The 57,671-nt window shown below is 40.8% G+C and carries 58 protein-coding genes and 2 tRNA genes (2 of these 60 only partly in view); 47 read left to right on the top strand and 13 right to left on the bottom strand.

Features of this window, described 5'->3' with window-relative positions; translation table 11 throughout:
• From glmS to ACEN82_RS07400, 30 genes are all read left to right on the top strand, one after another.
• On the top strand, positions 1-1,810 hold the 3' portion of the coding sequence (gene glmS / locus ACEN82_RS07545; RefSeq protein WP_090526820.1) for a glutamine--fructose-6-phosphate transaminase (isomerizing). The gene continues 29 nt to the left of window position 1, outside the view; the window shows 1,810 of its 1,839 coding nt (coding positions 30-1,839); its start codon lies off the left edge, out of view; its stop codon occupies positions 1,808-1,810.
• 403 nt (positions 1,811-2,213) lie between these two features.
• Positions 2,214-2,882, top strand: coding sequence for a polysaccharide biosynthesis/export family protein (locus ACEN82_RS07540; RefSeq protein WP_229701566.1), 669 nt, complete (start codon positions 2,214-2,216; stop codon positions 2,880-2,882).
• 34 nt (positions 2,883-2,916) lie between these two features.
• Positions 2,917-5,229, top strand: a complete 2,313-nt coding sequence (locus ACEN82_RS07535; RefSeq protein WP_413322142.1) for a GumC family protein — start codon at positions 2,917-2,919, stop codon at positions 5,227-5,229.
• A gap of 496 nt (positions 5,230-5,725) precedes the next feature.
• Positions 5,726-6,289 carry a UpxY family transcription antiterminator gene (locus ACEN82_RS07530; RefSeq protein WP_413322143.1) on the top strand — a complete coding sequence of 188 codons (564 nt, stop codon included), beginning with the start codon at positions 5,726-5,728 and terminating at the stop codon, positions 6,287-6,289.
• Complete coding sequence (locus ACEN82_RS07525; protein WP_413322144.1) at positions 6,279-7,577, top strand: nucleotide sugar dehydrogenase; 1,299 nt, start codon at positions 6,279-6,281, stop codon at positions 7,575-7,577. The genes ACEN82_RS07530 and ACEN82_RS07525 overlap by 11 nt, the downstream gene beginning before the upstream one ends.
• 5 nt (positions 7,578-7,582) lie before the next feature.
• Positions 7,583-9,022, top strand: coding sequence for a lipopolysaccharide biosynthesis protein (locus tag ACEN82_RS07520; RefSeq protein WP_413322145.1), 1,440 nt, complete (start codon positions 7,583-7,585; stop codon positions 9,020-9,022).
• The gene (locus ACEN82_RS07515) at positions 9,019-10,194 is read left to right on the top strand and encodes a DegT/DnrJ/EryC1/StrS family aminotransferase (RefSeq protein ID WP_090526811.1); all 1,176 of its coding nucleotides are present in this window, start codon (positions 9,019-9,021) and stop codon (positions 10,192-10,194) included. Before ACEN82_RS07520 ends, ACEN82_RS07515 begins: the two co-directional genes overlap by 4 nt.
• On the top strand, positions 10,191-11,048 hold the full coding sequence (locus tag ACEN82_RS07510; protein ID WP_413322146.1) for a glycosyltransferase family 2 protein: 858 nt from the start codon (positions 10,191-10,193) through the stop codon (positions 11,046-11,048). Before ACEN82_RS07515 ends, ACEN82_RS07510 begins: the two co-directional genes overlap by 4 nt.
• Before the next feature lie 24 nt (positions 11,049-11,072).
• Positions 11,073-12,242 carry a glycosyltransferase gene (locus ACEN82_RS07505; protein WP_413322147.1) on the top strand — a complete coding sequence of 390 codons (1,170 nt, stop codon included), beginning with the start codon at positions 11,073-11,075 and terminating at the stop codon, positions 12,240-12,242.
• An 18-nt stretch (positions 12,243-12,260) separates the two neighbouring features.
• The gene (locus ACEN82_RS07500) at positions 12,261-13,028 is read left to right on the top strand and encodes a DUF2334 domain-containing protein (RefSeq protein WP_413322148.1); all 768 of its coding nucleotides are present in this window, start codon (positions 12,261-12,263) and stop codon (positions 13,026-13,028) included.
• 16 nt (positions 13,029-13,044) lie between these two features.
• Entirely contained in the window at positions 13,045-14,289 is a 1,245-nt protein-coding gene (locus ACEN82_RS07495; RefSeq protein ID WP_413322149.1) for a DegT/DnrJ/EryC1/StrS family aminotransferase, read from the top strand.
• 9 nt (positions 14,290-14,298) lie between these two features.
• Entirely contained in the window at positions 14,299-14,889 is a 591-nt protein-coding gene (locus ACEN82_RS07490) for a sugar transferase (protein WP_413322150.1), read from the top strand.
• Positions 14,890-15,114: 225 nt separating this feature from the next.
• Positions 15,115-16,110: an O-antigen ligase family protein gene (locus tag ACEN82_RS07485; RefSeq protein ID WP_495644094.1), complete on the top strand. Its 996-nt coding sequence runs from the start codon at positions 15,115-15,117 to the stop codon at positions 16,108-16,110.
• 46 nt (positions 16,111-16,156) lie between these two features.
• Positions 16,157-17,218, top strand: a complete 1,062-nt coding sequence (locus ACEN82_RS07480; RefSeq protein WP_090526798.1) for a glycosyltransferase — start codon at positions 16,157-16,159, stop codon at positions 17,216-17,218.
• A gap of 30 nt (positions 17,219-17,248) precedes the next feature.
• Entirely contained in the window at positions 17,249-19,090 is a 1,842-nt protein-coding gene (gene asnB / locus ACEN82_RS07475) for an asparagine synthase (glutamine-hydrolyzing) (RefSeq protein ID WP_413322926.1), read from the top strand.
• Between the two features lie 14 nt (positions 19,091-19,104).
• Entirely contained in the window at positions 19,105-19,836 is a 732-nt protein-coding gene (locus tag ACEN82_RS07470) for a GNAT family N-acetyltransferase (RefSeq protein WP_413322925.1), read from the top strand.
• Complete coding sequence (locus ACEN82_RS07465) at positions 19,833-20,750, top strand: glucosamine inositolphosphorylceramide transferase family protein (protein WP_413322924.1); 918 nt, start codon at positions 19,833-19,835, stop codon at positions 20,748-20,750. Before ACEN82_RS07470 ends, ACEN82_RS07465 begins: the two co-directional genes overlap by 4 nt.
• The gene (locus ACEN82_RS07460) at positions 20,750-21,820 is read left to right on the top strand and encodes a glycosyltransferase (protein ID WP_413322923.1); all 1,071 of its coding nucleotides are present in this window, start codon (positions 20,750-20,752) and stop codon (positions 21,818-21,820) included. The genes ACEN82_RS07465 and ACEN82_RS07460 overlap by 1 nt, the downstream gene beginning before the upstream one ends.
• Positions 21,821-21,879: 59 nt before the next feature.
• Positions 21,880-22,326 carry a hypothetical protein gene (locus ACEN82_RS07455; RefSeq protein ID WP_090526788.1) on the top strand — a complete coding sequence of 149 codons (447 nt, stop codon included), beginning with the start codon at positions 21,880-21,882 and terminating at the stop codon, positions 22,324-22,326.
• 210 nt (positions 22,327-22,536) lie between these two features.
• Positions 22,537-23,622 (top strand): NAD-dependent epimerase, encoded by a 1,086-nt coding sequence (locus tag ACEN82_RS07450; RefSeq protein WP_176627551.1) that lies wholly within the window; start codon positions 22,537-22,539, stop codon positions 23,620-23,622.
• A gap of 90 nt (positions 23,623-23,712) precedes the next feature.
• Positions 23,713-24,843: a glycosyltransferase family 4 protein gene (locus ACEN82_RS07445; protein ID WP_176627552.1), complete on the top strand. Its 1,131-nt coding sequence runs from the start codon at positions 23,713-23,715 to the stop codon at positions 24,841-24,843.
• A gap of 27 nt (positions 24,844-24,870) precedes the next feature.
• The gene (locus ACEN82_RS07440) at positions 24,871-25,674 is read left to right on the top strand and encodes a phytanoyl-CoA dioxygenase family protein (RefSeq protein WP_413322921.1); all 804 of its coding nucleotides are present in this window, start codon (positions 24,871-24,873) and stop codon (positions 25,672-25,674) included.
• 31 nt (positions 25,675-25,705) lie between these two features.
• Entirely contained in the window at positions 25,706-26,680 is a 975-nt protein-coding gene (locus ACEN82_RS07435) for a hypothetical protein (protein WP_413322920.1), read from the top strand.
• Positions 26,677-27,183, top strand: coding sequence for a GNAT family N-acetyltransferase (locus ACEN82_RS07430; RefSeq protein ID WP_090526775.1), 507 nt, complete (start codon positions 26,677-26,679; stop codon positions 27,181-27,183). The genes ACEN82_RS07435 and ACEN82_RS07430 overlap by 4 nt, the downstream gene beginning before the upstream one ends.
• Positions 27,184-27,209: 26 nt before the next feature.
• Positions 27,210-28,235, top strand: a complete 1,026-nt coding sequence (locus ACEN82_RS07425) for a GNAT family N-acetyltransferase (RefSeq protein ID WP_090526772.1) — start codon at positions 27,210-27,212, stop codon at positions 28,233-28,235.
• A 23-nt stretch (positions 28,236-28,258) separates the two neighbouring features.
• Positions 28,259-30,211 (top strand): polysaccharide biosynthesis protein, encoded by a 1,953-nt coding sequence (locus tag ACEN82_RS07420; protein WP_413322919.1) that lies wholly within the window; start codon positions 28,259-28,261, stop codon positions 30,209-30,211.
• A 136-nt stretch (positions 30,212-30,347) separates the two neighbouring features.
• Positions 30,348-31,874 (top strand): PAS domain-containing protein, encoded by a 1,527-nt coding sequence (locus ACEN82_RS07415; protein WP_413322918.1) that lies wholly within the window; start codon positions 30,348-30,350, stop codon positions 31,872-31,874.
• A gap of 577 nt (positions 31,875-32,451) precedes the next feature.
• Positions 32,452-32,889, top strand: a complete 438-nt coding sequence (locus ACEN82_RS07410; protein WP_090526765.1) for a helix-turn-helix domain-containing protein — start codon at positions 32,452-32,454, stop codon at positions 32,887-32,889.
• Positions 32,890-33,284: 395 nt separating this feature from the next.
• Positions 33,285-34,538 (top strand): MBOAT family O-acyltransferase, encoded by a 1,254-nt coding sequence (locus ACEN82_RS07405; protein WP_413322917.1) that lies wholly within the window; start codon positions 33,285-33,287, stop codon positions 34,536-34,538.
• Positions 34,539-34,541: 3 nt separating this feature from the next.
• Positions 34,542-35,489 carry an LB_356 family protein gene (locus ACEN82_RS07400; RefSeq protein WP_413322916.1) on the top strand — a complete coding sequence of 316 codons (948 nt, stop codon included), beginning with the start codon at positions 34,542-34,544 and terminating at the stop codon, positions 35,487-35,489.
• An 82-nt stretch (positions 35,490-35,571) separates the two neighbouring features.
• Here ACEN82_RS07400 and ACEN82_RS07395 read toward each other — a convergent pair whose 3' ends face one another.
• Entirely contained in the window at positions 35,572-37,092 is a 1,521-nt protein-coding gene (locus ACEN82_RS07395) for an IS1182 family transposase (protein ID WP_495643978.1), read from the bottom strand.
• 155 nt (positions 37,093-37,247) lie between these two features.
• On the opposite strand from ACEN82_RS07395, the gene ACEN82_RS07390 reads away from it, so the two are divergent.
• On the top strand, positions 37,248-37,379 hold the full coding sequence (locus ACEN82_RS07390; RefSeq protein WP_495644093.1) for a hypothetical protein: 132 nt from the start codon (positions 37,248-37,250) through the stop codon (positions 37,377-37,379).
• A 61-nt stretch (positions 37,380-37,440) separates the two neighbouring features.
• On the opposite strand, the gene ACEN82_RS07385 is transcribed toward ACEN82_RS07390, so the two are convergent.
• The 4 genes from ACEN82_RS07385 to ACEN82_RS07370 form a co-directional block, all read right to left on the bottom strand.
• Positions 37,441-38,034 (bottom strand): hypothetical protein, encoded by a 594-nt coding sequence (locus ACEN82_RS07385; protein ID WP_413322842.1) that lies wholly within the window; start codon positions 38,032-38,034, stop codon positions 37,441-37,443.
• Positions 38,031-40,181 (bottom strand): xanthine dehydrogenase family protein molybdopterin-binding subunit, encoded by a 2,151-nt coding sequence (locus ACEN82_RS07380; RefSeq protein ID WP_413322841.1) that lies wholly within the window; start codon positions 40,179-40,181, stop codon positions 38,031-38,033. Before ACEN82_RS07380 ends, ACEN82_RS07385 begins: the two co-directional genes overlap by 4 nt.
• A complete protein-coding gene (locus ACEN82_RS07375) occupies positions 40,178-40,648 on the bottom strand; it encodes a (2Fe-2S)-binding protein (protein WP_112659114.1) in 471 nt (156 codons plus the stop codon). Before ACEN82_RS07375 ends, ACEN82_RS07380 begins: the two co-directional genes overlap by 4 nt.
• A gap of 151 nt (positions 40,649-40,799) precedes the next feature.
• Entirely contained in the window at positions 40,800-40,886 is an 87-nt protein-coding gene (locus tag ACEN82_RS07370) for a hypothetical protein (RefSeq protein ID WP_413322843.1), read from the bottom strand.
• Between the two features lie 215 nt (positions 40,887-41,101).
• On the opposite strand from ACEN82_RS07370, the gene ACEN82_RS07365 reads away from it, so the two are divergent.
• From ACEN82_RS07365 to ACEN82_RS07340, 6 genes are all read left to right on the top strand, one after another.
• Positions 41,102-42,319 (top strand): PQQ-dependent sugar dehydrogenase, encoded by a 1,218-nt coding sequence (locus ACEN82_RS07365; RefSeq protein WP_413322840.1) that lies wholly within the window; start codon positions 41,102-41,104, stop codon positions 42,317-42,319.
• 165 nt (positions 42,320-42,484) lie between these two features.
• Entirely contained in the window at positions 42,485-43,363 is an 879-nt protein-coding gene (locus ACEN82_RS07360; RefSeq protein ID WP_413322839.1) for a helix-turn-helix domain-containing protein, read from the top strand.
• A 64-nt stretch (positions 43,364-43,427) separates the two neighbouring features.
• Complete coding sequence (locus ACEN82_RS07355; RefSeq protein WP_413322838.1) at positions 43,428-43,670, top strand: cupin domain-containing protein; 243 nt, start codon at positions 43,428-43,430, stop codon at positions 43,668-43,670.
• Between the two features lie 28 nt (positions 43,671-43,698).
• Positions 43,699-44,259 carry a DapH/DapD/GlmU-related protein gene (locus ACEN82_RS07350; protein WP_413322837.1) on the top strand — a complete coding sequence of 187 codons (561 nt, stop codon included), beginning with the start codon at positions 43,699-43,701 and terminating at the stop codon, positions 44,257-44,259.
• Between the two features lie 190 nt (positions 44,260-44,449).
• Positions 44,450-44,845 carry a (R)-mandelonitrile lyase gene (locus tag ACEN82_RS07345; RefSeq protein ID WP_413322836.1) on the top strand — a complete coding sequence of 132 codons (396 nt, stop codon included), beginning with the start codon at positions 44,450-44,452 and terminating at the stop codon, positions 44,843-44,845.
• 6 nt (positions 44,846-44,851) lie between these two features.
• Positions 44,852-45,052 (top strand): hypothetical protein, encoded by a 201-nt coding sequence (locus ACEN82_RS07340; RefSeq protein ID WP_413322835.1) that lies wholly within the window; start codon positions 44,852-44,854, stop codon positions 45,050-45,052.
• Positions 45,053-45,086: 34 nt separating this feature from the next.
• On the opposite strand, the gene ACEN82_RS07335 is transcribed toward ACEN82_RS07340, so the two are convergent.
• Positions 45,087-45,992, bottom strand: coding sequence for a VOC family protein (locus tag ACEN82_RS07335; RefSeq protein ID WP_413322834.1), 906 nt, complete (start codon positions 45,990-45,992; stop codon positions 45,087-45,089).
• 310 nt (positions 45,993-46,302) lie between these two features.
• On the opposite strand from ACEN82_RS07335, the gene ACEN82_RS07330 reads away from it, so the two are divergent.
• On the top strand, positions 46,303-46,671 hold the full coding sequence (locus ACEN82_RS07330) for a hypothetical protein (RefSeq protein WP_413322833.1): 369 nt from the start codon (positions 46,303-46,305) through the stop codon (positions 46,669-46,671).
• A 16-nt stretch (positions 46,672-46,687) separates the two neighbouring features.
• Here the strand turns inward: ACEN82_RS07330 and ACEN82_RS07325 are convergent, their stop codons facing one another.
• Entirely contained in the window at positions 46,688-46,882 is a 195-nt protein-coding gene (locus ACEN82_RS07325) for a DUF2188 domain-containing protein (protein ID WP_090526743.1), read from the bottom strand.
• 322 nt (positions 46,883-47,204) lie between these two features.
• Positions 47,205-47,966: an alpha/beta fold hydrolase gene (locus ACEN82_RS07320; protein ID WP_413322832.1), complete on the bottom strand. Its 762-nt coding sequence runs from the start codon at positions 47,964-47,966 to the stop codon at positions 47,205-47,207.
• Between the two features lie 34 nt (positions 47,967-48,000).
• On the opposite strand from ACEN82_RS07320, the gene ACEN82_RS07315 reads away from it, so the two are divergent.
• On the top strand, positions 48,001-48,147 hold the full coding sequence (locus tag ACEN82_RS07315; RefSeq protein WP_413322831.1) for a hypothetical protein: 147 nt from the start codon (positions 48,001-48,003) through the stop codon (positions 48,145-48,147).
• Positions 48,148-48,203: 56 nt separating this feature from the next.
• Here the strand turns inward: ACEN82_RS07315 and ACEN82_RS07310 are convergent.
• A tRNA-Pro gene (locus ACEN82_RS07310) sits at positions 48,204-48,277 on the bottom strand.
• A gap of 100 nt (positions 48,278-48,377) precedes the next feature.
• Positions 48,378-48,451 (bottom strand) — tRNA-Pro (locus tag ACEN82_RS07305).
• 225 nt (positions 48,452-48,676) lie between these two features.
• Between ACEN82_RS07305 and ACEN82_RS07300 the strand changes: the two genes are divergently transcribed.
• The 4 genes from ACEN82_RS07300 to ACEN82_RS07285 all read left to right on the top strand — a co-directional run bounded on the left by ACEN82_RS07300 (position 48,677) and on the right by ACEN82_RS07285 (position 51,463).
• A complete protein-coding gene (locus ACEN82_RS07300) occupies positions 48,677-49,879 on the top strand; it encodes an NAD(P)/FAD-dependent oxidoreductase (RefSeq protein ID WP_413322830.1) in 1,203 nt (400 codons plus the stop codon).
• Positions 49,880-49,918: 39 nt separating this feature from the next.
• Positions 49,919-50,356 (top strand): AraC family transcriptional regulator, encoded by a 438-nt coding sequence (locus tag ACEN82_RS07295; RefSeq protein WP_413322829.1) that lies wholly within the window; start codon positions 49,919-49,921, stop codon positions 50,354-50,356.
• 49 nt (positions 50,357-50,405) lie between these two features.
• The gene (locus tag ACEN82_RS07290; RefSeq protein WP_413322828.1) at positions 50,406-50,819 is read left to right on the top strand and encodes a VOC family protein; all 414 of its coding nucleotides are present in this window, start codon (positions 50,406-50,408) and stop codon (positions 50,817-50,819) included.
• Between the two features lie 107 nt (positions 50,820-50,926).
• Entirely contained in the window at positions 50,927-51,463 is a 537-nt protein-coding gene (locus ACEN82_RS07285) for a DinB family protein (RefSeq protein WP_413322827.1), read from the top strand.
• On the opposite strand, the gene ACEN82_RS07280 is transcribed toward ACEN82_RS07285, so the two are convergent.
• Positions 51,458-52,849: an MFS transporter gene (locus ACEN82_RS07280; RefSeq protein WP_413322826.1), complete on the bottom strand. Its 1,392-nt coding sequence runs from the start codon at positions 52,847-52,849 to the stop codon at positions 51,458-51,460. The genes ACEN82_RS07285 and ACEN82_RS07280 overlap by 6 nt on opposite strands.
• A gap of 125 nt (positions 52,850-52,974) precedes the next feature.
• Between ACEN82_RS07280 and ACEN82_RS07275 the strand changes: the two genes are divergently transcribed.
• Together ACEN82_RS07275 and ACEN82_RS07270 are read left to right on the top strand one after the other, a co-directional pair.
• Positions 52,975-53,463, top strand: a complete 489-nt coding sequence (locus ACEN82_RS07275) for an Lrp/AsnC family transcriptional regulator (protein WP_090526731.1) — start codon at positions 52,975-52,977, stop codon at positions 53,461-53,463.
• Between the two features lie 174 nt (positions 53,464-53,637).
• Positions 53,638-54,732: a pepsin/retropepsin-like aspartic protease family protein gene (locus ACEN82_RS07270; RefSeq protein WP_413322825.1), complete on the top strand. Its 1,095-nt coding sequence runs from the start codon at positions 53,638-53,640 to the stop codon at positions 54,730-54,732.
• A 150-nt stretch (positions 54,733-54,882) separates the two neighbouring features.
• Here ACEN82_RS07270 and ACEN82_RS07265 read toward each other — a convergent pair whose 3' ends face one another.
• Positions 54,883-55,683, bottom strand: a complete 801-nt coding sequence (locus ACEN82_RS07265) for a hypothetical protein (RefSeq protein WP_413322824.1) — start codon at positions 55,681-55,683, stop codon at positions 54,883-54,885.
• Positions 55,684-55,732: 49 nt separating this feature from the next.
• Complete coding sequence (locus ACEN82_RS07260) at positions 55,733-56,335, bottom strand: hypothetical protein (RefSeq protein WP_413322823.1); 603 nt, start codon at positions 56,333-56,335, stop codon at positions 55,733-55,735.
• Positions 56,336-56,874: 539 nt separating this feature from the next.
• Here ACEN82_RS07260 and ACEN82_RS07255 point away from each other — a divergent pair.
• Together ACEN82_RS07255 and ACEN82_RS07250 are read left to right on the top strand one after the other, a co-directional pair.
• On the top strand, positions 56,875-57,072 hold the full coding sequence (locus tag ACEN82_RS07255) for a hypothetical protein (RefSeq protein WP_090526723.1): 198 nt from the start codon (positions 56,875-56,877) through the stop codon (positions 57,070-57,072).
• 90 nt (positions 57,073-57,162) lie between these two features.
• Positions 57,163-57,671: the beginning of a tetratricopeptide repeat-containing sensor histidine kinase gene (locus ACEN82_RS07250; RefSeq protein WP_413322822.1), read on the top strand. 1,264 nt of this gene lie beyond the right edge of the window; the window shows 509 of its 1,773 coding nt (coding positions 1-509); the start codon lies at positions 57,163-57,165; its stop codon lies off the right edge, out of view.

Raw genomic sequence — 57,671 nt, 5'->3', positions numbered from 1 at the left:
AAGAGATGCGTGGCCCGTTGTGTTGAACGGCCTCAAACGATTAGAATATCGTGGTTATGATAGCGCCGGTATTGCTATCATAAATAATGTAGGCTTCAATGTGTATAAAAAAACCGGAAAAGTGGCGTGTCTTGAGGCTCACACAGCAGATAAAGACAAAAGCGGGCATGTTGCAATAGGACATACCCGGTGGGCCACACATGGCGCCCCATCTGATGCAAATTCGCATCCGCATAGCTCAAACGATAACCGCCTGCACATTATCCATAACGGGATCATCGAAAATTACCTGATCCTTAAAGAAGAACTACTTGCCCGTGGGCATACCTTTAAAAGTGAAACAGATACAGAAATCCTGATCCACTTAATTGAGGAAATTCAAAATATCGAACAAACTGATTTACTGGAGGCTGTCCGATTGGCTTTAAATACAGTGATAGGTGCTTACGCTATAGTTATCCTGGACCGGGAAAACCCCGATCAGCTGATTGCCGCCCGAAAAGGCAGTCCATTGGTTATTGGTGTTGGCCATGGCGAGTATTTTATTGCATCAGACGCCACTCCTATTATCGAGTACACCAAAAACGTAGTGTATTTAAAAGATAACGAAATAGTACAGGTTAAACCCAGTGGGCTTTTAATAAAGAAGCTTGACAATGTTGTTCAAACCCCATTGATCCAGGAGTTAGAATTAAAACTTGAATCGTTAGAAAAAGGCGGCTTTGAGCACTTTATGATGAAGGAAATCTTTGAGCAGCCGCGTTCTATAAGGGATTGCATGCGTGGTCGCATCTTTCCGCTTGAAGGCAAGGTTGAGTTAGGTGGCATTAAACAATATACCGACAAGCTTAAAAATGCCGAGCGGATAATTATTATTGCCTGCGGTACCTCGTGGCATGCCGGCCTAACAGGCGAATACCTTATTGAAGAATACGGACGCATTAAGGTAGAAGTTGAATATGCTTCCGAATTCAGGTACCGTAATCCCATAATTACTGATAAGGATATTGTAATGGCGGTATCCCAATCGGGAGAAACTGCCGATACATTAGCCGCCATTGAAATAGCTAAAGAACGGGGTGCAACTATCCTGGGGATCTGCAATGTTGTTGGCGCTTCAATTCCGCGCGTAACTGATGCAGGGGTTTACACCCATGCCGGCCCGGAAATAGGCGTTGCCTCGACAAAAGCCTTTACAGCGCAGGTTACTGTTTTAACTTTAATTGCTTTATATATTGCGCAGCACAAAGGTACTTTAACACCAGGCAGGCTCACCAATTTATTAACGGAGCTTGATACCATACCCGATAAAATACAAACGCTGCTGCAGGATAATGAATTGATTGAAGACATTGCCTGCAAAATAAAGAATGCCCCTAACTGCCTGTTCTTAGGGCGTGGTTTCGGTTTCCCGGTTGCTTTGGAAGGAGCTTTAAAACTGAAGGAGATCTCCTATATCCATGCCGAAGGTTATCCCGCCGCCGAAATGAAGCACGGGCCAATTGCGTTAATTGACGAGCAGATGCCGGTGATCTTCATCGCCACAAAAAACTCATCGTATGAAAAAGTGATCAGCAATATACAGGAGGTTAAAGCCCGGAAAGGAATAGTAATAGCTATTGTTACCCGTGGTGATGTTAAAGTGAAAAACATGGCCGATTACTGCATTGAAATACCCGATGCCGACGAAGCCTTTTTACCACTGCTGGCCACTATCCCGCTACAACTTCTCTCCTATCATATAGCCGTAAAACGGGGCTGTAATGTTGATCAGCCCCGTAATCTGGCTAAATCGGTTACAGTAGAATAATTTGGAATAATTAACCAACAAACTCCATAAAAAAAGCAGGCTCAGGCCTGCTTTTTTTATGTGCTGTTATTTCTGGGTGTAACCACTATTATATGAACGTGTAGCCCCAAATTCCCAACTCAGACACTTTTTTCTCATCCCTTTACACATGCCTGCATTACTGCTTTACATGTTCTGTAAAGACTAAGATACAGGTTTACAAAAAAACGGCAATCGACTAAAACCGTATACTATCGATGCCCAAATAGATAAATTTGACTAACCAAATAAACCAGTTCAAAATAGTTCCCTAAACTCTCTTAAACTATTGATGATGAAAAAAATTAATATATACTGTTTCATTACAACATTGCTATTGATAACCGGATGTGCCGGAAGTCGGGATCTTGTTTACTTCAGCAACATGGCAAATACAGGTGCAGCAAATAACAATACAAGCGGAACAGTAGTCATTCATCAGAAAGACATTTTAAATGTAACTGTTACCAGCTTAAATCCCGAATCGAACATGTTGTTTAATGGTAACAAAAATGTAGGCTTAAACAATCAATCAACCCGCGGCGGATATAAAGTAAACGAAAATGGATTTGTGAATTTACCGCTTATAGGTGACTATAAAATTGAAGGGCAAACCATTGAGGAAGCACAGACTGAAATAGCTAAAAAGCTATCGGCTTTTGTTAAAAGCCCGGTAGTTGACATCCAACTTTTAAATTTTAAAATAAGCGTGATAGGCGAGGTTAACAAACCATCAACATTTATAATAACTGATGAAAATGTAAACTTACTTGAAGCATTAGGTATGGCAGGGGATATGACAGTTTATGGACGCAGGGAAAATGTATTGGTGATCCGCACAGAAAACGGACGCAGAACAATGAACCGCCTTAACCTTAATAAAGTTGAATCAATGGATTCGCCTTACTTCAACCTTAAACAAAATGATATTGTTTATGTGGAGCCCGACAAATCAAAGGCGGTTGAGTATAGCCAAAGCACGCGCTTAGCACCAATAGTAGTAGCCTCAATTTCGGCATTGGCCGTATTGGCGGCAGTACTTTTAAGAAGATAAAATACAGTTTTAAAGATACCTAAGAATAGCTGACATGGATAATAATTTTATTTTAAAAGAACCTTTGCCGGGCAACAAGTTCAGGAACAACATTAAGCCTTATTTAAATGGCTGGTATTTATTCCTGATAAGCATGGTTATCTGTTTTGCAGCAGCCTGGACATACCTTAACTATGTAACCCCGCTGTATAAAATAACAAGTACACTGCAAATCCCCGACGATAAAAAAGGCGATGGTATTTTAAAAGCTACTGCTTTCAGTGACCTGAACATGTTTCAGGAAACTAAAACCGTGGATAATGAAATGGAGGTATTACGATCAAAAGATTTGATTTATAGCGTATTCAAAAAACTTAACCTGGAAACTTCCTATTTTGATGAAAGCGGCTTTAAAGTAAAAGAACTGTATGGTAATGAGCGGCCTTTCACCGTTACTGTAAAGAGAATAGGGAAAACCGGCTATTTGAAAAAAATATATATCCAGCCATATTCACAAAGTAAATTTTTGTTAAAAGAGGAAACCAAAACATGGATTTACAGCTATAACCAACTGGTTAATCATAAGGATTATTCCTTTAAAGTAGAAAAAGGCCCGGCCATTGCAGATAATGACACGCCGATACTGATCCAATTTAAAAACCTTACCGGACTGGCAGCAGCTTACAGCGCCGGATTATTACAGGTTAACCCTGTAGTTAAAGAATCAAACACCTTAACCTTAAGCCTGGTTGATGCTGTGCCCGAAAGAGGGATTGATATTTTGAACAACATCATATCTACCTATAACGCCGAAAACGTTGTTAAGAAAAACGTTACAGCCGTAAACACCATATTATTCATTGATAAACGATTACATGATTTAGAACGGGACCTGTCATACACCGAAGGTGACATTGAAACTTTCAAGCAAAGGAATGGAGCTGCAGAGATCAATGCGAGCACACAGGTAAATCTGACAAAATCTGCAGAATATAATCAACTGCTTGAAGAATCAAATACTCAGTTGGGTATTGTGAATTCCATTGAAGCATATTTAAAAAACTCGGCTAACCAATATGATGCTGTACCCAGTACCATGGGATTGAAGGATCCGGCATTAAATACACTGGTTAGCCGTTTCAACGACCTGCAGTTGGAAAGGAACCGCATGCTGGGCAGCGCAAACCCTGCCAACCCTCTTATTGAAAACCTGAGCAACCAGATAGCCAGCCTTCGTGTAAATATCATGGAAAACCTCAGTAATATTAAAAAAGGCTTCTCCATCAGCCACAAATTGCTCAGCCAAAATTCTGCCCAGTATGACTCCCGCATCCGCTCTGTCCCATCGCTTGAACGGGGGCTTTTACAGCGGAGCCGTGAACAGGGGGTAAAAACTAATTTATACCAGTACTTGTTGCAAAAAAGAGAAGAAACGGCGTTGTCGTTATCAGCTACAATTCCTTCATCGCAATTGATTGATAAACCTGCCGCTAATCCGATAGCTGAATTTCCTAAGCAACAGCTCACCTATTTATTCGCTATTATAGCCGGGTTATTTATGCCGGGAATTTACATCTTCCTGAAAGATAAATTTAGCCTGAAAATCAGGAATCAATCAAGCCTGTTGAATATAAAGGGAGTAAAGATCCTGGGCGAATTATGCCATAATAATGAAGGTCAAAGCCCTGTAGTAATTTCTAACGGCAGCAATACCAACATTTCAGAACTATTCAGGTATATCAGGAGCAATATTGGCTTCCTGAACCAGGGAACGCAGCGCAAAACCATGCTTGTTACATCGTCTATGAAAGGCGAAGGCAAAACCTTTTTTAGCATCAACCTGGGCTTAACGCTCGCCATGCTCAATAAACGGGTATTAATTATGGAGTTTGACCTGCGCAAGCCAGATTTGCTTAAAAACATCAACATGGAGCAAACCAAGGGCATTACAGATTTTTTAATGGGTGATACCAATTCACCGGCCGAATGCATCCAGGCTTATAATGAATCAGACAACCTTTTTGTAATGGGGAGCGGCAGTAAAGCAATTAACCCTGCCGAGCTATTGTCAGATAAACGGCTTGACCTGCTTTTTAACTGGTGCAAAACAGAGTTTGACTATATCGTGCTTGACACATCGCCTGTTGGTGCCGTTGCCGATGCTTTTAGCCTGGCTAAATACGCCGAGTTGAGTATTTATATTGTACGGTATAATTATACCAATACCGAGCAATTAAGTATCCTCAGAGATATTTATGATAATGATAAATTAAATAACCTTATGGTAGTGTTTAACGATGCGAAAAAAGAAAACCGGGAGGCGTACGCCTACGGTGGCTATGGATACGCATCGGCATATGGCAGTTGATAGCTATCATTTTTACAATGGCATAAGGTTAATGCTAATACGTGTTATAAACTTTTAGTTAGACTGTTTTACTGCTGTTCCATGTGACTGGATTGGCGGAGTCTTAAGCAACGTAAGTTGCAGTTGTTATGAACCAATAACCCGGGTAACCGGAGAACGATATAAGCCGTTAGCTTGCTTTTTTACGGTCTGGCCAGTGTGACTGGATTGGCGAAGCCGCAGAGAGACTAAGACACCTGTTATATTTTATAGTAAACGGGAAAAACCGGCGAATATTATAAACCATTAGTTCGATTATTTTTTATTAACTGCCTAACCATGTGACTGGATTGGCGGAGCCACAGCCAGCACAGGCTGCGTCCGTAATAAATCAGATAACCAGGTTAGTAATTTTCAATTACTATTTTTTAAAACCATCATCACTTGCGCCATGTGAGTGAGTTGGCGAAGCTATAATAAGCCCTTATTAATTCCCCGATCCAACTTTATTCATTTTATGGAAACCCAATTAAGAACACCGCAATTTCGCATGACAAATTATCATGAAAAAAAATGGCTTGTTATTTACACCAAGCCCCGATGGGAAAAAAAGGTGGACAAGCTTTTAAAGCAAAATGGCATTGAATGCTATTGCCCGGTCAGAGATGTAGTAAGCCAATGGTCTGACAGGAAAAAGGAGATCAGTGTTCCTCTGTTTAGCTCCTACGTATTTGTTCATGTCGATGCTTATGAGCAGTCAAGGGCGCTTTACGTAATGGGGGCGTTAGGCTTTGTTTACTATATGGGTAAACCGGCTGTAGTGCGGGACAACGTAATAGACGAAATCAGGACAAATCTTGTTCGCTACAAAGACATGGAAATTGTGAGCCTTAAGAACCTCACTGTTGGTGATACAGTTAAAATAAAAGATGGCGCTCTTGTAAATCAAATGGGGAAGGTGCTGCAGATACAGGGTAAAAATGTATTAATGATTTTTGAAACCATCAATTGCGCTTTGGTAACACGTGTTTCAATCCAAAACTTATCAGTTCATAACATCAGCAGAAATCATGAAAATTGAGAATTACCAACCTAAATTAGGCATTATCGGTCTTGGTTATGTAGGCTTGCCCCTGGCCGTTGAATTTGCAAAAAAATACAAAGTTATTGGCTATGACATTAATGTAGATCGCATTAATGAGCTCAAATCGGGCATTGATCACACCTTAGAGATCGACTCCGATCAATTAAATGCGGTAATTACCCCTGTTTGCACAACTGCAACCGGTTTATACGTTACTGATGAAATTGAAAAACTACAGCAATGTTCCATATTCATTGTAACTGTGCCAACCCCTGTTGATAAAAATAACCGACCTGATCTCTCACCGTTAATAAACGCCAGCAGGGTTGTAGGCAAAGTGTTAAAAAAGAATGATATCGTGGTTTACGAATCAACCGTATATCCTGGGGTAACAGAAGATGAATGTATGCCTATTTTAGAAAAAGTATCGGGGCTTACCTATAATGTTGATTTTTTTGCAGGCTACTCACCTGAAAGGATCAATCCCGGAGATAAATTACATACCGTTTCAAAAATCCGCAAAATCACATCAGGCTCTACTCCGGAAACAGCAGAAACTGTAGATAAGCTTTACCAATCAATTATTACAGCCGGCACATTTAAAGCGCATTCGATAAAAGTAGCTGAGGCTGCTAAGGTAATTGAAAATGCGCAACGCGATATAAATATTGCATTTGTGAACGAGCTGGCCATGATCTTTAATAAACTGGGTATCGATACCCATAAAGTATTGGAGGCAGCGGGCACTAAATGGAACTTTCTGAATTTTCGCCCGGGCCTTGTTGGCGGCCACTGTATCGGGGTTGACCCATATTATCTTGCACAAAAGGCCCAGGAAGCAGGTTATCACCCTGAAATTATTTTGGCTGGCCGGCGTATCAATGACTCTATGGGTGCATATGTTGCCGATCAGTTTATTAAACAGATGATTTGTCGCGGCACTTCAATAACAGATAGTGAGGTGCTGATACTTGGTTTCACATTTAAAGAAAACTGCCCCGACGTAAGGAATACCCGTGTGATAGACATTGTTAAACGGTTGAAGGAGTACAAAGTAAAAGTGCATATCCATGATCCCTGGGCCGACGCGGCACATGCTAAAAAAGAGTATGGCATCATCTGCGAAAACGGCGAATCAAAAACCCGTACCTATGATGGGGTTTTACTTGCGGTTGCCCATGAGGAGTTTAAAGAAATGAATGTAAAAGCGCTTTGCAAACCTAATGCCGTATTGTATGACCTGAAGGCGTTTTTACCGGAAGAGGTTGTTAACGCCCGGCTTTAAAAATTATGAGCTATAAACAAAGAGCGGTATCTGGCATAGTGTGGGCGCTATGGCAGCAATTAAGTTCAAAAGTGGTAAGCTTCGGCATATCCATTTTTCTGGCACGGATCCTGGAGCCAGCACAATTTGGTTTGATAGCTATGCTATATCTTTTTATATCGGTAGGCAATAGTCTTTTGGATGGCGGCCTTACGGCTTCGCTGATCCGCACAACCGATGCCGGTCAGCGCGATTATTCAACTGTCTTCTATTTTAATATCATTGGCAGCAGTATCCTTTACCTAATACTTTTTATAACAGCGCCGCTTATCGCTGCTTTTTATCATCAACCGTTGTTAACCTCTGTTGTGCGGGTTTACACCTTAATTTTGATCATAAATGCGTTTTTTGGTGTACAAAGCACCTTGCTGGTTAAGGATCTGAAGTTTAAAAAACAAACTAACATTCAAATCCCATCGGCTATTGGCGGCGGAATATTAGGTATCATACTTGCAAAATTAGGGTACGGCGTTTGGAGCCTTGTTTGGATGGGTTTATGCACCTCATTTTTATCAACAGCCATACACTGGATCACCTCAAGCTGGCGACCGGCACTAATCTTTGATAAAGCATGCTTTAAAAAACACATTCATTTTGGTTATAAAATGACATTGTCGGGTTTAATTGATACCGTTTATCAAAACATTTACCTGATAATCATAGGTAAGTTCTTTTCGGCAGCCCAGCTTGGCTACTACAGCCGGGCCGATTCGATAAGCCAATTACCGATAAGTAACATTTCTGCTGCTATAAATAAGGTTACCTATCCAATGTTTGCAGAAATATCAGACGATCCGGTGCAGTTAAAAAATGTTTATAAACGACTCATGCAACAGGTAGTTTTCTGGAATGCACCGGCACTCATCATGCTGTGTATCATTGCCAAACCACTGTTTCATATTTTATTAACAGATAAATGGTTACCTGCTGTTCCTATTTTCCAGTTGCTGTGTATAGGAGGTATTATGTATCCCCTGCACTCATACAACTTAAATGTGCTGAAGGTGATGGGGCAAAGCGCGCTGTTTTTAAAGTTGGAAGTTATTAAAAAAGTTTTGAGCGTTGTCGGGATCCTGTGTTTTATCCCCTTCGGCATCTATGGCTTGTTATATTTCCAGTTATTTTTTAACGTAATAGCTTATTATATCAACTCTATTTACAGCGGGCGTTTAATTGCCTACCCCGTTACCGAGCAAATAAAAGATATTTTGCCTACGGTGGTGTTAGCCGGAGGCATTGGCCTTTGCTGTTATTTTCTCGACAAGTTGGTGATCAATGATTTTTTCATCCCGACTATGCAAATTGGCATATTACTCATAATATTCATAGCAATTTATTATGGTGCCAGTTTGTTAATTAAGCTCTCCGCTATTAAAGATTTTAACCAATTAATCCTAAAAAGATGATTCCAGTAACCAAACCATTTCTCCCTGCCGAAAAGGAATTCAGAGCCTATGTTAAAAGTATCTGGGAAAGGCAATGGCTCACCAACAACGGGCCCCTTGTGAACACGCTCGAATTAAAGTTAAAGCAATACCTGGGCGTTAGTCATATGCTGTTTGTAACAAACGGTACAATAGCTTTACAACTGGCCATCAAAGCACTTAACTTAAGCGGAGAAATTATCACAACACCATTTTCATTTGTTGCTACTACAAGCACCATTGTATGGCAGGGTTGCGAACCTGTATTTGTGGATATCGATCCTGAGACACTTAATATTGATCCGGCTAAAATAGAAGCTGCCATCACACCCAACACATCGGCTATACTGGCAACACACGTATTCGGTAACCCATGCGATATAACAGCCATACAAGCTATTGCTGATAAACATAACCTTAAGGTGATCTATGACGCCGCACATTGCTTCGGTACTTTTTATAAAAACCGCTCCGTATTTGAATATGGTGATATCAGCGTAACCAGCTTTCACTCAACCAAATTATACCACACTATCGAAGGCGGCGCTGTATTTACCCAGGATCCGGAGTTATTAAAAACCATGGCACTGATGCGCAACTTCGGATATTCAGGTGTTGATACTTTCTCGGAGGAAGGCATCAACGCAAAAAACAGCGAGTTTCATGCAGCAATGGGTTTATGCAACCTGCGCCATGTTGACGAGATACTTAAAAAAAGAAAGTATTTGTATGAGCAATATCTGCAGCGCCTGGAAAACCTGGATGTTCAGTTTCAAAAACTTGAAAACGAACAGGATTACAATTATGCATATTTCCCCGTCGTTTTTCAAACAGAGGCCCTCATGCATCAAAGTAAAGCAAAATTAGAGTTGGCACAGATTTATTGCAGGAGGTATTTTTACCCCTCACTGTCATCATTGCCATACGTAAAAAGCCAACCAATGCCTGTTTGCGATTCCATAGCGTCACGGGTGGTTTGTCTTCCTTTATATCATACGCTGTCGCTGTCAGATCTCGACCTTATTTGCAGGTTGTTGCTCCGCGCACAAAACTTCGACAACAACTTTAAACCGAAACATTTTGGCACACTGGTGACAGATAAAATTGAATCTGAAATAAATGTAAGGGCAGCGAATGTAAATGGAACGGTATGAATGATGAAGAAATAATGGTAAGTGTTCTTTGTATTACTTACAACCATGAAAAATTCATTTCCGAGGCTATCCGAAGCTTCTTGATGCAGAAAACCAACTTTAAGTTTGAGATCATTATTGGCGACGATTGCTCGACAGATAAAACCCAGTCAATAATTAAATTTTACTCAGAAACCTATCCCGGCAGGATCAAGCTTATAGCCTCCCCTACCAACTTAGGCACGCATAAAAATTTAATTAATTGTGTTACACAGTGCAGGGGCAGGTACATAGCTCTTTGCGAGGGCGACGACTACTGGATAAATGAATATAAACTGCAAAAGCAGGTTGATTTTTTAGAAAACAATGCCGACTTCGTTATTTGCTGCCATTACCACAAAGTGATAAACGTTAATAACAAAACACTTTACGTACATCCTAACCCCACACCGCTAATACATACATATGCCGATTTGCTGGCGGGGAAACAGGAAGAAACAAAAACGGCAACAGTTGTTTATCGCAATATTCCCGAAACTCATCAGTTGTTCGCTGCCCCCTGGTTTTTTGAATGTTTTGCCGGCGATAAAATGTTTAAGCTATGGGCCACCCAGCATACCGGCGGTAAAATTTATGTAATACCCGAGGTAATGAGCTGTTACCGCAATCATGAAGGAGGTGTGTGGAGCATGATCAACGCCAAAGCACGCATGGAAATGGTTATAAGTGATTTCAATTTAATCATCAAGAATTTCACATACTCCGCGATCGCTAAAAAAAAACTTTTGCTGCTTTACATAAAACGCTATCTGCTTTTTGAATTACAAAACAAGCGGTTTCGTAAAGCTTACGATACGGTAAAATACCTGCTATAACTGCCCAGCGCATTTAACATTAACATGAACATACAAGCCGCCCCCTTTTCAAAACCCGTTCTGTTTTTCATTATTCCGTCGCTTAGAGGCGGAGGAGCAGAAAGAGTTATCATTTCGCTTGCTAATTATTTTAATAAAAACAACTTCCAGTCGGTACTTATTTCTTTAAACAATGATGTTCCAGCATATGAAATTGATAATGATGTTAAGGTATTTTACCTTACTGACCGTCAAAAAAATTTGTTTGTTTACAGGTTATATCATATTGCCGAAACTTTTTTTAAACTTATCAAGTTATTGCGGGCTCAAAAACCGGTGTGCGCTTTATCATTTATCACATCCGCCAATGTTTGGACTGGCATTACCTGTTGGTTTACCCGGGTGCCTTACATTGTTTCAGAGCGCACTTCGCCCGATAGAAGCGTTATCAGGTTTAACTATTTGCGTAAACAACTGGCTTTAAACTTATATAAAAGAGCCGAAGCGGTTGTAGTAAGTGCTAAAGGAGTTGAGGACTGCCTGCTTAAGGACAAAGACTTTAAAGTGCTAACAAACATCGAGCGCATAACAAATGCTGTTACTATTTTCCCATTACCGTCAGAGGAGAAGGTTCACCGTCGGAGGTTTATTTTGGGAGTTGGCCGTTTGGCCTATGTAAAAGGCTTTGATATCCTTATTGAAGCCTATGCAAAATCAGGCCTTACCGACGTCGATCTGATAATCGTTGGCGATGGCGAAGAACGTGCTAACCTCGTTTGCCAGATCTTTAATCTGGGGTTAAGAGAACGGGTATTGCTACCTGGAAGCAAAAACAACCTCCAGGATTATTATAACCAGGCCGAAATGTTTGTCTTACCATCGCGCAACGAGGGATACCCTAATGCTTTAGTTGAGGCTATGAGCTTTGGATGCCCTTCCATAGCAGTGGATTGCAATTTTGGACCTTCGGAGATCATCAACAATGGCCAAAATGGGATATTGGTAAAAAGAGGATCAATAAGTGATTTAGCCGATGCAATGCACCGTTTGGCCGGCGATGTGGTTTTAAAAACAACTCTTGGAAATCAGGCCCGCGTCATATCTCAAACCAACCATCCCGATAAGATACTGGGAGAATGGGAAACGTTAATCAAAAAGCACGTTGCTGCAACTGCAACAGCGGCACAACTAACAAACAGCCAACCAGCTTTATAAAACTATCAAACTGTTAATATGCTACAGTACTTAATTCGTTTGGATGATTTATGCCCGACAAATAACCTTCAAAAATGGCAACGTTTCTTTACCCTGTTTGACAAGTATGGCATAAAACCCATAATTGCTGTTATACCGGCAAATAAAGACCCAAAGTTAAAAGCCTGCGGTAATTTCAATCCTTACTACTGGCAGTTGGTGCGCGAACTTCAAAATAAAAATTATGTGATAGGCATGCACGGTTTTGACCATTATTACATAAATCACAACTCCGGCTTGCTGAAGATGAATAACCGGTCGGAATTTGCAGGCTTACCATTGCAAACACAAAAAGAAAAAATAAGAAAAGCGGCAGAAATTTTCAAACGTGAAAATATCAACCCCACTGTTTTTATTGCTCCTGCACATACTTTTGACCGTAATACATTGCTTGCTTTACACGAATACACCAACATTAAAATAATAAGTGACGGCCTGCTTAAGTCACCTTATGTAAGATTTGGCTTTAATTGGGTACCTGTTCAACTATCAGAAGTTGAACAAAAAACAAAATACACCTGGACATTCAATTATCATCCCGAAACCTGTTCTGACAAAACGTTTGCTGAGCTTGAAATTTTCATAGAAAAAAACCATCACCTTTTTGTTTCATTGGATGACCTCGATTTTTCAAATTATACCTGGGCAGATGCCCTTGCTGAAAAATATTGCATTTATAAACGATTAGCCCGTGATTACGCTCAAAAAGCAATCGCTTTTTTGGAACGGGTCCCTGCCGGAAACTAACTCTATTAAACCTGATATGAAAATTTCTTTTGCGCCGCCTTACATTGACCAGGCTGTTATAAACGAGGTTATGGACACGCTTAATTCTGGCTGGATAACCACCGGACCCAAAGTAGCCGCACTTGAACAGCAAATGAAGCAGCTTACAGCTTCGGATGCGGCTGTTTGTGTAAACTCCTGGACATCAGGAGCTATCCTGATGCTGAAATGGTTCGGCATAAAGGAAGGTGACGAGGTTATCATACCAGCATACACCTATTGTGCTACCGCCTTAAGTGTACTGCATTGCGGGGCTACGCCGGTGATAGTTGATGTTGATGACGACTGCTGCATCTCCACAGAAGCTGTGATCAAAGCAATAACCCCAAAAACAAAAGCAATTATCGCTGTTGACATAGCCGGCTGGCCATGCAACTACGAAAAATTAAAGGCGATTATCAATAAACCGGAAATTAAAAAACTATTTGTTGCTGAAAGTCCCAAGCAAAAGATTTTAGGTAGGATCCTCTTAATTGCCGATGCAGCGCACTCAATCGGTGCAACCATAAATGAATTGCCGGCAGCAAAGTATAGTGACGTATCGATATTTTCTTTCCACGCGGTAAAAAACATCACTACAGCCGAAGGAGGTTGTATCTGCATCAATTTGCCTGCCTGCTTTAATCCGGCCGAGGAACACCGGTATTTAAAACTATATACTCTTAACGGCCAAACCAAAGATGCCTTTACCAAAAGTAATGGCGGCGGCTGGAAATACGATATCCTATTTATGGGCCTCAAAATCAATATGCCCGACATTTGTGCAGCGATAGGCCTCGGCCAGCTCAGAAATTATGAGGCGAGGTTGCTCCCTATGCGCAAGCATGTTGCATCCGTATATTGTAACAGGTTCAAATCAATGGACTGGTTTGTTGAACCGCCACTAAAAAACGAGCAAAGGGAATCATCCTACCACTTGTTTGCCCTGCGGGTCAAAGGCATATCAGAGACACAGCGTGACCAGATAATTGAAAGTATTATGGCTGAAGGGATCATGGCCAATGTACATTTTACCCCGCTGCCAATGCTTACTCTTTTTAAAGATCTGGGTTATAAGATCGCTCAATATCCATCAGCTTATGCTCTTTACGCAAATGAAATCTCGCTGCCCATTTATCCTCAACTTACCGGCGAGCAGATTGATTTTATAATTACAACCGTCATAAACTCGGTTAACACTGTGCTGGATGAGTGTAAAGAACTTGCAAAAGTTGAATTATAAAATAGAGCTATGACTAAACGGCTTTTTGATATTGGCATATCACTTATAGCACTGATAATGTTGCTGCCATTGTTTATTTTAATTGCCATAGCTATTAAAATAAATTCGAGGGGAAGCGCATTTTATAAACAAACAAGGGTTGGGAAAGATGGAAATGAGTTTGAACTGTTCAAATTCCGGACCATGTACATAAACTCGGACAGGGCCGGATTATTAACCATAGGCAGTAAAGATTACCGGATCACCAGTGTTGGTTACTGGCTCAGGAAATATAAACTTGATGAACTGCCGCAATTACTAAACGTGTTAAAAGGTGACATGAGCTTTGTTGGCCCGCGCCCCGAAGTACGGAAATATGTAAACCTGTATACACCTGCTCAACTACGGGTATTAAGTGTTAAACCGGGGGTAACAGACTGGGCATCTATCAAATATTTTGATGAAAATGATATCCTGGCCGGCAGCGATGATCCTGAAGATATGTATATCAAGGTAATAGTTCCATCAAAAATCAGCAAGAATCTCGAATACATCGACAATCAGGATCTTTTCATGGATCTGAAGATAATACTATCTACAATAAAACGAATTTTTCAATAGCTCCACTTTATTATGCTGCTTAAAAAGTGCCTCTTTTATGGTTTAATGCTCTTCTATCTGTACACACTTGCTTTTAACATTTTCATGACAGATACTTTGAGGATTCCTGCGCCTGTAATTTTTTGCATGCTGCTATTCTTTGTGCAAAAACCTTTGCTGGATTTCGGCTATACCAAGGAGTTAATAATTTTTTTAATCGGCGTTTTTTTATATCAGGTAGTAGGGATGAACAATTATATTACCTTTTTTGCCATTCTCCTTACTATAATACCATGTTCGTTATACTTCAACTATTTTGTTGGTGCAAATAAATCGCGCTATTACGCTTCAGTATTAATGTTCTTCTTTCTGCTCATGTGCTCTATGATCATTATGGTACTTGATCACAGCATGGCAGGCACCATTGATCCGATCAGGAGCATGCTATTGGGCGAGCCGGTTAAACAAAGTCCAGCAGGCCTGGCAGTAACGCAATTCAACTTCGGGTACCAGGTTGTAGCCATTACCACGTTTGCCTTTATTGCATCATGCACTACCGGGCAATATCTTATAGTAAGAGCATTGGTTTTAGCGGCCTGCATTGTTTGCATTTACCTTGGCATGAACAGGTCGGCATTTATAAGCTTTGGAGCCGGTGTAACGCTCTTCCTGTTTATTTACTATCGCTATAGAGCCGTTTTCCTGGTTGCAGCTACAGTGATCATATGTTTTGGGTTGTACACTTATGTATTAAAAGATAACACTGATGACAAAAACAACATCCTGTCAAAAAATCAGGCTAAAGAGGCAAATGATTTTAACAGGGCCGACATGGCTGCCGAAAACCTTAAAATATTTGCTGACTATCCTTTCGGACTTATATTTTATGGTAAAACCTGGAACGACGTAACTTACCGGAACCCCTTGTTCACTTTCGGATTATCATCGCACAATGCCTACCTGATGTTTATTACCCTGCTTGGCCCGTTTTTGGGGCTGGGGTTGCTATGGGCCATATATTACAAAACTGTCCGACTGTTTTGGCAAACTATAAAAAATGTAAAGCATAAAGGGAGTGCAATTTATGTAGCTATATTTTTCACTTTTATAGCAATTTCATTAAACGCGCTGTCACATAACGGGTGGCTGATGAGTGTGGACGGTCCTACTATATTTATTTATTTCGCTGTATTACACTATAACAGGTTAAAAGACCCTGTAAAACAAACCGAACCAGTGTAGGAAGAATTAGCTGTCGCTTAAAACTTGATCCCGATTTTTATTTATAATGAGAAAAAAGATTTTCCTTGTTCTTGGTTCGCTTGGCACAGGTGGTTCTGAGCGTGTTTACTGGCTGCTATCGCAATATTTCAACAAACCCGATTATGAGGTAGTTGTAGTATTGCTTAATGGAGACGAGTGCAGTTTCTCAACAGAAATAGCAGGTATCAGATTTTTAAACCTAAAAACAATAAAGGCTTCACGCTCATTTTTTAAACTTCGCAAACTGCTGAAAGATGAAAAACCATACGCTGTTTTTTCAACTACCGATCATATTAATATCCTGGTAGCCTTTGTTTCTATGTTTGTTAAAGTGCCTAATTTAATAGCCAGGGCATCTAACAATCCGCAGCAAATGGCGCAGTTTTATGGGTTTAAATCCCGTTTTTACAATTACTTTTCAAGGTTTTTGTTTGTGCGCTTTAACTCAATAGTTTGCCAGTCGGAAGAAATGAAGCAATCCATAGCCCGGTTTTATAATATCAACCTAAACAAGCTTATTGTTATTCATAACCCGGTTATTATAACGAATGCAATAAAACCTCAAAATCAAATTTCAGGATTAAAGAGGCTTATTGCAGTTAACCGGCTCATCAAAGAGAAAGGATTATTTCGCTTGCTTGAGGTTATGAAAGCACTGCCTCAAAACTATGTTCTAACTATAGCCGGCAAGGGCCCGCTGATGGATACCTTAAAAGCAGAGGTACAAAATATCGGCCTCAACGAACGCGTGAAGTTCATCGGTGAAATTAAAAATGTTGCCGATGTTATTTCTAAGCATGACTTACTGGTTTTAAGCTCATTTACCGAAGGCTTCCCTAATGTAGTACTCGAAGCACTGTCGGTAGGCGTTCCGGTAGTTACATTCAGAGTTGGCGGGGTTAACGAACTGATAAGGGAAGGCTTTAACGGTTTTATAGCCGAACAAAATGATCTTTGCACACTACGCCATCAAATTATCAGGGCATGCAATCAAACCTGGCAGCATCCTAATATCAAAGCCGATATCGTTGATCGCTTTAGTCTCGAGAAAATAGGCATGGAATATGAAACCCTGCTTGCTAATTAAACAAAACTATTAACCCCTTAGCGTTTTTTTATGTGCGGCATTTACGGATCAACAGTGAGATATGACGATAACATCATATTTCAAAAACTGGCAAGGGCCGATTTCAGGGGCCCCGATTATTCAGGCTTTGAACACTATGGTCCGGTTACCCTGGGCCATAACCGGCTGGCTATTGTTGATCTGGATCACCGGTCAGATCAACCCTTAACATACAATCACCTTAAAGTTGTATTTAATGGCGAAATTTACAACTATAAAACCTTAAAGGTAAAGCTCACAGCCCTGGGTTACAGATTCCTGACCGATTCCGATACAGAGGTTATTACAGCCGCCTATCTTGAATACGGCGAAAACTGTGTCAACCATTTCAACGGGATGTTTGCCTTTGTAATTTTTGACACCCGCACGCTCCAGCTTTTTGGCGCCCGCGACAGACTTGGCAAAAAGCCGTTTTATTATACCCAAAATGGTTTAGATTTTGAATTTGCCAGCCAGCCATCGCAAATATGTATAGGCCGGAATGTAACTATCAATGAACAGGCTATTAACGAATATTTTGTATGGGGATACGTTCCTGAACCCAAATCGGCCTGGAACGAAATCCAAAAGCTTGAGGCCGGGCATTCATTTTGTTTTGATTGCAACACCGGCAGTTTCAGAACAAGAAAATACTGGGAACTGGACTTAAACCATGCCGAACGCTATGAAGGAGCATACCAGCAAGCACAGGCCGATTTAACCCGGCTGATTACCAACGCTGTTGATATACGCATGCATGCCGATGTGCCCCTTGGAGTATACCTTTCAGGCGGTATCGACTCATCACTTGTTGCGGCTATAGCTTCAAAAAACTATGATAATGTAAAAACCTTTTGCATAAAATTCAGAGAAAAAGGTTTTGATGAAAGCGTTTTTGCACAAAAAATTGCCGATCATTTAAAAACAGATCATCATACAATTGAATGTAATAAAGAAGAAGGCCTTGAACTAATTGAGAGTTTCGGCCGCTATTATGATGAGCCTTTTGCCGATTCAAGCGCCATCCCATCCCTGCTGTTAAGTAAACACACCAAAAAACACGTTACCGTGGTTTTAAGCGGTGACGGCGGCGACGAAAGCTTTTTAGGATACAGCCGTTACAAATGGTTTAATATGGTTAACCAGCTGTTTAAATGCCCGTTGGCGCTGCGTAAAAGAATAGCCGATGTAATTAGCATCTCTCCTAACTATCGTCATAAGCTAATTGCAATGGGGATCTGCAATCCCGAGGTCAAATCACTTTACGGGCTTATGCTGGGCGGCCTGGAATACTCCTGGCTCGAAAATCCTAACATTGGCCTGCAGGTTCCCTTCATGGATATCTGGTCGTCAAAATCAACAAGCATGCTTCAAAAGCTGTCGGCATTTGATACCAAGACCTATTTAAACGGTGATATAAATACTAAGGTTGACAGGGGCACAATGGCATTTTCGTTAGAAGCAAGGGCGCCACTTATGGATTACCGGGTAATTGCATTTGCGCAAACCCTGCCCGACAGCTATAAATTTAAATACGGTATTCAAAAAAGGATTTTGAAAGATATACTATACCAATATGCGCCGGCGCAACTGTTTGACAGGCCAAAATCCGGCTTTACAATGCCGCTAAGCCATTGGTTTAAAAATGAACTGAGAGATCACGTAATGGATCATCTTTCAATCAGCGAGTTAAAGAACATCCCCGGTATTAACGTACAAAAATCATTTGCCATGATAAACGACCATATGAGCGGCAAATGGAACAGGGCAACCCAGATCTGGAAACTGCTTGTGTATACACAATGGCTTAAAGATCAGCGTTCAAAAGCAATTTCAACATACCAGGTAGCTTAAATCATTCTAACCTTATGATCCAGATTAACAACAGGGCTATGCGTATAGTACCATACACAGTTGTGTGGTTTGCCGCTAAGCCCAATTTATGGGGCTGCCTGTTAAAATACTATAAGCAAAGTAAAAGCAGCGAAACTGTTCCGGGATATCGCAAAGAGGATTTTTTTACCAAAATAATTGATATAACCGTACCTGTACCTGCTATTGAAGCCAATTTTGACAAAAACACAACATACGAAATACGCAGGGCCCTTAAAGATGGCGTATCAACCGTGATGGGTACCGGCATTAAACCCTTTATTGACTTTTACAATGCATTTGCAGTTACCAAGGGCCTGAAAAAAATTAATAAAGAATTTTATAAATACAAACCGCACCTGTTTATCACCAAAGCGGTTTACCAGGACCAGGATATTGTTATGCACGCTTACATCCGCGATCATTCATCGCACAGAGTGAGATTATTGCATTCGGCTTCCCTGTTCAGAAATGAAAATGACAGCCAGTTAAGGGCTGTTACAGGCCGGGCAAACCGTTTGCTGCATTTTGAAGATATCCGCTTTTTTAAACAGCTTGGGTTTAAAATATATGATTTGGGCGGCTATGCTTACAATACATCGGATGCCGAACTTTTAAAGATCAACAAATTCAAAGATAGTTTTGGTGGAAGCCTGCTGCAGGAAACCGATTATCTGCCTATATCACTAACACTCCTGTCATTTTTAAAAAAAACATTTCGATTATGAAAGACCTTATCTCCTCATTCATTTCATTTATTCACAGAGTGTTTAGTTATGACAAATGGAATATAGGTTATATATCACAATCTCCAGAAAACCTTATCCACACTCAGCAGCTAAACGGGAAAATCAATTGGTTATCAGAAGATAAGGCAGATTATACGGCCGATCCTTTTACTGCAAATATCAACGGCCGTTTACATCTTTATTATGAAGAGCTTAATTTCTGGAAGGGAAAAGGCGAGATCATGATGACCGATAACATGCATTTCAAAAACAAGAAAAAAGTAAATGGCATCATGGAAGACGAAATACACCTCTCTTATCCTCACATGTTCACTGATAGTAACCGGCTATACTGTATTCCGGAAACAGGCAGAGCAAAACAGGTGGCTCTTTATCAAATTGATATGAACAACCCGTATAAGTTTGAAAAGATCAGGGTATTGCTGGAAGGCCAGGCATTTGTTGACAGTTCCATTATCCATTATAACAACAAATATTGGCTCTTTACAAGTGTTTCGGGTGAACAGGGTGTACTGTACTTATTTTATGCCGACACACTCGACGCTCCATTTAAGGCACATAAACAAAACCCGATAAATGTGGCGTCAAACGTGAGCCGGTCGGCAGGCAGGTTATTCGTTGTTGGTCAAAAGCTTTATATGCCCAGTCAAAATCCCAAAAGGTGTTATGGTGGCTCGGTGATGATCAATGAAATAACCGCTATAACCGAAACAGATTTTCAATACCATACTGCTTTTGAACTACTTCCCCAGGCACCTTATGACGAAGGGTTGCATACTATAAATTTTGAAGATGGATTGTTGATTGTTGACGGAAAACGCAAAGTATTGAGTGCAATGGGCCCCTTTAAAAAAGTGATCAGGAAACTGAAGAGCCTTAATAACGCTAACTAATGCCCAAGATGAAGCCTAAATTACTTTTTGTTTCAATTACCAACAAGGCAAACGGCGCCGAGAACATACTGCTACAAGCCGCCCGTGCGAGTAACGCTTCTCTGCTATTTTTAAAGAAAGTTGAAAGCGGCGGGTTAAATATTCCCATCGATCAACAAGTGGAATATGTGAGCAACGGAAGCATATTAAGTGGCTTTTCAAGGTTAATAAAAAGCTTAAACCCTTACCGCACAGATCATATTATTTTTAGTACGCATCCTTACTTAAATGCTTTCCTGGGTTTTTTAAAGCGCATTGGATATTTAAAATCAAAACTCATAGTAAGGGAATGCTCTTCTGTTTTAACCCGGTACAGCGGTTTAAAAAAATTGAGTTACCAGATAGCATATTGGCTTGGCTACCCCGGGGTAAATTTGGTTGTATGCCAAACCAACAGCATGCGGGATAGCTTTGTACAGCATCTCCCATACATCGACAAGCGAAGGGTTATCATTCAGAAAAACCCGATCGATATTGAACAAAACCTGATAAAGGCCGAAGAAGCACTGCCCCCTGCCGATGCCGCTATTGAATTTATTTGCGCAGCCGGGCGGCTGATTCCTGAAAAGGGTTTTGATATACTAATTATGGCTTTTGATGAAATTAAAGCTTCCCAGCCCAATTTGCAGCTCCTGATATTTGGCGAAGGCCCGGAGCAAGCCTCACTTCAGAAACTGATCAGTGAATTAAAATTGGAAGGCCGGGTAGTATTAAAAGGGTGGATCGCAAACCCAATGCCTTATTTTAAGCATGCAAAAGCCTGTGTTATATCATCAATAAAAGAGGGTTTTCCGAACGTATTGTTGCAAATGATGATCCTGAACCCTGTTGTAATCAGCACCAATTGCGCGGGAGGTATCGATGAGATCCCGGGCATTTACCTGGCTGAAGCCGATAATGTAAACTCGTTAACGACAACGGTAAACAACGCCCTCAGCACTAACAGCAATCATAAAGACCTTATAATGCAATACGTAGAAGACCGCACCCCCGAAATATTCATCAAGTCGATACTGAATGCACTGGTATAAACGGCCCCTGACTTATACATAGTAGCGCAACAACTTTAACTAACTAAAATAAAATTTTTATGAAAACAATTATTAAATCCACCCGAAATGTTGTGTTGCCTATAATAACAATTGTAGCCATGCTATCTGCTATTAACGGCTGTAAAAAAGCCGACCAGCCAACACCAACTCCAACACCGCCTACAACTACTCCTCCGGTTACAACACCACAGGACGAATCTATCAAATCGATAAGCTTGATAGGGTTGAGAGTAGATAGCGGCTTTTGTTACAAAATTGGCTATGATTTACCTGAAATTGGGGATTCAAACACCTCTCCAACTGTTTCAAAGCTCAGGCTGTTTGAAAATGGCGTTGAACTGGGGCCGGCCCACTCTACCCACCATGATATCCGCAGTTTTGGACTGGGACAATTTAGCCATTGGGGCAACACATTGTATTTCTCAACGTCGGACAATAGTAATCCACTTACAAACGGGAGAAAATACACTTATACCATGAAGTAAGATTTATCAAATCACACTCAAACGCGCGCAATTTGATAAACTCCTTACTCAAAAGTATTCTGCAACAAGTACATCTACCTCCTTTTTCGTTACCATTTCTGATTCTTTTTCATACAGGCATTTACAATTAGTTAAGCGTTCGCGCTTATAATCAACCAATAATCAACGCCTTTCTCTAAGGCTTTCATTTAAACCTAATTTCACTTATTTATGAAAATTTTAATTACCGGCACTGCGGGATTTATCGGCTATCATTTAACCCAAAAATTACTTAAACGTGGTGACACCGTTGTAGGCATTGATAATATTAACGATTACTACGATGTAAAGCTAAAGCACGCCCGATTGCTGGATGCCGGCATAAAAGTATCAGGAATGGTTTATAACAAACCTGTTTGCAGCACAAAACATCCAAACTATACGTTTATAAAACTGGATATAACGGATAAAGAAAATCTGCAGCAGCAATTCCAAAACTATCAGTTTGATGCCGTTTGTAACCTGGCCGCACAGGCCGGTGTGCGCTACAGTCTTACTAATCCCGATGTTTATATTGACACAAACGTAAAAGGATTTTTAAACATCCTGGAATGCTGCAGGCATTTCAAGATTAATCACCTTGTTTACGCCAGTTCATCAAGCGTTTACGGTTTAAACAAAAAAATGCCCTTCAGCGAGCATAATATTGCCGACCATCCGGTTTCATTATACGCAGCATCAAAAAAAGCCAATGAAATGATGGCCCATACCTACAGCCATTTATTTAATCTGCGAACTACGGGGTTACGTTTTTTTACAGTTTACGGGCCGTGGGGCCGGCCAGACATGGCTTTATTTATTTTTACCAAAGCAATTCTGGAGGGCAGGCCTATTGAAGTTTTTAACAACGGCAATATGCTTCGCGATTTCACCTACGTAGATGACATTGTTGAAGGCATTACACATGTTATTGATCAACCGGCTGAGACCAATTTTCTGTGGGATGCCAAAGATCCCGATCCGGCTACATCATCTGCACCTTTCAGGGTGTTTAACATTGGCAGAGGAGCACCGGTTAACCTGCTTGATTTTGTAAGCGAAATTGAGGCACAGGTGAACAAAAAAGCAATCAAAACACTAATGCCGATGCAGGATGGCGACGTTGCCGAAACCTGTGCCGATGTTTCAAATTTAGATGAAATGCTGAACTACAAGCCCCAGGTTTCTGTCCATACAGGGGTTGAGCGATTTATTGCATGGTATAAAAAATATTACCATATTAAAAGCACCAGCCCTGAGCCGGTCCTTGTTCACTAAAATACGTCCCCGATAACAGTGCATTGTCTTTGACCAGCATTACATCCCCAATTAAATCCTCTCTCTTAACCTATTGCTTATTATACCATCATGGCAAGCAAAAAAGTGCTGATCGCCTGCGATTCGGCCAAATCGTTGATTGATTTTAGAGGTAAATTAGTTGAGCTGATGCGGAGAGAACATACTGTTTATGCTTTTATCCCTGCGATACCGCCCGAGCAACGCGCAAAACTGGCATTGTTAAACATCGTTTTATTTGAAAACAATCTAAACGGAAGTAATGTATCGATCTTATCTGATCTGAAATATGCGTTGAAACTTTACCGGCTCATCAAACAGCTAAAGCCGGATGTTTTTTTTCCATACACACTTAAACCGGTTATATATGGAACACTTGCAGCCAAACTCGGCGGCGTGCGAAAAATAACCCCAATGCTTTCGGGCCTTGGTTATAACTTTGTTAGCGGTAACACATCTTTAACAAGCAAAATTACCCGCTTCCTGCTTAGGTTCAGCCTTAAAAACAGGCAGGGGTTGTCTGTCATATTTCAAAATAAAGATGATGTACAAACCCTGCTTGATTCTAAAATAATATCAGCAAAACATCAAACCGCAGTAGTTAACGGATCGGGAGTAGACTTGAGCTACTATACCCCTACCCGGCCGGACATTAATAACATAAGCTTTATCATGGTATCCAGGCTAATCAATGCCAAAGGGATCCGCGAATATTTTGAAGCAGCGCAAATTGTATTCCTAAAGCATCCGCAGGTAACGTTCAAGCTAATCGGATCCTATGATGATAATGTTGACGCCATTCACCCCGACTTATTTTCGGAGATAAAGCACCGGAGTGTAATTAACTACCTGGGTGCCGTTGATGATGTAAGACCATATATAAGCAGTTCGTCTGTTGTGGTACTGCCTTCATACTATCGGGAGGGAATTCCACGGTGTTTACTTGAAGCCATGGCTATGGCGCGTGCCATTATAACCTGCGATTCTGTTGGTTGCAGGGAAACTGTTGATGCGTCACCCAACAGCAATGGATTTTTAATACCCGTAAAAAACACAGCCGAACTTGTGCACAAGATGGAGTATTTCATAACCAACAAGGAAGCTATCAGCAGTTTCGGGCTTAACGGGCTTGCCTTGGCAAAGGAAAAATTTGATGTGCATAAAGTAAATGCTATGATGATGCAGATTATGGACCTGAATTAATTAGCCGAAAATCAACAATACAAATTCATGAGAAATAGACTTAACTACGGAGACAGGCATTTTGAAGATTTCCGCGTTGCGATGCGTGATTACGGATGGGTTATTTTTGAGAATGCATTAGACAGCGATTTTGTTGCAGTTATTAATGAGGATTTAAAGGAAGCGTACGTAAAACGACGAGCCATTCAGGAAAAAAATGGGATAAGCTCTAACATGGCCGGCACACTTCATCACCTTGTTGAAAAGGACAATTTCAGCTTGCCGTTTATTGAAAAAATGTATTGTGCCGATGAAATAGCTTATTTTTTGAGTGGTAATTATATACTGAATGGTTTTAATGCTGTAATACACACCCAGCAGCAACATCCTTATGTAAGTAACATGCACCGTGATGTGCGCACATTTTTAGGCGATACGAAATTATTAGTGCAAATGATAGTTACCCTTGATGATTTTACCGCAGAAAACGGTGCTACCTATTTCCTGTCGGGCTCACATAAAACAGATATCAAACCTAACGAAACTTATTTCTACGAAACCGCCGAAAGGGCTGTAACACCAAAAGGAAGCATCATCCTTTTCGACTCCAACATATGGCATGCTGCCGGAGAAAACAAAACAATCAAGCAACGCCGGGCATTAACGCTGGGATTCACCCGCCCTTTTATTAAACCACAAATGGACTACCCAAGGGTATTAGGTTACGACTTTATTGATAAGCTTAGCTCTGATCAGCGGCAGGTATTGGGTTACAATTCACGTATCCCAGAAAGCCTGGAAGAATATTATCAACCCATTCATTTAAGAATGTATAAAAGCGACCAGGGATAACAACTTTATTTTTCACACTCAATTTACAGTCATGCAAAAAAATAAAGCCGCGTTAAAACCGATAGGCGGGTATTTGGAGCTGGAACTGCCCAAAGGGAATGAATACTATCCCGATTTGGTTAGGTTAAACACAGGACGTAATGCGTTAGAATACATATTGATACAAAAAAAATATCATAAAATTTATATTCCTTATTTCACCTGCGATGTACTGCTTGAACCAATTGCACGAACAGGTATTCAATACCAGTTTTATCATGTTGACCGGCAGTTAGATCCCATCATCGATTTTGAGATCGAATCTGACGCCTGTTTTTTATATACCAATTACTTTGGCATAAAACAAACAAAAGCATTAGAGCTTAGCGGCAAAATCAAAAATCTTATAATTGATAATTCGCAAGCCTTTTTTTCAGAGCCCCTTGCCGGCATTGATACATTTTACTCGTGCCGTAAGTTTTTTGGCGTTCCAGACGGCGCATACTTAAGCATTAAAAGAAAACTTACTAAAAAGTTGCCCGTAGATAGCTCAGTAAACCGATTTTCGCACCTTATAAAAAGTATAGACGCAGGTATAGAAGCCGGGTATTCTGACTATATAAACAACAGCAAGGATCTGGAAAACAACGAGATCAGGTCCATGTCGTTATTGACCCGAAAGATACTTACAAGCATCAATTACAACGAATGTGTATTTGCAAGGCAACGAAACTTTAATTTTTTGCATAAGCACCTTGCTGAATTTAACCTGCTCAAGTTTGATGCCGCTGATGAGCACACGGTACCGTTGGTATACCCTTTTTTAACTAATGACCGGCACTTAAAAGTACATCTGATCCAGAAAAAAATATATGTTGCTACCTACTGGCCTAATGTATTTAAGTGGACTAAGAAAAACACCAACGAAAATTACCTGGCCCGGTGCTTAGTGCCATTACCAATTGATCAACGGTATGACCTTCAGGATATGTTTTATATGTTAAATACGCTAAGACTCTTTTTATGACCATTTCAGTTTACATACGCCCCCTTGTAATAGAAGATGCGTCCGTATCTTACGCATGGCGTAACGACCCATTGATATGGGTATATACAGGCTACAAACCCACTCATTATATTAGTTCGGAAATAGAAACAGCCTGGTTACGTGAAAAGCTGGCCAAGCCCGATCAGCTTAGATTTGCAATTTGTGTTAAAGAACTTAATACATATATAGGCAATATCCAACTGCTCGATATTACTGATCATGACGCAGAACTGCACCTGTTTATTGGTAACAAACTTTACTGGGGTAAAGGAATTGGTTACCAGGCAACAGTACAGATGATACGGTATGGCTTTTTAATAAAGGAACTGGATGAGATTTATTTAAAAGTACACCCTGCAAATATCGCGGCAATCACTGTTTATGAAAAGGCCGGATTTGAAATTACAGGTAAGGTAAATGATTTGATTACAATGAGTATTACCAAAAGTAAATTTGTTTGCCTTCAAAATCAACAATCATAATTTACTATCTCCTAAACTTTAATTCAATGATTAAGATCTTTACCCTGCTCAATAAAGAGGAATGGATTTCTTACGTCGGTAATTCGGCCGAATATGATTTTTATCATACATGGCATTATCACTCCCTTGAAACAGCGGGAGATCCTGTTCTATTTATTTATGAGGAGTCAGATACCTATATCGGCTTCCCCCTGCTGCAGCGAAAAATTCCGGGTTCTGATTATAGCGACCTAACCTGCGTATATGGTTTTTCGGGCCCGTTTTCAAACAAAAGAATTGATGAGATAGATGAGGAGCTGATGGAAAATTTTAAAAGCGCTTTCAACAATTTCCTTATAAAGGAAAAGTACGTATCTGTTTTTGTAAGACTTCATCCTTTTTATAAGCAGCAAAAATTACTGGATAAATTTGGAGGTGTTCACGAAAACGGAAAAACGGTAGTATTTGACCTTTCAGTGCCTATTGATGAACAGCGCAAAAAATACAGGCAATCAACCATGGATGCTATTAAGCATGCATGGAAAAGGGGGTTTAAAGTAAAGGACGAAACAAATGCTGACGGCATAAACACCTTTGTCGAAATTTATACCGAAAACATGAAACGCGTTGGCGCCAGCAGCTACTACCTGTTTAATGAAAAATACTTTTCAGAAATATTAAACACATCTGAATATGAAGCCCGTTTGCTAACTGTTTACTACAACGACATTGCAATTGCAAGCACTATAATAACCTTTACAAATGGCATTATTCAAGCCCATTTAGTAGGTGCCCGCGCAGAATATTTACATCATAGTCCAACCAAATTTCTGGCCGATTGCATAACGCAGATAGGGAGAGAAAAAGGAATGAAATATTACAACCTGGGTGGTGGCCTTGGATTTAAAAACGACAAGCTCTTTGACTGGAAATGTGCCTTCTCCGACCTCCATCTTGACTTTAAAACATGGAGATATATTGCCAATCCCGAAATATACCAAAAGCTTTTGCAGGATAAGGGCATTGAAGAAAATGCCGAAGTAGACTTTTTTCCACTATACAGATACGCTTAAGATAATACCTAAATAAACCAGTTATGATATACCTCAAAAATTTGTTGTTCCAGGATAAGTTCCATTCAAGATGGCTAATCCTGGTAATTGACCTGATGGTAGTTTTGTTATCATTATGGACATCACTATATTTTAAAAACCGGCTTCAGTTTGATCCCATCAGTCTTTATTATATGCTCTTTTATTGCAGCAATGCGGTGCTGGTTTTTATGATAATGAAAATACATACCTGTATTATCAGGTATTCCAACACACGCGATATGATGCGGATTTTAATAACCGTACTGGCAAGTAACGTTACTTTTCTGCTGTTTTATCATTTGTTCTTCGCTTTCTATCTTAAAATAGATGTCAGCGGATTGATGGATGTGCTGCTGATCAATTTCTTTATCACTTCGTCTATGCTTATGTGTATGCGTATTATTATCAAGGATGTTTTTAAATACATTGAGGCAACAAGCTATAAAGTTGAAAAAGAAAATGTACTGATCTACGGCTCCAACGAACCTTCCATACTAATTAAAAATGCCCTTGAAGCGCAAAAAGGATTTATACTCAATGTTCAGGGCTTTATCGACACCGGGGTTGACAGAATATCAAAATGCATTGAGCAAAAGCAAGTTTATCCTATCAAATCAATTGATATGCTAAAAAAACGCTACGATATAAAGTCAATGCTGATAACATCCGAGGATATAAAAATCGATGGAAAAAGAAAAGCGGTTGAAAAATGCATTGAACTTGGCATAAAAGTAATTGTTGTGCCGTCATCAGACCAGTGGATCAATGGCAAGCCAAACCTAAATCAGTTTAAAGACTTAAAAATAGAAGACCTGTTGGAGCGAAAACCCATAAAAATCTGCAATGAACATATTTTAGATGACATTAAAGGTAAAAGGATTTTGATCACGGGTGCTGCCGGTTCAATAGGTTCTGAGCTGGTAAGGCAAGTGTTAATGTATAGTCCCGAATTTGTTGTATTATGTGACAGGGCCGAAACCCCGCTGCATGATATTCAAATGGAAATTGAAGACGGCTTGTACGGTAACCGCACCAGGATCTTTATTGCTGATATCCAAAATGCCGGTCGTATAAAAACACTATTTAATTTATACAGGCCTCAAATAGTATTTCATGCGGCAGCTTACAAGCATGTACCGATGATGGAAAATAATCCAACCGAAGCTATTTTAACCAACGTATGGGGCACAAAAATCCTGGCAGATATTTCAATAGAATTTAATGTCGAAAAATTTGTAATGATATCAACAGATAAAGCGGTGCGTCCAACAAACATCATGGGGGCCTCAAAACGGATAGCCGAAATGTATATTCAATCGTTAAATAACCTGTTGTTTGAAGAGCATTTTTTTAACTCCGATCCGTCAAAAGGCAACCAAACCAGGTTTATAACAACCCGCTTTGGCAATGTCCTTGGGTCAAACGGCTCCGTGATCCCTCGCTTTAAAGCACAAATTGAAAAAGGCGGGCCCGTCACTGTTACCCATCCGGATATCACAAGATACTTTATGACTATACCCGAAGCTGTACAACTGGTACTTGAGGCAGCCGTAATGGGCAAAGGAGGTGAAATATTTTTATTTGACATGGGCGAGCCGGTAAAAATCGCCGATCTGGCGGCGAATATGATAAAAATGGCTGGTCTCGTTCCGGGAAAAGATATTCAGATTGTTTATACCGGATTGCGGCCTGGCGAAAAACTATATGAAGAGTTGTTAAACGCGGAAGAAGAGGTAATACCTACTTATAACAAAGACATCAAAATCTCCAAAAATATCCCGGTTAGTTATGCTAAGATCAATAATTTAATAAAGGACCTTTTGGAACTTAACCTGCATAATGAAGTTGATTTGATGGTATCGAAAATGAAAACCATATTGCCTGATTACATCAGCAACAACTCCCAATATGAAAAGCTCGACATAAAATTGATTGATAAACAAATGGTAAATTGAGCTTTTTTTTAATTTATATGATTTATCTTATAGGTTATCAATAATAATTTGCAGATTTAAGCAAATTAAAACCTAAGATCCCATTTACATCACGATGGGGAAAGCTGATGATTGTTATTTTTAAAGAGGAAATCTAATGTCCTTTGATCCGAATTCTGATTTTTTTGAGATAGCGTTCAACGTGACGGAGCATACAGAGGCTATGCTGGCTTATTGGGATAAAAACCTGATTTGCCGCTATGCCAATAAAGCTACCGCCGATTGGTTTGGGATAACCCCGGAGCACATGATCAATAAATCACATCTTTCAGAAATTTTAGGAACATTATTTGAAATACAACTTCCTTATATTAATGGTGTGTTAGGCGGTAAAATACAGGTTTTTGACCAGGTAATTCATTTGTATTCAGGCAGAGCAAAAAACGTGCGGGTAACTTATCATCCCAACTATGTTGAAGGTGAAATAAAGGGATTTTATGCACATATGGCAGACATTAGCCCGCTAAATAATAAATCCCACGATAATAATAAAACAGGAGTAGAAAAACTACCGGAGTTTGTAACTCAAAACGACCAGCTCCTTGAAAATGTTGCAAAAACACTAAATGAGAATGTGTTTATCGGATTTCCGAGTATCTCTGCACTTTCAAAAAAACATTTTGTATCCGAGTCAAAATTAAAAAGGGATTTTAAGCAAAGTTTCGGCAGAACTATTTTTTCCTATTACCGGTATCTGCAAATGGAAATTGCAGACAGGTATATCAGGGAAAAGCGCTGCAATAAAAACCAAATGGCAGTAATGCTTAATTTTTCCAATCCGTCGAATTTTTCGGCATGTTATCATAGATATTTAGAAGAAAAATCATCCGATGGTGAACTCATCGAAACACAAAAAGAAGATAATACGCATAATAAAATGCTTATAGAACAGGCCCCTATTGCTATTGCCATGTTCGATAACCAGATGCAATTTATTGCTGCTTCAAAAAGATGGATTGCCGAATATAAACTTGAAAGCACAGGTTTTATTGGAAAAAGTATTTATGAAGTTTTACCGGCTACAAAAAAGAAATGCGAAAAGCTCCACAATCATTGCTTAAAAGGTAATATATATCAATGTGATGGCCTGCTCTTAAAAAAGAATGATGGTACCCGCGTTTGGTTAAAGTGGAATATTCACCCCTGGTTTACAACTTCGGGAGAAACAGGCGGACTATTTATCCATACCGAAGATATCTCCAAAATTAAAGCCATAGAGAAAGAAAACAAACAGGCCGAGAAGCTTTTAAAAAGAGCTGCAACCTTGTCAAAAATAGGTACGTGGACTCGGGATCTGCTTACCCATACTATGCAGTGGGATAACGTTATAAAAAGCATCCTTGAAGTACCTGAGTACTTTGTACCTGATATAAAAACGATATGGAAGCTTTTTAAACAAGGTAAAAGCGAGCGGCTTAGTAAAAAAGCTTTAAAAGACGCATTAAAATACGGAAGCTCTTTTGATATTGAAGTTGATATGATAACCGCCAAAGGTAATTCAAGAAAAATAAGAATTATTGGTTATCCTGAATTTCAAAATAATAAGTGTAAAAAGCTATCTGGAATATTACTGGATATCACTCCTCTTTCACCTTTTAAAACGGCCAACTTTTTGACGGATTGATCTGTTTAGAAAAATACTTTATCGTGATGATCTCCAACCGGAAGACAAAAAAAATGATAATTCGCCATTATTTTATGAATTTATGCGTTTGCATTAGCTCCATGCGCTAAATTTATCTTATTTTGAAATAAATTACACCATTAGTAAAATTAACTAAAATAACACTTCATTGGATGGATAACAGTTTAATAACTTAACTACCACTCACAAAACCTGGCAAATATTGGCCCCAAAAACGTGCAGAGCCATTTTTACCATTCCAAATTAGTGTATATTAACGCCTTCTACAGGTATAATTTGGCCTTTTATAGGTTGAATTAACAACGGAAGTATACATAAATTTAATTCACAAACGATGATACGAATTATCAAATAAGGCCATCGTTTGTTTATTGATAAACAAATGTGAAGCACTAAATACTAAACAAATGAATAACCTAAACTCAAATCATGATTCAGAAAAAGCCGAGAACCGATATTTACGATCATAAGTATCTATAAATAACTTGCAGTTTATTATAACCTAAATTTAATTATGCTAACCAACTAAAATTGACACCTAATCGAATCTAATCTTATGCACAGCAAAGTTTATTACCCTGTTAGCTCATATATCAATAATGATCAAAGATCTATTGGTATTAATGACACTCAAGATTTACATTTTGGCAAAATTGTAGAGCGAATTGTTAGACGTGACCATATGGGGATAAGTGAAATCGCCCGGAAACTCAACGTAAGCCGCAGAACCTTATACAATTGGTTCAACACCAAAAGGCTTAGCTTTGATATAATTTGTCAGATCGGAATTGTTATCGAACATGATTTTTCAAAGGAATTTCCCAACGAATTTGCCTTGAGATTTAACTCGCCGAATGCCGAAAAGGATATCGAAACCCATGAGGCAAAAGACGCTCCGCTTGATGCCATATATTATTGGATGGACAAGTATATTAAATTGCTTGAAAAATTCAATGAAGCCTTGCGTAACGAGAACACATTAAAACCAGATTGACAGGTTCATCGGTATTACAAAATTATTATATTGACAAAAGACCTTTACTTTTTTATATTGTTATAAGTTGGTTGTTGTAAACAGCAATCAATTTTTTGTTGCTTTTTTATACATCTACCTACACCTATTTTCCAGCCTCTGTACTTACTAAATATTCCTAAGTCAGCCACTTTGGCTATTTTTTAAAATTCACCATCATGCTTTTTAATTCCTTTGGGTTCGGAATATTTCTGATTGTGGTTTTTGTGCTTTATTGGTTTGTACTTAACCGAAAACTGCAACAGCAAAATTTATTACTGCTCGCTGCAAGTTATTTTTTTTACGCATGCTGGGATTGGCGGTTTCTTTTGTTGTTAATTTTTTCTACCCTTTTAGATTATTTTACCGGGCTAAAAATGTACCAGGCAAAAACACATAGCCTAAAAACCTTTTGGCTTTGGTTAAGCATATCTGTAAACCTGGGTTTTTTGGGTGTTTTTAAATACTACAACTTCTTTGCAGCATCGCTTGCCGGCCTATGCGCCAGTATAGGGATTCATTTAAGCCCGTTTACTCTAAATGTAATCCTGCCTGTCGGTATCTCTTTTTATACATTTCATGGTTTATCATATGTAATTGATGTTTATAAAAACCGTATTAAAGCCGAACGGAACTTCATTGACTATTCATTGTTCGTAAGTTTTTTTCCGCTTTTGGTGGCCGGCCCTATCGAGCGGGCAACCCACCTTTTGCCCCAGGTAAAAACCAAGAGAGAGTTTAACTACCAGGAGGCAATTAATGGGCTGCGGCAAATTCTATGGGGCCTGTTTAAAAAAGCTGTAATTGCCGATCAATGTGCCGACTATGCCAACATGATATTTGCAAATAGTTCGCATTATCCAGGCAGTACCCTGGTTTTAGGCGCTATATTTTTTGCATTCCAAATCTATTGCGATTTCTCGGGGTATTCTGATATGGCATTAGGCATAGCAAAACTTTTTGGATTTGAACTGCTGAGAAATTTTGCATTCCCGTACTTTTCAAGAGATATGGCCGAGTTTTGGCGCAGATGGCATATCTCACTATCGTCATGGTTTAGAGATTACTTATACATACCTCTTGGGGGCAGCAAAACAGGGACCTGGCTCAAAGTAAGAAACACATTAATCATTTTCTTGGTTAGCGGTTTTTGGCACGGCGCCAACTGGACCTTCATCATCTGGGGCCTTCTAAATGCTTTATTCATTCTCCCTTCTATCCTTTTAAAAACAAACAGAAACCACCTCGAAATTGCAGCCAAAGGCAAAGCTATGCCAACGTTCACCGAATTCATGCAAATGGTGGCCACATTTCTGCAGGTAATTTTTGCTTGGATCTTTTTTAGGGCTGATAGTGTTACACAAGCCTTTAAATATATCGGCCGGATTTTTTCACGATCTCTTTTTTCCGTACCTCAATTAGATGTTAACAAGGCACAATTGCTTGAAGTGATCATTCTTATCCTATGTTTTATAATAGTTGAGTGGCAGGGGCGGGAAAACCAATATGCCATTGAGAAGTTAAGCTGGTTAAGAAAAAGAGGGTACAGATTGACCTTTTATTATACATTGGTTGTGGTGATTTTTTTATTTACAGGAAAAGAGCAGCAGTTTATTTACTTTCAATTTTAAGCAATGCACCGCTTTTTAATTAAAACCATATCATTTGTTTTAATGAGCTGCCTGCTCATATTGGCTATTGCCCTGATTCCGGGTTATATGGTAAATAAATTTTCAAAGTTTAGTGTAAAGAAAAACAATCCTATTGCACTTTTTGGTCATTCGCATTCAGAATGTGCCTACAATGATACCCTGATACCCAAACTAACCAATCTGTCGCACTCAGCCGAATCTTATTTTTACACCTTTCAGAAGGTTAAAAAATACCTATCGCAAAACCCTCAGATAACCACTGTACTTATAGAATTCTCAAACAACCAGATTGACACAAAAATGGATGACTGGACATGGGGATATACCTACATGTCAAACATGTTTCCGCAATACGCCTCTTTTATGAGCCTGGCCGATTTTGAATTGCTGGCTAAGCATAATTCAAAATATTTTATGAATTGTGTAGGCATAGCTGCGCGTACCAATTTTATTAAAGCACTTTCATTCAATTATGATTACACAGGAAAAACAGGAGGATATTTCAAAATAGAAGGTTCCAGGCCTTTACCTTCAAATAATCCGGCGGGTAAAAATATTAAAGCAGCATCGAATAAAAGTGCAATCTCAACAACCAATATTCAATATCTAAGGAAAATAATAGATTATTGCAACGGCATGCATAAAAGTGTTTTCCTGATCAGGAGTCCGCAACATCCATTATATGAGTACAGAAATAATGAGGCAGAGTTTTCGCGGATCCGTGAGCGTTACTTTAGCGATATAAAATTCCTGGACTTCAATAACTTTCCGCTAAAAAATGATGACTTTGCCGATTTTGGGCACTTGAATTTCAAAGGAGCTTTAAAGTTTTCAGCGTACATCAATCAGCGCATTATGAACGGGATGCTTAATACCGTTAATACCGCATCCCTAAGTCAGCTTGATAATAAAACGGTCAGTGGCAATTAATAATAACATATCAAACAACTAACTAACAGCGCCCGGTACAAAATGTGGCCGTTGCGCAACAGGGCTTAAAATGGCTGAATAATTAATTTGCAGAGCAAATGGTTATTCGGCCATTTGCTTTTATCGCCATCCCTAAAGCGTTTAATGAGTGCTCTGTTATTGAGATACAGGCCGAAAAAGTATTAATAAAAGCATCAGAATGGTTCCCGGGTATTTTTCTTATTCTTCTTCTGACCTTTGTTGAAACGCCATTGACAAGTTTTTTAAGGTTATAGGCAACGGCGGCCATGATCATACATTTATTGGCCAATTCGAGCCCTTTTGTGTTTACCTGTTTCATGCCTGTAAAATTGATCAGGGTGCCCAGTACCGGTTCTACCGTACTTTGTCTTACTTTCCTGGCCTTGCTCCCTTGTCGGGTTTGCATGCGTTCATGCATTTCTATATAAAGGTCTTTAGCTACGGAATCCTTAAACACTTTAAAGCCTTGCAGATTAGCGCAGGTGCTTTTAAGCGGACAGTCCCTGCAATCTTTAACACTGGTACGATATATCTTATGGGTATTATCGTTCTCTGCTTTTTTGAAGTTGTGAAAAGTAAGGTATTTGCCTTCAGGACAAACATACCGGTCTTGCTCCCCGTCATAACTGAAGCCCTGCCGGCTTTCCCTGCTTTGACATCCTGACCTGTTAGGTATGAAGCCTTTAATATGATTATCAGCTAAAAACAGAAGCGCCGCTTCACCGCTATAACCTGTATCGGCAAGCACATCTTCTATTTCCATGCCATTATCTTTAAGGTTTCCGGCGACATGGGTAAGGATATCAGGCAGACATGGTGCATCTCCTCTATCTGCATGAAAGGCCTGGATGTGTGTAATAACGTGGTTTTGTGTATCTACGCTTACATGAGCCGAATAGTTCAGCCGCGTTGTTTTTCCGGGTTTCACCGATAACCGGGCATCAGGGTCTGATGGGCTGTAACGCTTGCTGTTCGCTTTCTTATCAACTTTAGCGTTCTTTCTCGGCTTAGGCTTGGTGTTTTCATCCGGTATGTCCCCAGCCGGGGCTTCATCATTATGATCGTCCAATTGCTTGCCATAAGTTGATGCATCATTCATGATCTCGCGTTCGACCAAACTTGACATAGCTGCATTGGCTTTGACAAATGCGCTATCGATAGCCTGTCTTTTACCTGCTACCAAACCTGCATCAATACACTTTTTCAGAACCTGTTTAAACACAGCTGTAAACTCATCTTCTCCATAAAGCTGGCGTGTGCGGCTTAATGTCGAATGCCAGGGAAGTTCTTCATCCAGATCATATCCTATAAAATAGAGGATATCCATGCGCATACGTGAGGTAGCAATAATGCGCCTATCGCTATTCAGGTTCTCTAAATAACCAACAAGCATTAGTTTGAAAAACACAACCGGGTCAATGCTCTTTTGACCCTCTGTACCATAATATTTGGCCGTTGTATCATAAACAAAGTGGAGATCAAGTATGTCTTTCAAACGCCTGTAGAAGTTATCAGCCGGAACATAGTCTGAAAGCTGAAACCTGATGAAGAGCTTTTCCTGATAATCTTTTTTGCCTTGCATGTCCTTAATATACAAAATAAATCTCTGACTACCAAATAGTTAATCAAAGAAAAAGACCCGATCAAAACTTTATTCGATCGAGTCTTTTCTCAGTTGCGCAACGGCCACAAAATGTATCGGGCTTTTTTTTGTCTTATAAATAGCTTAAACTTTTTATGTCCGACGAACTATTGCAGGAAGCTGCCGGCATTTTGATAATAGTTAATAATAAAGCGCTGACCAGGGACGGCGCTTTATTATTAATAAAACTCCATTTAAATAAACAGCATAATAAATCAATAACTTAGACAGCCGGGGGTATTAGAACTTAGCTTACTCCATCCTTCGTAATCCCGGCTTTGCCTCACTTTATTTAGCCGGGGCATACGCGCCCGTTTTTAACCAGGTAAGCCAGGCTTTCTTAAATGCGGCATGGCTCATTGGTGGAAGTTTACGGCCTTCTCCTGGTTTCCAGGCCCAAAGCACCAGTCCATCATCTGCATGTGCAATGAGCTTCTGCATGTCCTTATGCCCGTTTTGCTTGGGATCTATGATTTGTTTTGCCAACTGACGGGGTGTTCTCCCCTGGAAAACCATTTTCATATCGGCTGGTGGGAGATGCCAATTGGGGTTGCCCGGGGGCGTATGTAAGCCCAGAGTATTTGTTGGCTGATGGCAATTGGCGCATTTCATGGCATAAACACCCTTACCATCAACCCCTCTTTTGGGAAACATGGCGTGCAAGTGATTATCATTACCCTGCAGTGGTATATCACCTGATGGATGACAATTCATACAGCGGGCGCTCATCAATACGGTGTAAACTTGTTTAAAAGCTGCAATAGAAGCCACACTATCTTTAGGTAGTGCCGTATAATTAAATGTTGATTTTCCCTCTTTGAACGATAATATGACCGCACTTGACATAAACAAAACGATCATGGTGATTATTAATTTTTTCATGCCTGTTTTTCGAGTCGGTTGTTAACGATAGGTAAATTGTAAATCCGTTTTCCGGTTGCTGCAAAAATAGCATTAGCTACAGCCGGTGCTGTTGGCGGAACTGCACATTCTCCGGCACCTCCCATTTTTTCCTTGCTATCCACAATGTAAACATTGATCCGGGGTGCTTCATACATCCGGGTGATCCGGTAATCATAAAAATTATTTTGTTGTACTTCTCCATTAACGAACGTCAGCTCGCCGTACATTGCCATCGAGATACTGAAAATGATCCCGCTTTCCATTTGGGCTTTTACACCGTCGGGGTTCACGGCCAGGCCGCACTCAATTGCACAATCTACCTGATGTACCTTCGTAACTCCTTTTTCAACGCTTACTTCGGCTATAATCGCTACAACGCTGCCAAAAGCCTCATGTACCGCAATGCCTTTAAACCGCCCTGGAGCCAGTGTTCGGTTCCAATTGCCTTTTTCAGCCACAAGGTTAAGCGCAGCCAGGTGTCTTGAATGATTTTTAAATAAGCCGCGGCGGTACTCCACAGGGTCGATACCTGCATTTTGGGCAAGCTGGTCTATAAGCGTTTCCATAACAAATGCAGTATGCGTACCACCTACAGACCGGTACCACAAAACAGGTACTACTTCTTTAGTGGTGTGAAGGCCTACAAAATGATTTGGTATCTCGTCCAGGTATGGTGATCCTTTTACGCCTTCCACCGTTGTATCATCTATTGCCGGAGGCGGACCAAAAAGCATTGCCGCATCCGCCATAATTGACTGACCTGCAATATTATGGTTCCAGGCAATGGGAAGACCGTCCTTATCAACGCCAATCTTTACATTATGGACATAAAAAGGCCGGTAAAAGCCGCTCTTCATATCATCTTCCCGTGTCCATACCATTTTTACCGGCCTGCCGCTTGCTTTCGCAATATGAACCGCCTCCGAAACAAAATCGCAGGCAGGTGTAGCACGCCTGCCGAAGCCTCCCCCAAGGAATGGTATATTTACTTTTACCTGCTCCGGCTTAAATCCAAGAATTTTTGCTGCGGCAGCCTGTTCTCCGCCCGGCAACTGTGTACCTGTCCATATCTCGCAGCTGTTATTTTCAATCTTCACGGTGCAATTCAGCGGTTCCATAGGAGCATGGGCCAGATAAGGAAAAACATATTCTGCCGAAATGGTTTTTACCGCTTTTGTAAACGCTGTTTTTACATCGCCTTTTTTCTGAACAAGGAGCCCATCCGATGCAGCCAGTTTTCGGTAAGCCGCAGTTTGCGTACCGGTATTTAACTGCACGCCGGCGCCATGGTCCCAGGTTATCTGTAAGGCCTTCCGTCCCTGTTGGGCGGCCCAGAAGTGGTCGGCAATAACAGCCACCCCAGTTGGGATTTGAACAACCTCCCTTACGCCGGGAATTACTTTCGCCTTACCGGCATCAAACGATTTAACTTTACCACCAAAAACAGGTGCATGGGCAACAACTGCGGTGAGTAATCCGGGAAACTGGATATCCATGCCAAATTTTGCAGTACCGTCAGTCTTTACTCGCGCATCCATCCTTTTGCTTCCTTTGCCTATATACCTCCAGTCGGTAGATGAACGCAGCGGAACCTTTGCTGGTACAGGTAACTTTGCGGCATCGTTAGCTAACTCTCCATAAGTGTATCTTTTGTTCCCGGCAATAACAAACCCATCTTCCGTTTTGCAGCTTTCAACAGCAATCCCCGAACGGGTAGCGGCTGTTTGAAGCAAGAGCGTCCGCGCGGTTGCGCCGGCATTACGATACCTGTCAAACTCAGACCAAGTGGTACTTGACCCGCCGGTAATTTGGGCACCGTAAATAACATGGTTAAACGCCTTATCGGCACCGCCATGTTTAATATTGATTTTTTTCAGATCCACATCAAGCTCATCCGCGATAAGCATGGGCAGTGTAGTCCAGATCCCCTGCCCCATTTCCACGTGGCTCAGATATACCGAAATGCTGTTGTCTGTACCTATATTTAAAAATGCATTCGGGGCAAACACATTTAAATCAGCCGTATCTGCAAGGGCAGCAAGCTTATTGGCCTTTGGAATAGTAAATGAGATGAGCAAGCCACCGCTCAATAATGCACCTGATTGTATAAAATTACGCCTGTTCATGATTTTGCTCCTTCCCGCTGCAGTTCTGCCGCTTTGTGTATAGCCAACCGGATGCGGGGATAAGTACCGCAACGGCAAATATTACCTGACATCGCATCATCAATATCCTGATCTGTTGGGTTGGGATTTTCCCGCAGCAAAACAGCTGCAGACATGAGTTGACCCGACTGGCAATAACCACATTGCGGAACATCGAGTTCGGCCCAGGCAATTTGCAAAGCGTGGTCATTTAATTTAGACAGTCCTTCAATTGTAGTGACCTGCTGCCCTGCCGCACGGCTCACTTTTGTTACGCATGACCGTACAGCTTCGCCGTTCAGGTGTACAGTACATGCTCCGCACTGCGCCACGCCACAACCGAATTTGGTGCCGGTAAGGCCTAAAAGGTCACGAATAACCCACAATAAAGGCATGTCCGGGTCAGCGGCAACCTCCCGCTGTTTCCCATTGATTGTTATCGCTATCATATTGAAGAGTTTAAGTTAGGCTTGAGATCGGGAACTAATAATTAAATTTAAGTATTTCTACGAGGAATACCAGTGTAAATCAAATAGTTATTTTTCTTTAAATCTATTGCAGGTTAAATCTGGTGCCAGGATGAACCGATCTGGCCATTTCTCAATTCAATGTTCTATATTCCTGGCATGTTTGGCCAGTTACTTTTTTAAATACCCGTGTAAAATGCTGCGGATACTTAAATCCCAAGCTGCAGGCGCTAACCAGCTAACTCATCCCGGTCACGGAACATGTCTCAAAAATCCACAACGCTATTTATATGCATTGATAATTAATCACTGTTATTAACCTGTGTTACAACCTGATGGCCGGTTAATATTATCGAAGCAGGCAGATTTATTTGTTCAACACATTTTAACATTTGCCGGCATATTATTTATCTTCACAACAAATACATATTACCCATGTCAAAAACAATCAAACCCTTGTTAGTTACCTGTGCTATTGCTTCACTTTGCTCTTTTTTTGATATTACGCAGGCTGTTGCCCAGTCACTGCCGCCCGTTGAAACGCAATCACCAACGGCCGACTACAAGCCTGCTTTTCCGGGTCAGACAAGGGCCCCTGGCGCACAAACTAAAACCAAACTCAGTGTAAACGTCATCAATCATGAGCTGAAGCAACCCTTTGCTTTACGCTGTATGCCCGACGGGCGCTTTTTAATTACAGAAAAAGGCGGTACCATGCGGATATTAAAGGCTGATGGCGGTTTAGACAAGAACATTCAAGGTTTACCGGCAGTAGCGGTGGGTGGCCAGGGCGGTTTGTTAGATGTTAATTTTGATGCTTCTTTTGTAAAAGACCGGATGTTATTTTGGTCATACTCCGAAAAAGTTCCTGAGGGATTCCAGTTGGCTGTCGCCACTGGTGTACTTTCGTCAGATTACAGCAGGCTCGAAAACGTAAAGGTGATCTATCATGCTAAACCCGCCTATAACGGTCACCTGCAATTCGGCTCACGAATCGTTTTCGATAAACAGGGCAACTTGTTTGTAAGCACAGGCGAACATGGGGATGATGAAATGCGTGTCAAGGCCCAGGACCTGAATACCGCAATCGGAAAAGTATTGCACATAACCCGTAACGGGAAACCGGTGCACGATGGACCATTTGCGCAAAAAGCCGGCGCTTTGCCCGAAATTTACGCTTATGGCTTAAGAAACCCCGAAGGTATGACGATGAACCCAAATACCGGCGAATTATGGGAATCGGAATTCGGTCCGCGGGGAGGTGATGAAATTAACATTATCCGGCCGGGAAAGAATTATGGATGGCCGGTTATTACTTATGGCATCGAATACAGGGGTGTAAAAGTTGGCGATGGCATACAACAAAATGAAGGCATGGCCCAACCCATCTATTACTGGAACCCAAGTATTTCACCATGCGGTATAACTTTTTATACAGGCAACCTGATTCCCGAATGGAAAGGAAATCTATTTGTGGGCGCCTTAGGCGGATCACATATCATCAGGCTTATTATTAAAGACAATAAGATTGTAGCGGAAGAACGCCTGCTGAAAGACAAGGGCGAACGCTGGCGTTCTCTTGTTACCGGCAAGGACGGCGCATTATACGGTGTTACGGACAATGGCAATCTTTACAAAATAAGTAAGCTTTAATGTGAAAAGTTTATGGGAGAGTAATTTTGCTTAAATCGATCAGCGCTGCTTAATATAGCGGAACCGCCTGTTTACAATTCGGGAACGGGATATACAATTACATCAAAGGTTAGCGCTTGTCTTTTTAATTGGAAATTGAAAGTTTGAGTTTCATAACTTTAAGTCATGGACAATAAAATAGCGAGATCGCTTTCTCTCTTTAACAATGACCTCAGGTTAAAAGGCTTCAATGTTTTCCAGATAAAAGAAGACGATCAGGCTGTTCGGTTTTACAGTAGAAAAGACTTTTACAAAATTTGTTTAACTACAGGCAAAAGCAAGATTCACTATGCCGACCGCAGCTTTGAAGTGGAGGGCACTGTTTTGTTTTTTGGCAATCCGCATATTCCATATTCCTGGGAAACTATCTCAACCACTTATGTGGGTTATACCTGTCTCTTTTCCGAAGAATTTCTGTGCGTTTCAGAACGTACCGATATGCTGCAGCAATCACCCCTTTTCAAGATCGGCGGCACACCGGTACTAAAGATCACCGAACAGCAAAGAGCGTCTCTGAACATCCTCTTTCAGAAGATGATAGATGAGCAAAACAGTAGTTACGTATATAAAGACGACCTGATACGCAGTTACATCAACCTGATCATGCATGAAGCGATGAAAATGCAGCCCTCTGAAAATTTTGATCAGCATAAAAACGCTGCCTACCGGATCGCTGCTGTATTTATGGAATTGCTTGAAAGACAATTTCCTGTAGAAAGCCCAAATAAGCCGTTGCAGTTGAAGACGGCCCAGGACTACGCCCAAAACCTCGCCCTTCACGTAAATTACCTCAACCGTATGGTAAAGGAAGTTACCGGCAGGCCAACATCTGCGCACATTGCAGAGCGGATTATCAGCGAAGCAAAAGCACTGTTACAACATACTGACTGGAACATAGCCGACATTGCTTATGCACTTGGCTTTGAATATCCCAGCTACTTCAACAACTATTTTAAACGCATGACTGGCACCAATCCAAGTTCGCTTCGCACCATGGAAGTTTGATTTTCATAAGCATTGGTTTGATTTTCTTAAACAGCAAAGTTGGCAACAGCACTAACTTTGCAAAATGAAAAACATCGGCAGATACAAAACTTCCATTATACTGCAGCTGATGATTTTAGCTGCAGGCAGTTTGTTTTCATCAAGTGCCACGGCGCAAAAATTTCTACATAAAGGTGATGTGGTCACCATTTCGCCGGGCATCTTACACTGGCATGGTACTACGCTCAAAAACAGCTTTAGGCAAATGGTAATCAGTCCTAATATAGAAAAAGACATTGCGACATGGCTACATATTTCTGATAATTAATACAATAGCGTTAAATAACCACATTATTATGAAAGATATTTTCGAACGGTTGAAAGCAGGGGAATTTGTTCCGCTTACTGACCCGGAATTTCACAAGGTAAATGATGTGGTGGCCCGCACTCTGGCGTTGTCGCCTGCACTCAATGCAGCGACCACCGTTGAGCAGATCCGCCAGCAGCTTAGCAACATTATTGGCGCAACAATAGACAAAAGCACCACTTTGTTCGCACCCTTCCATACCAACTTTGGCCGTTTCATTAGTATTGGCAAGCATGTGTTTATTAATCATGCCTGCTCGTTTCTTGACATGGGCGGTATTACGCTGGAAGATCATGTACTCCTCGGCCCTAAGGTAAACCTGATCACTGAAAATCATCCACTCGACCCGGTTAACCGGCGGGGTATGATTTGCAAACCTATCGTTATCAAGCGCAACGCATGGGTTGGCGCGGGTGCCACTATATTGCCGGGTGTAACCATTGGAGAGAATGCAGTTGTTGCCGCTGGTGCCGTTGTTAACAAAGATGTGCCGGCAAATACTGTTGTCGGGGGTATTCCGGCAAAAATTTTAAAAACTATTGAACCATGAAGAACAATGGCGCATTAGCATATCGGAAACTTAAAAAGTTAATTACTATACAGATAAATAACATTTACCCACAAATACAGGTTATTAAAGCACGTCAAGTTAACGAAGCCAGGAAAATATAATGGCTGAAAAATACACTACATTATGTCATTGATGTCAAAACCACATAAACCCTCTTAGTCTATTAATTATGGAAATTATTAAAAACGGCGTGCAAGCATCAGTAAAGGGCCCGGAAGCCTGGTTTACCGGCGCCGTGCGCATAGATCCCCTGTTTGCAAAAAAAGAAGCTACCAAAGGCGCGGGTGCGTTGGTCACCTTTGAGCCTGGCGCCAGAACGGCCTGGCACACTCACCCGGCAGGTCAAACACTTATTGTTATTTCCGGTCTTGGCCGGGTACAACGCGAAGGTGGGCCGATCGAAGATATAGGGCCGGGTGATGTAGTTTGGTTTGAACCAAACGAGAAACACTGGCATGGTGCATCGCCGGGTAAAGCTATGAGTCATATAGCCATTCAGGAAGCCGTTAACGGCGAGGTGGTTACCTGGTTGGAGAAAGTTAGTAATGATCAATATTCAAAATAAACGATTATGAAAACAACAACAGTAGAAGCATACGGTACTAAAGCTGCAGATGCGCCGATTCATGATTCCAATCTCAAATCAGCCGGCATCCTGCCGACCGATTCAGTAGAGAAAGCCAGTTACGGCAACTTTGTACATCTGATGGACCCTGAAGGCTATAAATTGAACTATAGGAACCTAATGATGTGGAAGATGCCAAGTCGGTAAATTAACAGCTAATAGCGCATCACGCCGACACTGGTCACAGGCCATCAGAGGCCCGCTGCAGGGTTGCGATGTCAACTTTCTTCATCGTCATAAAAGCCTGCGTAATGCGTGCAATTTGATCGGGGCTGCCGTTTTTCAGTGTTTTTAACATAACTGTTGATGCAACCTGCCAGGACACTCCATATTTGTCCTTCAGCCATCCGCATTGACCGGGTTCGCCATCAGCCGAAAGCGCCGACCAATAATAATCGATCTCTTCCTGTGTTTCACAGGGGATCAATAGCGACACAGCGTCGTTAAAACTAAAACCGTGTGGATGCGCGCTGTCCATCGCTGCCAGCCAGGTTTGGTCGATATGAAAATCGGCAAACATAAGCGTGCCGGCTTTATCAGGCCCTATATCCTCGGGGCGCGGCGCCGTAATACCGCGTTTACCGTCTTTAAACACAGAGCAATAAAAATCGATGGCTTCATTGGCTTTACCGGCCACCTGGCCGGTATACATCAGCGACGGAACGATCACCGGTCTTTCTTCACCTGCCGGGTTGGTCAGTATCAGTTGCCAGGATACGCCATATTTATCGCTTACCCAACCGTAACGCTCGCTAAAAGGATACCGGTCGAGCGGCATCATTATCTTTCCGCTTTCTGACAGTTTGCTCCAAACTTCGTCAATACGCCCTGCGGCATCTGGATCACGCGACGGATCAAAATTGATCATAAAAGAAATAGAGGGACTGATCTTTAATCCATCCCCGGCGCTGATGCCCAGGAATGGCTGGCCGGCAAAGGTAAATTCAACTATTTCGCACTCCCCGCCGGGCATTGGGAAATGATTAACATAGTTTAAAGCCGAATCAGGCATTAAAGTTGCATAGAACTCGGCAGCTTCCCGGGCTTTATCCTGGTCGAACCAGATGTGTGGTTTGATGGGTAACATGGGTAAATGATTTTAGTGGTGATATATAATAAAAAATTGTAAGCGTTAATTGTTTTTACAGGCAACACCGCCGGTTAAGGCTTCACCTTGCAGCCTTTATCCGGACTAAGAACTCAAGACCCTAATCTGTTCTGATTTTTCTTATTAACTACCTCAAAACTAATTGGTTTTTCATGGACAGACAAGGTGCATTAGTGACATTTAAGCGGCATATTATGACATGAGTTCACTCACCGTCGGTCTGTCAAACCAAATGAAAAGCCCTCTATTTTCATCAGGGTGCACTATATTGCACATTCATTGAAAAACTATGAAAAAAACCGTGCCATTTGACTTCCTGCTCGATTACTTGCCGACAGGTATAATCATCGAGCCGGCGGTAGGCATGTTCTATATCTATTTCGATAAAAAGATTGTGCTGATCTTCCGAAAGGTTAGTAAAAATCCGCAGCATAACGGTATTTGGATCTCTACCACGCGGGAAAATCATGCCAGCCTCAAAGGGGAAATACCGGCCATCACTGATTTTGTATTAGACGAGGGCTTTGATACGGCCTGGCTCCTGCTTAGTGACAGCCACGATGATTTTGAGAATTCGGCAATCCAGCTGTGCGAACTTGTTTTGCGCAGGGATAAAAGGATCGGGAAAGTAACGTCTAAAAGCACAGCGATGTTTTAATAGCCTCCTTAACAATTTAATCGTTGTCAGCATCAGCTTCTTCGGGATGATCTTTAAAATATTCCCGTGCCTTTTTTAAACCTGTGGCTATGGCAATGCCTTCATCGCCGCTTTCCTTCAAAATTTCATTGGCAATTTCTACCGCCTTTTCCCGCAATTTGGGAGGTTGATTTTTATAAGATGGCGGGTAGTCTCCGTTATACCAGGGCATGCTTCCTCCTTTTTAGGCAACAACAATTATAATGAAGATTTGATTGAAAAGAGTGTTGATTGAGCGACAAGAAGTTCAAAGCATTTCTTCAAAAGATCATTTGACCTACTCTTTCAAATACTTGCGAAGTCAATATCCTTACGAGAGAAGCGGCCTGATTAAAAGTTAAATTCTGATAACGTTTTTCTATTAGCATGCATTTGTATCAGCTTACTTTAAAAAATTGTTCAGATAGGTCAAAACCGTTGTTGTCTGCATCATCAGGCTTACATGTCCTTGCGAAGGGACAATGGCCAATTGCGATTTTGGCATTGGCGCTAAATCAGCAGAAACGCCCCCGCCTAATAATTTTATATGTTTTTGCCAATTCAATTTTGTCCAGCCCATCGTTATCACCGGCTATGATCAATACCGGCGCAGAAATTTTCGAAATATTGTCATCACCGAAGTCGAACGGCTCCTGCGCGAAAGCGATCATCTGCCCTATAAACTTTGTCCATTTTGTTTTATCTGGTGCTATTGCATCGTATGCGGCTTTCATAGGAGTATTCATAAAAAGCCCGGGCTTCCAGGATTTGAAAGCATTGGTTATTTCAGGCAGCCATCCGCTACTTTTATAAGTAGAAGAAATGATCACTAATTTTTTTAACCGTTTAGGGCTTTGTAAAGCAAACTTGTAAGCCACAGAGCCACCCATACTATACCCTGCTACGTCGGCACTATCAATTTTCAGGTAGTCCATAACTCCTTCCACATCATTAGCTAAGGTAGCATATGATAACTTTCTATCCGAAAACGGTGTATGCCCGTGTCCCTGTAATTCAATGGCAATTACTTTCCTATTTTTTGATAGTTCAGGGATCAATTCGGCCCAGTTTCCTTCAATTGTCATAAAAGCACCATGTAGTAAAATGAGCGGTTTACCCTCGCCATATACCTCATAATAAACTTTGATACCGTTCACAGGCGCGTAGCCACCGTTGGAAGGCTTGATTTGTTGTCCATGTGATCGTGATGTTGCAAACATAATTACAATTAACAGTATTGATTTAAGAGGGTTAAGTGCCTGGAGTAAATTTTTCATGGCGGTTAAGTTTGATTTTATTAACAATACAAAGATGGAACTCATTTCAGGGTTTGATAGCGTGCAAAAACGACTACTTAGGGGAGAATTACGACAAAATATGCTTATAAGCGAAGGAATGACTCTGCTTGCTCCCGTGAAAGAAGATCAAGCATGGAAGCAAGTAAACATGAATCTGTAAAAAGAAAACCCTCTAAAATTGTAATTTAGAGGGTTTGATACTTGATATCGCTTTAGTCGGGATGGCAGGATTCGAACCTGCGGCCTCCACATCCCAAATGTGGCGCGATACCGGGCTACGCTACATCCCGTTTTTTTATTTAGCCTGCGCTGGCAGGCTATTCCACCAATCAGAAAAGAAAACCCTCTAAAATTCAATTTAGAGGGTTTTGATACTTGGTATCGCTTTAGTCGGGATGGCAGGATTCGAACCTGCGGCCTCCACATCCCAAATGTGGCGCGATACCGGGCTACGCTACATCCCGTCTCCCTGATTGGGTGTGCAAAAGTAGGATTTTAAATTAAGTTGCAAAATTTTTTTTGAAAGATTTTTTAAGCCTCCATATAATCCGCTCATTAACAAAATATTGCCTTAAATTAAATTCTTTATGGTTTCTCAAAACACCTAACAACCTTGTTATTACACTTGGTTTCCCTCCAACAAACTTAAAAAAGGATTTCATGTTATTCTGCTATAGCTGTTCACATCCATGAATTTATATGAACAACAGCCTTATTGGCTAATAAAAAATGGCATAGTTGCCTCCTACCCATCTCTTCAAAAAGATTTGAGGCTGGATGTGGCCATTATTGGGGCCGGCATCAGCGCTGCTTTAACAGCCTGGCAGCTCCGCAACTCGGGTTTAAGTATAGCTGTTTTTGATAAGCGCCACGTTGGTATGGGCAGTACCGCGGCCAGCACTGCTTTCCTGCAATATGAAATTGATACGCCCCTCACATCTTTAAAAAACCTGGTTGGCGAAGCTAATGCCGTAACAAGCTATCAACTTTGCCGCAAAGCTATTTACGATATTGCTGATTTATGTAAATCGCTTAAACCTGCTTTTGATTTTGGCCTGAGGCCAAGTTTGCAGTATGCCAGCTTCAAAACACACACAAATTCACTAAATCAGGAATATAACTTCCGTAAAAAGCATGGCTTTGAGGTACATTGGCTCGAAGCTGATGAAATTAAACAGAAATTCGGGTTTAAGGCTTCCGGGGCTATTTTCTCTGCAGTTGGCGGGGAGGTTGATGCATATCTGCTTACCCATGCTTTACTTACAAATTTTGGCAAAGCCGGTCATAAAATATACAGTAATACCGATATTAAAACCATTGAGCATCATAAACAAGGCATAACGCTGCAAACCGGCAACGGCTCAGTTATCAAAGCTAAAAAGCTGATTGTTGCATGCGGTTATGAAAGTTTAAAATACGTCCCTAAAAAAATAGCCGAAATTAACTCAACTTACGCACTGGTTTCGGAGCCTTTGCCCGATGTACGTTTCTGGTATAAGAACAGTTTGATTTGGGAAACTGCCGTACCCTACATGTACTTTAGGGCTGTAAGTGAAAACCGCATCCTTGTTGGAGGCCGCGATGACCTGTTTCATCATCCGCATATACCGCCTTCTGTTATTAAACGAAAGGCGGACATGCTACAGCAGGCTTTTCTCAAAAAAATGCCGCACATCCCATTAAAAGCTGATTTTAGCTGGGCCGGTGCTTTTGCAATCACTAAAGATGGCTTGCCTTACATTGGCTGCATTCCCGAAAGACCGAACACTTATTTTGCGCTTGGCTTTGGAGGTAATGGTATCACTTTTAGCGTAATTGCTGCCGAAATTATCCATGATCTTATCCTGGAGAGAAAGAACGAACATGTTCAATTGTTCAGTTTTAACAGGTAGCGCGTTTTCAAATAATAAAAGCCGATATTTAACCTTGAAATGACGGATCAATTACCCAAAATATACCTTTACCGCAGGCTTATACAGGCTAAGTTGTTCATTGATAAAAACTATCATGAACCGATCGACCTGAACGATATTGCCGACGAGGCCTATTTTTCCAAATATCATTTCATCAGGTTGTTTAAAAACATCTATGGTAAAACACCACACCAATGCCTCATCCAGGTGCGGGTTGAAAACGCCCGGCTGCAATTAAAAAAAGGCCTTCCCATTGCTAATGTTTGTTATGCTGTAGGTTTTGACAGTGTTACTTCATTTTCTGCTTTATTTAAAAAGATCACCTCCCGTTCTCCTGCAAACTACCAGCAAACAGAACTTAAACGGCAGGCGGAGATGCAGCAATCGCCCCTCAAATTTATACCCGGTTGCTTTGCCCGGGAAAAAGAATGGCCGCGAAATCGCAATTTTCAATAAGCCCGGTTCTTTTTTGATAACGACTTTTGGTTTATCAAACAACATTAACATGATAACCAAATTAAACCATGTAAGCGTATTTGTACTTGACCAGAACAGCGCTTATGATTTTTATGTAAACAAATTAGGCTTTACCGTAAATACAGATGCTGCCATGGGGCCGGGAATGCGCTGGCTTACTGTATGTCCTCCCGGGCAACCCGAATTGGAAATATCACTCATGGCCATAACGGAGGGAATGATGTTCGACGCACAGTCGGCACATCAAATGCGCGAATTGGTACAGCGCGGTACCTTTGGGTTCGGAGTTTTTGAATGCAACGACCTTATAGCTACTTACGAAGAGTTAAAAGCGAAAGGCGTTGAGTTTACTAAAGCCCCCACTAAAGAGTTTTACGGCTTTGAAGCCCTATTCAAAGACGACTCGGGTAATTGGTTTTCATTGGGTGAAAAGAAAAGATAAACGCCTGCACATACGATGGCGCAAAACCACCCCAATTATGGCACAAACGACAAGGTGTAAATTTTGATTTTGCATGGAGATTTGTATTAATCAATCTTCAAAACATCATGGAAAATCAAATAACCACCACCCTCCAAACCGATGCACGTATTAACTTACTGGCAGTATTTGAGGATACTGCCAGCAACCTTTTATCAACCATTGCTTTATTCAATGAGCAACAAATTAATATTATACCGCCCCACGGCGGATGGACAGCCGGACAGATAGCGGAACATGTTTTTAAATCGGCTTTACAACTTGTTCCGGTACTTACCGGCTCCGACAAAGCAGCAGAAAGAGACCCGGCCGAAAAAGTCAAAATGATAAAAGACCTGTTTCTTGATTTTGAGGCTAAATTCAAATCAGCACCAAACATATTGCCATCAGACGGGCCTCACAATAAATCTGAGCTTATCGAATTATTACAAACAGTTATCATCCAAGTCAGAGAAATAATTAATTCCAAAGATCTATATGCCATTAGTACTGACCTGGTAGTTCCTTTTTTTGGTGAGCTTACCCGGTTAGAATGGCTCTATCTTATTTGCTATCATACTCAAAAGCACATTCACCAGTTAAAAAACGTCGGGCAGTCTTTATGATTCATTTAATGATACCTGCATGTTCCTGGCTACCGAATTTACAACGTAAATAATGAGCCATAGCAAACCGATTAAAGCATACATACTAAGTATAACAAGCGATAAAGTGCTCACGGAAGCGCCTTCATCGCTTTTTTGCATAAAAAGTGTGAGTATAGACAAACCTACTCCGGCACCTAAAAAGTAAGCGGTAGTACCCAGGCTTGATGCCAACCCGTAGTGTTGCTTGGGGATGTTTTTTACAGCGAGTACTGATAAGCTTGTAAAACAGATGGTCATACCTAAACCGGATATAAAAGCAGCGGATAACAGCAATAAAGGGAGAGAGTAGCCTGCGAATACCGCACAAATTAAAACCAGTCCCCCGGTTAACATACAACTCATACCCAACAACCCGGTTTGTTCGGTTGTTAACCGTTTCATGATGCATGGCAGCATAAACTTAGCCACCATGGCCGATAACAGGCTAAAAGGCACCAGTAACAGGCCAGATCGTGCTGCAGTATATTGCATGTCTTTTTGCAATAATTGGGATATAATGAACAGGTACCCGGTAAAAAATGCACCTAACAAAATGAATACACCATTTGCGGTAATAACTGATGACGCTTTAAAAACTGAAAGATCTATCAGCGGATTTGCACTTCGGGTTAAACGAACATATAACAGCCTCATGCAAACAACCACGCCTATGGCACAAATTATAATAAAAGTATATTGTTGTTTGATATCCGCAAGCTGGTGTACACCATAGCTAAGCATCAGCAAACCCATCACCAATAAAATACCCGAAAACAGATCGGGAGACGACTGCCTTTGTTCAGGGGCGTCATTAGCCAGGCACAGCCAGCCTATAACAATAATAAAAACTAGTATTGGCACATTAATCAAAAACACCCAATGCCAGCCTAAGTAGGTGCTGATAATTCCGCCGATGGAAAGGCCGCTTCCTGAACCAACCGCCGCGAATGAGCTAAAGATTCCGATAGCCTTGCTCCGCTCACGTTCTTCGGTAAAAGTATGCGTTACGATGGAAAGTGCCGATGGCATGATCAGCGCTGCAGCCAGGCCTTGTACGGCCCTCGATAAACTAAGAAACACAAAAGTACCTGATAAGCCGGCACTTAATGAAGTTGCCAGGAATAATACCGCACCGGTAATAAAGACCTTCTTTGGTCCGGCAACATCAGACAGCTTCCCTCCTATAATCAGGAAACCGCCGTACAATAGCACGTAGAGCGTTTGAAGCCATTGAACCTGGTCGTTAGTGACCACAAACTGCTTTTGTATTGCCGGAATGGTGAGGTTAATGATGGCGATGTCAAGCGCTTCGACAAATATGGCCATAGAGGCTATGATCAGGACATTGTTCTTTTTTTGTGCCATAATTTTGATTTTTGTCCTTTCAAAACTATGTTAATAGAAATTAACAATATTATTTATTGTAATTTTGGAACATAATTAAAAATTAAAGCGCTTTAAAAGAACAAACGCCCAATTAACACACCGTTATGGCCCCACAAACAGAACAAGAAAAAGCCGGCATCCAGCTTGATGAAAAAGATTACGAAATATTACGGCTGGTTGAACGGAATGCCAAGCTTACTGTGCGGGAAATAGCTGTTAAGATCAACCTAAGCCCTACGCCTGCACATGAACGCATTAAACGCCTTGAAAAAGCGGGGGTTATTAAAAGCTATACCGCCATTTTAGATAAGCGGATGCTGAACAAACGCATCATGGTTATTTGCATGGTAACCCTGCGCGAACATAGCCGCAAAGCAGGTGCTGATTTTATTAATGCTGTACTTGAATTTGACGAAGTGATAGAATGCTATAACATATCGGGCGATTTTGATTTTATGCTCAAAATTGTTTCTGAAAGTATGGATAGTTACCATTCGTTTTTTGTAAATAAACTAAGCGAAGTAAAGGGTATTGGCCACTCAAAAAGCACTTTTGTAATGGATATTATCAAAGAAACCAATCATTTGCTTTAACTTACACAATAGCAGCGTTCTCCGTCCGTTTATATGTCCGGATAATTAATCGGTTCAACACCCAGTTTTATCGATTCATTAACCCGGTATATCAAATTGTTATCTTAATTTTAAGCTCAACTAAAACGGCACTTTTATCGTAATTATTACCAACCGGGTTTATAACAGACATATATGACTGCAAAACATTTACTTTTTACTTCCAAAATTATTGGTTGTTTATTAATAACGGTTGCCTTTTTTTCCTGTAAAAAAGATAAAACCGTACCGCCTCAAACACAAGTTAGTCCTGTTACGCTTGGTTTATATGAATACGCCAGCGGGGTAAACAAACGGATCTTTTTACCCATTACGCTGGTAGGCACAAAAGCAGTGACTTATTATACCGTGTTTGATACGGGTTCATCAGGAATGACGCTTGATGCTGCGGGTATCCTGCCTGCATCAATGATCACATCGTCAGGCATCCAGTTTACCGGCGACTCGGTGGTTGTGAACGGTATCACGGTTACTAATACCAAGGGCACAATAAGCTTTGGCGACCAGTTAAGCTCCACAAAAGAATACGGCAATTTAGCCTACGCCAATATCACCATCGGCGACGCACAGGGCAACCTTACGTTAAAAAGGGTGCCATTTTTTTTATACTACAAAATAGTTGATGAAACTGGTGCGCAACTATCGGCCCATGCCAGCGATGTTTTTGGTGTTGGCCCCGGTACAAGTTATGTAACCAGTCTGATTCAGAGCCCGTTAAGATCCTTTAGCACCGGCACAGGTCTTACAAGCGGATTTAAGCTGGCCACGTTAAATAAAAGCTTATTTTCTACCAGTGGAACTTATGTAAGCAATCTGTTAACTATCGGCTTAAGCAACAGTGATCTTTCATCATCCGGATTCATTATGCACCCGCTTTCTTATTCAAACAGCGGCGGATACTCACCTAATATCCCTGCAACTATCACTTACAATGGAAAGACCATCTCCGGACAGATTTTGTTTGATACCGGAACCCCATCAACTACTGTAATTGAAGACAGGCTGGCAACCAATTCAATAGGCAGCCTTCCCGCAAATTCGACCGTAACCATAACTACCAACAAGGGCTTTGTTTATACTTATACCACATCAAGCACCGGAAACCTAACAGAAGTGCAAAATCCCAATAATACGGGTGATTACCGTACCATTTTCAGTCTCGATTTTTTCATCAGTAATGAATACCTAACCGATTATGGCAACCACCAGATCGGGTTAAAAAACAACTAAACATTAATGCTTAAGGTCGATACCATTATCTTCAAAAACCATACCCTCATAATTTCAACTCCTTTTTTATACTCTGTCACGAGGTGAGTTTTTCAATGCGCTACAAATTTACAGCGGCGTTTTTTAAATAAATCAAAGGAGATTAAAAGTCTATTTTTTATTACAGATCTCTGTAACAGCAGTACGGCGGGTGGCAGTGTAAACTATTCCATTTACCATTTCATAGCCAGTAGAAACGCTTTGCGAATAGCGTTTTAAAATAACCCCGGTGTTGTTATCTATGAGTATTGATCCGTTTATCCGGCTATTTAAGCTACCGCCTAAAACCGAAGTTTTATAGGTAACAACAGTAGTTGTGCTGCTTATAGCATAAACCGTATAGTTGGTTTCGGCCGATGAAGTAGTAACCTTCCATGAATAGCCCTTTTTAAGCGTGACGCTAACAGGAAAATCAACCATTAACTGTAGTGTGGTCCCTGGCGACAACCGTTCGGGCTGGATGCCGGCAAAAGATAAAAGTGTATCATTGGCAACAACCGGGCGTTTTAAATTCAGGATCTCGCCTTTGTTGTTTACTGAAACTATCGATTGATTATTGAACATCTTTTGCAAACCAACCTGGATAACAGAATTTGGGTCGGCAGGTTTACCTGAGTTATATACCAGGTTCTGGTTCATTGCATTTATGGTATCGATAAGCTTATCAGTAGTAATAGTAAAAGAGGCCCCCCTTTCAGAAGCATCGGTTACCTTGTACGTTTTAATAACTATTGAAACCGAACCAACACGCAAAGTTTGGCTGCCGCGCTGTAAAACACAATTTGACTTTGTATTTACCTGCCTTTGAAACTCATCTCCCTGTTTAAATCTGCCCTGGGCATAGGTAACACCGCTCGCAAAAGCTAATATTATAACAAATATATATTTTAACTCAATTGGGGTACTTTTCATTTTGGTATTCTTGTTATAATGCCTTTAATAATTTGACATTATGTCACAGTTAGTGTTTTTTCCTGTTTGATTGGGGTTTGCCTTTTAACTTATCATCCTTCGTTCCCGCAGGAGATGTCATTTTAAAGCCCTCGCTTTCGGGGATTTCCGGGATAGACCAGGGTGTAAGATTTTCGGAAGGCTGTAAAAGCGGTACCGTACTTGTTATATCGGGCATTATCGGAATGGGGCCTTTTATAATATTTACCTGGCCTGATACGGTTGGCTCAACAGGCGCTGGCGGCAATTCCGGCGATTCTGGCAAAGGGAGGTCCATAACCGCTGAAAACTGAAGGTCCTGCATTATTTGCTTTGGCAAATGCGGAGCTTCGGGCGCTTCAGGTGATGGAATTTCAGGTAACCCCGCAGTTGCACCATTAACATCGGGTTGGTCGGGTGCATCAACCAGAGGTGGCGTTGAGCCAACTGCAGCCAGCACAGGTATTTGAGTTGCTGAAACAAAGGGCTGAGCAACTACCGGGATATCCGTAAGCGTAAGTACAATCGGCTTACCCGCCGAACCATTGCCTTGAGTGTTTCCTTTGGTAATTGTACCAGGCGTTAATGGCGGCGGCACGTTCCAGTCCGACTGATTATTGCGGCTCTGGGCCATAGTATTACTTAAGCCCCCCCAGGCAACTAATAACCAAATAAAGCATGGTATTAAGCTGTTGAGTCGCCGGTTTCTCTTCTTTTTTTGGACGATGTATGACATTTCCATTTAATTATCTTTATGCAGAAAGCGATTGCTTTCAATACAATCAGTCAGTTTTATTTGGTGAATAATAGCTATTAATTTAATTTTTATTGATTGTTAATGAGCAATAATGATTTTAGGCATAGGTTAGAATTATATTGCAAAATCATTATTAAAGTTAATCCTTTTTATCAATTACGGCACACGGCTTTCCAATATATCCTATCTGTATAATACTAAATAGTGTTTCTACATGATATACTTACCTCCAATATTTCATCTGTAAAAATAAGCTTTATGGTGTTACTCCAAAATACCAACTGCTTTGTATTGTGTGAATTTCGGCCTCTCCATAAAATTGTACTGTCAAGCACGATGGTGAAATAATATAAAACAAAGCCATAAATGGTTTTGAACAAATTAATTCATCGCGTTTCATCTAAATTAAAAAAACCATGGAAAGTACTTTAAATTACCTCGCGGGCTTTGTTTCCCTAACTTTTATGGGATTATCGGCTATGTATAAATTTAAGCTCGACAAATTGCAGGGAACAGGCAAAATACCCAACATTATCAGTGCCAGGCAACGGCAAATTATGTTTTTCGTGTTAGCCGTATTATCTGCTTTAATAATATTCATCTCCAGATTTTAAAAACACATTAACTGGTAACAACCCCAAGTCCAACGGCTTTTGCTGATAAATATCAAATTACTATCTTTAACCGGGACCAAAAACCCGGATATGAAATACCCTTTGTTTTTTCTGCTTATTTTGGCTGTAATTCCGTGTTGCGGTCAAAATATTGACAGTTTAGAAAAGGTTGTTTTCAGCAAATCACCCACACAAAAACGCTTAACCGCCGCTACTCAGATTGCCAACTATCCGGCTGAAAAAAATCCGACTAAAATCATTATAGTTGCAAAAGAAGGATTGAACCTTGCACATAAGCTAAACAATAAAAAAGCAATTACTTTACTATCGCAAACTTTAGGAGAAGCTTATTTCCAAACTAACCAATATGATTCCGCATCATATTATTACAACCTTGCCGCGGTTGCACTCAACAAAATAAATCAACAGTACATTTTAACCGATGGTTACTATAGGTTAGCGAAAGCGTATGTAAAATTAAAAAATCATAAAAAAGCGCTTGAATTTTGCATGCTGGCAATTTCGTATGCCCCAAAAACCGGCGACCGTACAGAATTGATAGGAGCTTTAAACCTAGCCGCAACGTTATATGAGGCAAA

The organism is Mucilaginibacter sp. Mucisp73, from assembly GCF_059491465.1.
Note: the sequence above shows the minus strand (reverse complement) of the source record. Positions and strands in the feature narration are given on the sequence as shown.

Coding starts and splice junctions, on each gene's coding strand:
- ACEN82_RS07540 (WP_229701566.1), top strand. CDS start 2,214: ATGGCAAATACAGGTGCAGCAAATAACAATACAAGCGGAACAGTAGTC.
- ACEN82_RS07535 (WP_413322142.1), top strand. CDS start 2,917: ATGGATAATAATTTTATTTTAAAAGAACCTTTGCCGGGCAACAAGTTC.
- ACEN82_RS07530 (WP_413322143.1), top strand. CDS start 5,726: ATGGAAACCCAATTAAGAACACCGCAATTTCGCATGACAAATTATCAT.
- ACEN82_RS07525 (WP_413322144.1), top strand. CDS start 6,279: ATGAAAATTGAGAATTACCAACCTAAATTAGGCATTATCGGTCTTGGT.
- ACEN82_RS07520 (WP_413322145.1), top strand. CDS start 7,583: ATGAGCTATAAACAAAGAGCGGTATCTGGCATAGTGTGGGCGCTATGG.
- ACEN82_RS07515 (WP_090526811.1), top strand. CDS start 9,019: ATGATTCCAGTAACCAAACCATTTCTCCCTGCCGAAAAGGAATTCAGA.
- ACEN82_RS07510 (WP_413322146.1), top strand. CDS start 10,191: ATGAATGATGAAGAAATAATGGTAAGTGTTCTTTGTATTACTTACAAC.
- ACEN82_RS07505 (WP_413322147.1), top strand. CDS start 11,073: ATGAACATACAAGCCGCCCCCTTTTCAAAACCCGTTCTGTTTTTCATT.
- ACEN82_RS07500 (WP_413322148.1), top strand. CDS start 12,261: ATGCTACAGTACTTAATTCGTTTGGATGATTTATGCCCGACAAATAAC.
- ACEN82_RS07495 (WP_413322149.1), top strand. CDS start 13,045: ATGAAAATTTCTTTTGCGCCGCCTTACATTGACCAGGCTGTTATAAAC.
- ACEN82_RS07490 (WP_413322150.1), top strand. CDS start 14,299: ATGACTAAACGGCTTTTTGATATTGGCATATCACTTATAGCACTGATA.
- ACEN82_RS07485 (WP_495644094.1), top strand. CDS start 15,115: ATGAACAATTATATTACCTTTTTTGCCATTCTCCTTACTATAATACCA.
- ACEN82_RS07480 (WP_090526798.1), top strand. CDS start 16,157: ATGAGAAAAAAGATTTTCCTTGTTCTTGGTTCGCTTGGCACAGGTGGT.
- asnB (WP_413322926.1), top strand. CDS start 17,249: ATGTGCGGCATTTACGGATCAACAGTGAGATATGACGATAACATCATA.
- ACEN82_RS07470 (WP_413322925.1), top strand. CDS start 19,105: ATGATCCAGATTAACAACAGGGCTATGCGTATAGTACCATACACAGTT.
- ACEN82_RS07465 (WP_413322924.1), top strand. CDS start 19,833: ATGAAAGACCTTATCTCCTCATTCATTTCATTTATTCACAGAGTGTTT.
- ACEN82_RS07460 (WP_413322923.1), top strand. CDS start 20,750: ATGCCCAAGATGAAGCCTAAATTACTTTTTGTTTCAATTACCAACAAG.
- ACEN82_RS07455 (WP_090526788.1), top strand. CDS start 21,880: ATGAAAACAATTATTAAATCCACCCGAAATGTTGTGTTGCCTATAATA.
- ACEN82_RS07450 (WP_176627551.1), top strand. CDS start 22,537: ATGAAAATTTTAATTACCGGCACTGCGGGATTTATCGGCTATCATTTA.
- ACEN82_RS07445 (WP_176627552.1), top strand. CDS start 23,713: ATGGCAAGCAAAAAAGTGCTGATCGCCTGCGATTCGGCCAAATCGTTG.
- ACEN82_RS07440 (WP_413322921.1), top strand. CDS start 24,871: ATGAGAAATAGACTTAACTACGGAGACAGGCATTTTGAAGATTTCCGC.
- ACEN82_RS07435 (WP_413322920.1), top strand. CDS start 25,706: ATGCAAAAAAATAAAGCCGCGTTAAAACCGATAGGCGGGTATTTGGAG.
- ACEN82_RS07430 (WP_090526775.1), top strand. CDS start 26,677: ATGACCATTTCAGTTTACATACGCCCCCTTGTAATAGAAGATGCGTCC.
- ACEN82_RS07425 (WP_090526772.1), top strand. CDS start 27,210: ATGATTAAGATCTTTACCCTGCTCAATAAAGAGGAATGGATTTCTTAC.
- ACEN82_RS07420 (WP_413322919.1), top strand. CDS start 28,259: ATGATATACCTCAAAAATTTGTTGTTCCAGGATAAGTTCCATTCAAGA.
- ACEN82_RS07415 (WP_413322918.1), top strand. CDS start 30,348: ATGTCCTTTGATCCGAATTCTGATTTTTTTGAGATAGCGTTCAACGTG.
- ACEN82_RS07410 (WP_090526765.1), top strand. CDS start 32,452: ATGCACAGCAAAGTTTATTACCCTGTTAGCTCATATATCAATAATGAT.
- ACEN82_RS07405 (WP_413322917.1), top strand. CDS start 33,285: ATGTACCAGGCAAAAACACATAGCCTAAAAACCTTTTGGCTTTGGTTA.
- ACEN82_RS07400 (WP_413322916.1), top strand. CDS start 34,542: ATGCACCGCTTTTTAATTAAAACCATATCATTTGTTTTAATGAGCTGC.
- ACEN82_RS07395 (WP_495643978.1), bottom strand. CDS start 37,092: ATGCAAGGCAAAAAAGATTATCAGGAAAAGCTCTTCATCAGGTTTCAG.
- ACEN82_RS07390 (WP_495644093.1), top strand. CDS start 37,248: ATGTCCGACGAACTATTGCAGGAAGCTGCCGGCATTTTGATAATAGTT.
- ACEN82_RS07385 (WP_413322842.1), bottom strand. CDS start 38,034: ATGAAAAAATTAATAATCACCATGATCGTTTTGTTTATGTCAAGTGCG.
- ACEN82_RS07380 (WP_413322841.1), bottom strand. CDS start 40,181: ATGAACAGGCGTAATTTTATACAATCAGGTGCATTATTGAGCGGTGGC.
- ACEN82_RS07375 (WP_112659114.1), bottom strand. CDS start 40,648: ATGATAGCGATAACAATCAATGGGAAACAGCGGGAGGTTGCCGCTGAC.
- ACEN82_RS07365 (WP_413322840.1), top strand. CDS start 41,102: ATGTCAAAAACAATCAAACCCTTGTTAGTTACCTGTGCTATTGCTTCA.
- ACEN82_RS07360 (WP_413322839.1), top strand. CDS start 42,485: ATGGACAATAAAATAGCGAGATCGCTTTCTCTCTTTAACAATGACCTC.
- ACEN82_RS07355 (WP_413322838.1), top strand. CDS start 43,428: ATGAAAAACATCGGCAGATACAAAACTTCCATTATACTGCAGCTGATG.
- ACEN82_RS07350 (WP_413322837.1), top strand. CDS start 43,699: ATGAAAGATATTTTCGAACGGTTGAAAGCAGGGGAATTTGTTCCGCTT.
- ACEN82_RS07345 (WP_413322836.1), top strand. CDS start 44,450: ATGGAAATTATTAAAAACGGCGTGCAAGCATCAGTAAAGGGCCCGGAA.
- ACEN82_RS07340 (WP_413322835.1), top strand. CDS start 44,852: ATGAAAACAACAACAGTAGAAGCATACGGTACTAAAGCTGCAGATGCG.
- ACEN82_RS07335 (WP_413322834.1), bottom strand. CDS start 45,992: ATGTTACCCATCAAACCACACATCTGGTTCGACCAGGATAAAGCCCGG.
- ACEN82_RS07330 (WP_413322833.1), top strand. CDS start 46,303: ATGAAAAAAACCGTGCCATTTGACTTCCTGCTCGATTACTTGCCGACA.
- ACEN82_RS07325 (WP_090526743.1), bottom strand. CDS start 46,882: ATGCCCTGGTATAACGGAGACTACCCGCCATCTTATAAAAATCAACCT.
- ACEN82_RS07320 (WP_413322832.1), bottom strand. CDS start 47,966: ATGAAAAATTTACTCCAGGCACTTAACCCTCTTAAATCAATACTGTTA.
- ACEN82_RS07315 (WP_413322831.1), top strand. CDS start 48,001: ATGGAACTCATTTCAGGGTTTGATAGCGTGCAAAAACGACTACTTAGG.
- ACEN82_RS07300 (WP_413322830.1), top strand. CDS start 48,677: ATGAATTTATATGAACAACAGCCTTATTGGCTAATAAAAAATGGCATA.
- ACEN82_RS07295 (WP_413322829.1), top strand. CDS start 49,919: ATGACGGATCAATTACCCAAAATATACCTTTACCGCAGGCTTATACAG.
- ACEN82_RS07290 (WP_413322828.1), top strand. CDS start 50,406: ATGATAACCAAATTAAACCATGTAAGCGTATTTGTACTTGACCAGAAC.
- ACEN82_RS07285 (WP_413322827.1), top strand. CDS start 50,927: ATGGAAAATCAAATAACCACCACCCTCCAAACCGATGCACGTATTAAC.
- ACEN82_RS07280 (WP_413322826.1), bottom strand. CDS start 52,849: ATGGCACAAAAAAAGAACAATGTCCTGATCATAGCCTCTATGGCCATA.
- ACEN82_RS07275 (WP_090526731.1), top strand. CDS start 52,975: ATGGCCCCACAAACAGAACAAGAAAAAGCCGGCATCCAGCTTGATGAA.
- ACEN82_RS07270 (WP_413322825.1), top strand. CDS start 53,638: ATGACTGCAAAACATTTACTTTTTACTTCCAAAATTATTGGTTGTTTA.
- ACEN82_RS07265 (WP_413322824.1), bottom strand. CDS start 55,683: ATGAAAAGTACCCCAATTGAGTTAAAATATATATTTGTTATAATATTA.
- ACEN82_RS07260 (WP_413322823.1), bottom strand. CDS start 56,335: ATGGCCCAGAGCCGCAATAATCAGTCGGACTGGAACGTGCCGCCGCCA.
- ACEN82_RS07255 (WP_090526723.1), top strand. CDS start 56,875: ATGGAAAGTACTTTAAATTACCTCGCGGGCTTTGTTTCCCTAACTTTT.